General features: G+C 45.1%; 44 protein-coding genes (1 of these 44 cut by a window edge). 20 read left to right on the top strand and 24 right to left on the bottom strand.

The features are described 5' to 3' along the window. The coding region (locus tag AC5WJX_RS10785) for a transposase (RefSeq protein WP_494483316.1) at positions 1-165 on the top strand (165 nt) is incomplete at its 5' end. Between the two features lie 231 nt (positions 166-396). Then, entirely contained in the window at positions 397-1,266 is an 870-nt protein-coding gene (locus tag AC5WJX_RS10780) for a hydroxymethylglutaryl-CoA lyase (protein WP_494484508.1), read from the top strand. On the opposite strand, the gene AC5WJX_RS10775 is transcribed toward AC5WJX_RS10780, so the two are convergent. Further along, positions 1,247-1,669 (bottom strand): GNAT family N-acetyltransferase, encoded by a 423-nt coding sequence (locus tag AC5WJX_RS10775; RefSeq protein WP_494484507.1) that lies wholly within the window; start codon positions 1,667-1,669, stop codon positions 1,247-1,249. The genes AC5WJX_RS10780 and AC5WJX_RS10775 overlap by 20 nt on opposite strands. A gap of 71 nt (positions 1,670-1,740) precedes the next feature. Further along, on the bottom strand, positions 1,741-2,820 hold the full coding sequence (fbaA, locus tag AC5WJX_RS10770; protein WP_494484506.1) for a class II fructose-bisphosphate aldolase: 1,080 nt from the start codon (positions 2,818-2,820) through the stop codon (positions 1,741-1,743). 150 nt (positions 2,821-2,970) lie between these two features. Here fbaA and accD point away from each other — a divergent pair, with 150 nt between their 5' ends. Continuing rightward, positions 2,971-3,816 (top strand): acetyl-CoA carboxylase, carboxyltransferase subunit beta, encoded by an 846-nt coding sequence (gene accD / locus AC5WJX_RS10765; protein WP_440430321.1) that lies wholly within the window; start codon positions 2,971-2,973, stop codon positions 3,814-3,816. Positions 3,817-3,888: 72 nt separating this feature from the next. On the opposite strand, the gene AC5WJX_RS10760 is transcribed toward accD, so the two are convergent. The 3 genes from AC5WJX_RS10760 to glmM form a co-directional block, all read right to left on the bottom strand. Beyond that, positions 3,889-4,197 carry a hypothetical protein gene (locus AC5WJX_RS10760; protein ID WP_494484505.1) on the bottom strand — a complete coding sequence of 103 codons (309 nt, stop codon included), beginning with the start codon at positions 4,195-4,197 and terminating at the stop codon, positions 3,889-3,891. 148 nt (positions 4,198-4,345) lie between these two features. Then, positions 4,346-5,494 carry a cysteine desulfurase family protein gene (locus AC5WJX_RS10755; protein WP_494484504.1) on the bottom strand — a complete coding sequence of 383 codons (1,149 nt, stop codon included), beginning with the start codon at positions 5,492-5,494 and terminating at the stop codon, positions 4,346-4,348. Positions 5,495-5,496: 2 nt separating this feature from the next. After that, a complete protein-coding gene (glmM, locus tag AC5WJX_RS10750; RefSeq protein ID WP_494484503.1) occupies positions 5,497-6,885 on the bottom strand; it encodes a phosphoglucosamine mutase in 1,389 nt (462 codons plus the stop codon). A gap of 141 nt (positions 6,886-7,026) precedes the next feature. Here glmM and AC5WJX_RS10745 point away from each other — a divergent pair, with 141 nt between their 5' ends. From AC5WJX_RS10745 to AC5WJX_RS10735, 3 genes are read left to right on the top strand one after another with little or no spacing between them, the layout of a single operon-like run. Further along, entirely contained in the window at positions 7,027-7,758 is a 732-nt protein-coding gene (locus tag AC5WJX_RS10745) for a class I SAM-dependent methyltransferase (RefSeq protein WP_494484502.1), read from the top strand. Further along, positions 7,755-8,318: a phosphatase PAP2 family protein gene (locus tag AC5WJX_RS10740; protein ID WP_494484501.1), complete on the top strand. Its 564-nt coding sequence runs from the start codon at positions 7,755-7,757 to the stop codon at positions 8,316-8,318. The genes AC5WJX_RS10745 and AC5WJX_RS10740 overlap by 4 nt, the downstream gene beginning before the upstream one ends. Beyond that, the gene (locus AC5WJX_RS10735) at positions 8,319-9,056 is read left to right on the top strand and encodes a ZIP family metal transporter (RefSeq protein ID WP_440430315.1); all 738 of its coding nucleotides are present in this window, start codon (positions 8,319-8,321) and stop codon (positions 9,054-9,056) included. Here the strand turns inward: AC5WJX_RS10735 and AC5WJX_RS10730 are convergent. The 8 genes from AC5WJX_RS10730 to AC5WJX_RS10695 form a co-directional block, all read right to left on the bottom strand. Next, entirely contained in the window at positions 9,006-9,191 is a 186-nt protein-coding gene (locus AC5WJX_RS10730) for a C1orf53 family protein (RefSeq protein ID WP_440430314.1), read from the bottom strand. The genes AC5WJX_RS10735 and AC5WJX_RS10730 overlap by 51 nt on opposite strands. Positions 9,192-9,213: 22 nt before the next feature. Continuing rightward, positions 9,214-10,155 carry an exonuclease gene (locus tag AC5WJX_RS10725; protein ID WP_494484500.1) on the bottom strand — a complete coding sequence of 314 codons (942 nt, stop codon included), beginning with the start codon at positions 10,153-10,155 and terminating at the stop codon, positions 9,214-9,216. Beyond that, positions 10,152-10,748 (bottom strand): dephospho-CoA kinase, encoded by a 597-nt coding sequence (gene coaE / locus AC5WJX_RS10720; protein WP_494484499.1) that lies wholly within the window; start codon positions 10,746-10,748, stop codon positions 10,152-10,154. The genes AC5WJX_RS10725 and coaE overlap by 4 nt, the downstream gene beginning before the upstream one ends. Continuing rightward, on the bottom strand, positions 10,748-11,695 hold the full coding sequence (locus AC5WJX_RS10715) for a CdaR family protein (RefSeq protein ID WP_494484498.1): 948 nt from the start codon (positions 11,693-11,695) through the stop codon (positions 10,748-10,750). The genes coaE and AC5WJX_RS10715 overlap by 1 nt, the downstream gene beginning before the upstream one ends. A 77-nt stretch (positions 11,696-11,772) precedes the next feature. Then, positions 11,773-12,090, bottom strand: coding sequence for a preprotein translocase subunit YajC (gene yajC, locus AC5WJX_RS10710; protein WP_440430310.1), 318 nt, complete (start codon positions 12,088-12,090; stop codon positions 11,773-11,775). Positions 12,091-12,108: 18 nt separating this feature from the next. After that, positions 12,109-12,555, bottom strand: a complete 447-nt coding sequence (locus tag AC5WJX_RS10705; RefSeq protein ID WP_494484497.1) for a DUF1573 domain-containing protein — start codon at positions 12,553-12,555, stop codon at positions 12,109-12,111. 5 nt (positions 12,556-12,560) lie between these two features. Further along, positions 12,561-13,454: a transcription antitermination factor NusB gene (gene nusB / locus AC5WJX_RS10700; protein ID WP_440430308.1), complete on the bottom strand. Its 894-nt coding sequence runs from the start codon at positions 13,452-13,454 to the stop codon at positions 12,561-12,563. A 95-nt stretch (positions 13,455-13,549) separates the two neighbouring features. Next, on the bottom strand, positions 13,550-14,638 hold the full coding sequence (locus tag AC5WJX_RS10695) for a Glu/Leu/Phe/Val family dehydrogenase (RefSeq protein WP_494484496.1): 1,089 nt from the start codon (positions 14,636-14,638) through the stop codon (positions 13,550-13,552). Positions 14,639-14,748: 110 nt separating this feature from the next. Between AC5WJX_RS10695 and AC5WJX_RS10690 the strand changes: the two genes are divergently transcribed. The 3 genes from AC5WJX_RS10690 to AC5WJX_RS10680 all read left to right on the top strand — a co-directional run bounded on the left by AC5WJX_RS10690 (position 14,749) and on the right by AC5WJX_RS10680 (position 17,920). Beyond that, positions 14,749-16,539, top strand: a complete 1,791-nt coding sequence (locus AC5WJX_RS10690; protein WP_494484495.1) for an ABC transporter ATP-binding protein — start codon at positions 14,749-14,751, stop codon at positions 16,537-16,539. Positions 16,540-16,608: 69 nt separating this feature from the next. Beyond that, complete coding sequence (locus AC5WJX_RS10685; RefSeq protein WP_440430305.1) at positions 16,609-16,935, top strand: DUF3276 family protein; 327 nt, start codon at positions 16,609-16,611, stop codon at positions 16,933-16,935. Positions 16,936-17,005: 70 nt separating this feature from the next. After that, on the top strand, positions 17,006-17,920 hold the full coding sequence (locus AC5WJX_RS10680; protein ID WP_494484494.1) for a serine hydrolase: 915 nt from the start codon (positions 17,006-17,008) through the stop codon (positions 17,918-17,920). A gap of 15 nt (positions 17,921-17,935) precedes the next feature. On the opposite strand, the gene AC5WJX_RS10675 is transcribed toward AC5WJX_RS10680, so the two are convergent. After that, complete coding sequence (locus tag AC5WJX_RS10675) at positions 17,936-18,334, bottom strand: hypothetical protein (protein WP_440430303.1); 399 nt, start codon at positions 18,332-18,334, stop codon at positions 17,936-17,938. 283 nt (positions 18,335-18,617) lie between these two features. Between AC5WJX_RS10675 and AC5WJX_RS10670 the strand changes: the two genes are divergently transcribed. Continuing rightward, a complete protein-coding gene (locus tag AC5WJX_RS10670) occupies positions 18,618-19,385 on the top strand; it encodes a TspO-related membrane protein (RefSeq protein WP_440430302.1) in 768 nt (255 codons plus the stop codon). On the opposite strand, the gene AC5WJX_RS10665 is transcribed toward AC5WJX_RS10670, so the two are convergent. Then, positions 19,386-19,604: a DUF6965 family protein gene (locus AC5WJX_RS10665; RefSeq protein ID WP_440430301.1), complete on the bottom strand. Its 219-nt coding sequence runs from the start codon at positions 19,602-19,604 to the stop codon at positions 19,386-19,388. Between the two features lie 20 nt (positions 19,605-19,624). Beyond that, positions 19,625-19,846: a hypothetical protein gene (locus tag AC5WJX_RS10660; RefSeq protein WP_440430300.1), complete on the bottom strand. Its 222-nt coding sequence runs from the start codon at positions 19,844-19,846 to the stop codon at positions 19,625-19,627. A 208-nt stretch (positions 19,847-20,054) separates the two neighbouring features. Here AC5WJX_RS10660 and AC5WJX_RS10655 point away from each other — a divergent pair, with 208 nt between their 5' ends. After that, complete coding sequence (locus AC5WJX_RS10655; protein WP_494484493.1) at positions 20,055-20,654, top strand: hypothetical protein; 600 nt, start codon at positions 20,055-20,057, stop codon at positions 20,652-20,654. Here the strand turns inward: AC5WJX_RS10655 and AC5WJX_RS10650 are convergent. Then, complete coding sequence (locus AC5WJX_RS10650; protein WP_440430298.1) at positions 20,651-21,658, bottom strand: LLM class flavin-dependent oxidoreductase; 1,008 nt, start codon at positions 21,656-21,658, stop codon at positions 20,651-20,653. The two genes, AC5WJX_RS10655 and AC5WJX_RS10650, sit on opposite strands and share 4 nt — an antisense overlap. A gap of 156 nt (positions 21,659-21,814) precedes the next feature. On the opposite strand from AC5WJX_RS10650, the gene AC5WJX_RS10645 reads away from it, so the two are divergent. After that, positions 21,815-22,270, top strand: a complete 456-nt coding sequence (locus AC5WJX_RS10645) for a ferritin-like domain-containing protein (protein WP_494484492.1) — start codon at positions 21,815-21,817, stop codon at positions 22,268-22,270. A 20-nt stretch (positions 22,271-22,290) separates the two neighbouring features. After that, complete coding sequence (locus tag AC5WJX_RS10640; protein WP_494484491.1) at positions 22,291-24,879, top strand: phosphatidylglycerol lysyltransferase domain-containing protein; 2,589 nt, start codon at positions 22,291-22,293, stop codon at positions 24,877-24,879. Here the strand turns inward: AC5WJX_RS10640 and AC5WJX_RS10635 are convergent. The 4 genes from AC5WJX_RS10635 to AC5WJX_RS10620 are packed head-to-tail and all read right to left on the bottom strand — an operon-like array spanning position 24,876 to position 28,125. Next, on the bottom strand, positions 24,876-25,562 hold the full coding sequence (locus AC5WJX_RS10635) for an alpha/beta fold hydrolase (RefSeq protein ID WP_494484490.1): 687 nt from the start codon (positions 25,560-25,562) through the stop codon (positions 24,876-24,878). The two genes, AC5WJX_RS10640 and AC5WJX_RS10635, sit on opposite strands and share 4 nt — an antisense overlap. Beyond that, complete coding sequence (locus tag AC5WJX_RS10630) at positions 25,559-26,296, bottom strand: AcvB/VirJ family lysyl-phosphatidylglycerol hydrolase (protein ID WP_494484489.1); 738 nt, start codon at positions 26,294-26,296, stop codon at positions 25,559-25,561. The genes AC5WJX_RS10635 and AC5WJX_RS10630 overlap by 4 nt, the downstream gene beginning before the upstream one ends. 9 nt (positions 26,297-26,305) lie before the next feature. Then, the gene (locus AC5WJX_RS10625) at positions 26,306-27,508 is read right to left on the bottom strand and encodes a DUF763 domain-containing protein (protein WP_494484488.1); all 1,203 of its coding nucleotides are present in this window, start codon (positions 27,506-27,508) and stop codon (positions 26,306-26,308) included. 2 nt (positions 27,509-27,510) lie between these two features. Next, positions 27,511-28,125 carry an HAD family hydrolase gene (locus AC5WJX_RS10620; RefSeq protein ID WP_494484487.1) on the bottom strand — a complete coding sequence of 205 codons (615 nt, stop codon included), beginning with the start codon at positions 28,123-28,125 and terminating at the stop codon, positions 27,511-27,513. A gap of 117 nt (positions 28,126-28,242) precedes the next feature. Here AC5WJX_RS10620 and AC5WJX_RS10615 point away from each other — a divergent pair, with 117 nt between their 5' ends. Further along, positions 28,243-28,641, top strand: a complete 399-nt coding sequence (locus tag AC5WJX_RS10615; RefSeq protein ID WP_494484486.1) for a hypothetical protein — start codon at positions 28,243-28,245, stop codon at positions 28,639-28,641. Here the strand turns inward: AC5WJX_RS10615 and treY are convergent. Together treY and treZ are read right to left on the bottom strand one after the other, a co-directional pair. Then, the gene (gene treY, locus AC5WJX_RS10610; RefSeq protein ID WP_494484485.1) at positions 28,638-32,660 is read right to left on the bottom strand and encodes a malto-oligosyltrehalose synthase; all 4,023 of its coding nucleotides are present in this window, start codon (positions 32,658-32,660) and stop codon (positions 28,638-28,640) included. The genes AC5WJX_RS10615 and treY overlap by 4 nt on opposite strands. Beyond that, entirely contained in the window at positions 32,653-34,500 is a 1,848-nt protein-coding gene (treZ, locus tag AC5WJX_RS10605) for a malto-oligosyltrehalose trehalohydrolase (protein WP_494484484.1), read from the bottom strand. The genes treY and treZ overlap by 8 nt, the downstream gene beginning before the upstream one ends. A gap of 211 nt (positions 34,501-34,711) precedes the next feature. Here treZ and AC5WJX_RS10600 point away from each other — a divergent pair, with 211 nt between their 5' ends. The 6 genes from AC5WJX_RS10600 (at position 34,712) to AC5WJX_RS10575 (ending at position 39,225) form a co-directional block, all read left to right on the top strand. Continuing rightward, positions 34,712-35,542 (top strand): ABC transporter ATP-binding protein, encoded by an 831-nt coding sequence (locus AC5WJX_RS10600; protein WP_494484483.1) that lies wholly within the window; start codon positions 34,712-34,714, stop codon positions 35,540-35,542. A gap of 4 nt (positions 35,543-35,546) precedes the next feature. After that, positions 35,547-36,329, top strand: a complete 783-nt coding sequence (locus AC5WJX_RS10595; protein ID WP_494484482.1) for a hypothetical protein — start codon at positions 35,547-35,549, stop codon at positions 36,327-36,329. A 1-nt stretch (position 36,330) separates the two neighbouring features. Beyond that, positions 36,331-36,714 carry a GntR family transcriptional regulator gene (locus AC5WJX_RS10590; protein ID WP_494484481.1) on the top strand — a complete coding sequence of 128 codons (384 nt, stop codon included), beginning with the start codon at positions 36,331-36,333 and terminating at the stop codon, positions 36,712-36,714. Further along, positions 36,711-37,418: a hypothetical protein gene (locus tag AC5WJX_RS10585; protein WP_440430285.1), complete on the top strand. Its 708-nt coding sequence runs from the start codon at positions 36,711-36,713 to the stop codon at positions 37,416-37,418. The genes AC5WJX_RS10590 and AC5WJX_RS10585 overlap by 4 nt, the downstream gene beginning before the upstream one ends. A gap of 124 nt (positions 37,419-37,542) precedes the next feature. After that, entirely contained in the window at positions 37,543-38,916 is a 1,374-nt protein-coding gene (locus AC5WJX_RS10580; RefSeq protein WP_494484480.1) for an NAD-dependent succinate-semialdehyde dehydrogenase, read from the top strand. 84 nt (positions 38,917-39,000) lie between these two features. Continuing rightward, positions 39,001-39,225 (top strand): hypothetical protein, encoded by a 225-nt coding sequence (locus AC5WJX_RS10575; RefSeq protein WP_494484479.1) that lies wholly within the window; start codon positions 39,001-39,003, stop codon positions 39,223-39,225. 109 nt (positions 39,226-39,334) lie between these two features. Here the strand turns inward: AC5WJX_RS10575 and AC5WJX_RS10570 are convergent, their stop codons facing one another. Next, positions 39,335-41,304: the 3' portion of a TonB-dependent receptor gene (locus AC5WJX_RS10570; RefSeq protein WP_494484478.1), read on the bottom strand. Its footprint extends 289 nt past the window's final position; only the last 1,970 of its 2,259 coding nucleotides appear in the window; its start codon lies off the right edge, out of view; its stop codon occupies positions 39,335-39,337.

The following is a 41,304-nucleotide window of genomic DNA, read 5'->3' as shown; positions in this document are numbered from 1 at the left end:
GGAATAAGGCATCGAAAGAAACGATGCTTTGATGTTGAGCCAGTCTTCGCAAATATCAAACAGAACCATGGGTTCCGCCGCTTTATGCTCCGGGGTAAAGAAAAAGTCGAGATCGAATGGGGTTTACTCGCGATAGCACAAAACTTAAGGAAAAAAGCAGCTTAGAAAGGCTGTTTTTGCTGGTTGTGATGCGGCAAGCTTCCGCTAAGCACCACTTTCTACCCTTGATGATCAAGAAACTCTGAACAACAAAAAACAGCATCAACAAAAAAAAGAGGCCAATCATCTTTCAATGATACGGCCTCTTTTTCGTTTTGCCACATTTTGAAAACGACCGGCTTGTCTCCATCGCGGTTGACTTGTCCCGATTGATTTATATCCTGTATATTTACCTTGATGCAAGAGCCACTAAAACTGATCGAATGCCCGAGAGATGCGATGCAAGGCATCCATAATTTTATTCCGACAGCACTTAAGGCTGAATACCTGAACCTGCTGTTGCAGGTGGGTTATGACACCCTTGATTTCGGAAGTTTCGTTTCAGCAAAGGCGATCCCGCAGTTGCGTGATACTGCAGAAGTGCTTGAGGCATTGGATCTAAGTCAGACCCGAACCAAACTACTGGCCATTGTCGCCAACCTGCGAGGCGCAGAGGAGGCTGTAAAACACACCGCCATCACATACCTGGGCTTCCCATTTTCCATATCAGAAACCTTTCAGCAGCGGAATACAAACTCGAGTATTGCCCAATCACTGGATACGGTGGAACAGATGCTTGCCTTATGTAACCGGTTTGAAAAGAAAGCCGTGGTTTACCTCTCCATGGGCTTTGGAAATCCTTATGGCGACGAATGGAGCGCAGCCATTGTGCAGGACTGGGCAGCACAACTGGTCGATAAAGGCGTGGAAATTCTTGCACTCTCCGACACCACAGGCGTATCTACCCCGGAGCAAATCGCTGAACTGCTGCCTATGCTCAACAAAAGCTTTCCTGCTGCAGAAATCGGCTTGCACCTGCACAGCAGGCCGGAAAAAAGGTTTGAAAAAATAAAAGCCGCTTTTGACAACGGCTGTACTCGTTTTGATAGTGCAATTAAGGGCTATGGTGGCTGCCCTATGGCCGCCGATGATCTTACCGGCAATATGGCCACTGAAGACGTTCTGCAGTACCTTCAGGGGCAGCAGATCCATACCGGATTGAACATGGAGAAATTTAACGAAGCGATGGCGTTTTCGGCCAGGGTTTTTAGTGCTTCACCATTTTAAAATGCTGAATGCCGGCTTCCTCAAACTGCTCGCCTTCTGCTACAAAGCCAAACTTTGCATATAGCCCCATGGCGTCCAGCTGTGCATTCAGGTAAATGTAAGATGCATCTTCCGGAAGATCAGCTAGTGCCGCAGCAACTAAGGCCTGCCCTACTTTACGGCCCCTGTAAGCCTTTAATACCGCAAAGCGCTCCAACTTGTAGCCGGCATCGGTTTTACGCCATCTGCAGGCACCTACCGGCGTTCCGTCAATGGTAGCCAGGAAGTGTGTCGACACATCCTCATTCTCCCACTCCAACTCGGGCGGACAGTTCTGCTCATCCACAAACACAATTCTTCGGATGTTGAATACCTTTTCCAGCACATCTTCGCTGGTCACTTTATTTACTTCAATATTATTCATGTGAATCTTTTTCTAAGTACAAAAAAAGGTCATAAGCAAATACCTATGACCTTTTCTTTTGAAAGAAATGCTTACAACTTGTCGTTAGCGTCTCTACAGTTTAGATCTTCGAAAGCCTGGGTTAAGCGCTTAACGAAAGTTTCTTCGCCTTTACGCAACCAAACACGTGGATCGTAGTATTTCTTGTTTGGTTTATCTTCACCATCCGGGTTACCGATCTGGCCCTGAAGATAACCTTCATTGGCTTTATAATAATCAAGGATACCTTCCCAGAATGCCCATTGCATATCAGTATCGATATTCATCTTGATGGCACCATAGGAGATCGCTTCGCGAATTTCCTCCTGTGAAGAACCTGATCCACCGTGGAATACGAAATTGATCGGCTTCTCAGCAGAAAGGTTGAACTTTTCTTTTACGAACTCCTGAGAGTTGTGCAAAATAACCGGTTGTAACTTCACGTTACCCGGTTTGTATACGCCGTGCACATTACCGAAAGCAGCTGCAATGGTAAATTTGTCGCTGATCTTGCTTAGCTCTTCGTAGGCATATGCCACTTCCGAAGGTTGGGTATATAGTTTTGAACTATCAACGTCGCTGTTGTCTACGCCATCTTCTTCACCGCCAGTTACACCAAGCTCAATTTCGATGGTCATGCCCATTTTCGACATACGCTCAAAGTACTTCGAGCTGATCTCCATATTTTCTTCGATAGACTCTTCAGATAGGTCTAACATATGCGACGAGAACAACGGTTTACCAGTCTCTGCAAAGAATTGCTCACCATGATCCAACAAACCGTCGATCCAAGGTAACAACTTTTTTGCTGCATGGTCAGTATGTAATATTACCGCTACACCGTAGTGCTCAGCTAACAAATGAACATGTTTAGCTGCAGAAACTGCACCTAATACACATGCTTTCAGGTTGTCGTTATTTAATGTTTTACCTGCATAAAACTGTGCTCCACCGTTTGATAACTGGATCATCACTGGCGAATTAACCGCTTTAGCAGTCTCCATCACAGCGTTAATCGTATTGGTTCCTGTTACGTTAACTGCAGGTAATGCAAACTGGTGCTTTTTAGCCTGCTCAAATAACTCCTGAACAGCATCTCCATAAATTACACCTTTGTAGCCTTTTAAACTCATATTTTTAGTATTTGTACAGCCGAAGTTAGGAAAAATATGCTTTTACGCCAAAGAATGCGCCTTTATTTACCCTAAAGTTTAGCCATAAACTAAGGTTATCTGTTCTAATTTTTTTTTGTTTCTTTGTACACGCATTTTTGAACAAAAAACATGGCTTGGTTTAAAAGAGAAAAAAAAGGTATCAGTACACTAACCGAAGAAAAGAAAGAAGCGCCCGATGGTTTATGGAACAAATGTCCAAACTGCAAAAAAGCGTTACACAGTGCTGATCTCACCGAAAACAAATACGTATGTCACTACTGTGACTTCCATATAAGAGTTGGTTCCAAAGAATACTTCCAGGTACTATTTGACGACAACCAGTTTACTGAACTCTTCCCTAACCTGAAATCAGGAGACCCATTACACTTTACAGATTCTAAACCTTATACCGAACGATTGGTAGACAGCATTGCCAAAACTGGCTTGAATGATGCTATTCGCGCTGCACATGGTAAGATTGAGGGTGAAGACCTGGTTGTAGCCTGTATGGACTTTACTTTTATCGGTGGGTCGATGGGTTCTGTTGTTGGTGAAAAGATTGCCAGATCGATCGATTATAGTATTGAGCACAACATACCTTTCATGATGATCTCTAAGTCTGGCGGTGCCAGGATGATGGAGGCGGCATTCTCGCTCATGCAAATGGCTAAAACTTCAGCAAAGCTGGCCCTATTGAGCCAGGCAAAGATCCCATACATTTCTTTACTTACCGACCCTACTACAGGTGGTGTAACAGCCTCTTACGCGATGCTTGGGGACATCAACATTGCGGAGCCAGGCGCGCTGATCGGCTTTGCAGGACCGCGTGTTATTAAAGAAACCATCAAAAAAGATCTTCCTAAAGGCTTCCAAACTGCAGAATTCGTGCTTGAACATGGGTTCCTCGATTTCATCGTAGATCGTAGAGCGATGAAGTCTAAAATTGCCAAATTCATCAGAATGTTAAAGAAGTAATCTGAAGACATAAAAAAGCCACATTCCAAAAGGATGTGGCTTTTTGCTTATAGAAGCATAATGTTTCTACGCTTAGAAGTTGTTTCCACCCGGCATGGTTCCCGGTTCGTGGCCTGAACCTAAAGACGGATTATCTCTATGCGGACGGTTGATCAGGTCTGTACGACCGGTTTCCGGAACTGACGAGGAATCCCCGTAGTCAGGTTTGTCTTCATTCACCGGATCAGCGGTTTCCTTGTATATCGTTTTTCTGTTTGCACGGTCTTCTCTTCCTTCCTCCTGATCCACGTCATTCTGATCAATGTCATTTTGGTTCAGATTGTTCAGCTCGTTTTCATTTAAATTATCCTGATTCAGGTTATTGTTTTCTGGAACTATCATAGCTTAAAGGTTTTAGTAAATAGATGTCCATAAATAACAGTAAGCACGATCTTTTGTTTCTCAAAAAAAAGAAAGGGACCCTGAAGATCATTCAGGGCCCCTTTCTTTTAAAATCCGGTATCGCTTTATGCAGCGGCTACCAGAAAGACTATACGTTTATGTTCTGCTCTACGATATGTTTAAGCTTCTCTACCACATAATCCAGCTCTTCGCGTGTATTATGTTTGCTGAAAGAGAAACGTACCGACGGACGCGTAGCATTTGCGTTGATCTCATTCAGTACATGAGATCCGATATTGGAACCTGAAGAACAAGCACTGCCACCTGAAGCAGAAATGCCGTTGATGTCCAGGTTAAACAAGAGCATGTCGCCCATGTCCATCTCAGGGAAAGAAACATTCAGTACCGTGTACAAGCTCTTATCAGGATCGATCTCGCCGTTAAACATTACTCCGGGAATTTCCGCCTGCAAGCGGTTAATCAGGTAGCTTTTCAGATTCTGAATATGGATGCGGTGCTCTTCCATATGCTCATGTGCAATTTCAAAAGCTTTCGCCAGTCCCACAATGCCATAAACATTTTCAGTACCCCCACGCATGTTACGCTCTTGCGCGCCACCGTAAATTAGCGGACTAATCTTGATATTGTGGTTTACATATAGAAAGCCCACGCCTTTCGGACCATGCAACTTATGGGCTGCACAGGCTAGAAAATGCACTTTAAGCTTCCGCACATCATGTACATAATGGCCCATGGTCTGTACGGTATCGCAATGATAAATCGCGTCATACTGCTCGCATAGGTCACCTACACGATAGATGTCGGTCAGTGTACCCAGCTCATTATTCGCATGCATCAAACTTACCAGCGATCTTGGATTTTGCTGAAGCAGCTTTTCCAGATGATCATAGTCTATATTACCTTTATCGTCAATATCAACATAACTCACGCGATCAATAATGCCCTTATTCAGCAAGTTATCAAGCGTATGCTCCACCGCATGATGCTCAATTTTCGAAGTAATCACATGTTTAAGTCCGAAGGTGCCTACACCGCAAACAATAGCGGTATTATCAGCTTCTGTTCCCCCAGATGTAAAAAAGATTTCAGCAGGTACTGCATTCAAAAGATTGGCAACAGATTTACGAGCTTTTTCAATGAAAGTACGTACTTCCCTGCCTTGTGCATGTATTGAAGATGGATTCCCATAGTAGCCTTCCATCACTTTCACCATTTCAGCAATGACCGCTTTATCCAGAGGTGTTGTTGCAGCATTGTCCAAATAGATTCTTTCCATGGTTAGTTTAGTTTTAGTATTTCTTTTATGTCGGAGATGATTTTGCTGGCAAGGTTCTCAGCAACGGTTTCATTCTGCGCCTCGCTATAGATCCTGATGATTGGCTCCGTATTCGAACGTCTTAGATGAACCCATTCATTATCAAACTCGATCTTCAATCCGTCGATCGTAGAATGTGGCTGAGCTTTATATTTTTCCTGCACTTTAAGCAACAGCGCATCAATGTCCATGTCTGCTGTTAAAGTGATCTTATTTTTAGAAATATGGTAGTCCGGGTAACTGCTGCGCAACATGGAAATAGATTTACCATATTTTGCCAGGTGGGTAAGGAATAGTCCGATACCAACCAGGGCATCACGGCCGTAATGCGACGTTGGGTAAATCACCCCGCCATTGCCCTCGCCACCGATGATGGCATTGCATGCTTTCATTTTATTTACCACGTTGACTTCACCAACTGCTGCCGCATGATATTCCATACCGGCTTTTTCCGTTACATCACGCAAGGCCCGTGTTGAGGATAGATTAGAAACCGTATTGCCTGGCGTATGCTTTAATACATAATCTGCAACAGCAACAAGCGTGTATTCTTCGCCAAACATAGAACCATCTTCGCACACAAAGCATAGTCTGTCGACATCCGGATCCACAACAATTCCCAAATCTGCATCCTTCTCCTGCACCAACTTAGATATCTCAGTCAGATTTTCAGGTAGCGGCTCCGGATTGTGAGGGAAGTCCCCGTTTGGAGTACAGTATAAGGGATAGATGGTTTTCACGCCTAAAGCTTTTAACAAAGCAGGAACAAAAAGACCCCCCGTAGAGTTTACACAATCAATCGCAATCTTAAAATTGGCCGCTTTAATCGCTTCAACATCCACTAATGACAATGCAAGCACATGGTCCACATGCTTCTGCAAGTAAGAATCATCATGGATAACCTTCCCCAGATCATTTACGCCCGCGTATTCTACGTCGCCGCTATCCGCTAATTCAAGAACATACTGACCTTCAGCATCACTGATAAACTCACCTTTATGATTAAGCAGCTTCAAGGCGTTCCATTGTTTCGGGTTGTGACTCGCCGTAAGGATAATTCCACCCCCTGCTTTCTCAAGCGGCACAGCCAGCTCCACCGTTGGTGTTGTTGAAAGACCCAGGTTGATAACTTCGATGCCGAGCCCCTGCAAGGTTCCTGCTACAAGGTTGTTCACCATGTCGCCAGAAATGCGTGCATCCCTGCCAATTACGACTTTCTTGATCTGTGTGGTTTTTATTAGCCAACTGCCGTATGCAGCGGTAAACTTGACAACATCCATCGGCGTCAGGCCCTGGCCTGCTTTACCACCGATTGTGCCTCGTATTCCTGAGATTGATTTGATTAAGGTCAATTTATTAAGATTAGCTTGCGCGAAAATAAGAAAAATATAACTAGGGTACTTAATTAAGCACAAAGCCTTTTTAATTATCCTAACGTTGATTTCAGAAATACTATATTTGTGCTTTTTACAATATTTATTATATAGAGCTCTATGCAGCGTAAATGGTTTCAATATTGGTTCAACTCACCGTATTACCACATACTTTACAGTCAGCGTAATGATGAGGAAGCTGAATTTCTGATTGACAACCTTTCAGAATACCTTAAGCCTGCTCCCCATGCCCGCATCTTGGATATCGCATGCGGACGCGGACGGCACGCCGTTTACCTAAACAAAAAAGGTTATGACGTGACCGGGATCGACCTTTCAGAACAAAGCATTAAGTATGCGAGACAGTTTGAACAGCGGCACCTACACTTCTTTGTGCACGACATGCGCAAACTATCCTTCATCAACTACTTTGATTTTTCATTTAACCTGTTCACCAGCTTCGGTTATTTCGAAACTGAAAAGGAGCACGTAAACGCCCTTAAGGCTTTCCGGAAAGGCTTAAAAGCAGATGGTGTCCTGGTATTGGATTACTTCAATAGCAATAAAATTCAGAAGAATCTGACCAAGCAGGAAATTAAAACTGTAGATGGAATAGAATTCCACATCAGCAAGTTTGTTTCCGAGGGTAAGATCATCAAACACATCAACTTCGAACACCGCAATAAGGTACATGCTTTTGAAGAACGCGTGCAGGCTTTTCAACTTGCAGATTTCGAACGCATGTTTAACAACAGCGGGCTCCAGATTGCGCAGACCTTCGGAAGCTATGCACTGGAACCTTATGATGAAATCAAGTCAGACCGTCTTATATTAGTTTGTAAAAAAGTATGATCTTAAGTATCCAGGAGTTTGATTTCGAGCTTTTTCTTAAAATTCACCGGGACATGTCCAATGGGTTTTTCGATTGGCTGTTTCCGCTGATGCGAAACCGTTTCTTCTGGGCACCCCTTTACCTGTTCATCATCATCTTCTGCATTCGTGAGTACAAAAAACGAGGCTTGTACCAGATCGGCTTCCTCCTGTTAACTTTTGCCATGGGTGATTTGATTGCTTCCCGACTTATCAAGCCATTTATCGGAAGAATACGCCCCTGCAATGATTTTCAGCTCTCCAGTTATATCATCCACCGGGTACATTGTGGCACTGGATACAGTTTTCCCTCGGCACACGCTACAAACCATTTCGCCATCGCTGTGTTTCTGATCCTTGTGTTTTATAGTCGCTGGAAACCAATCTTACCGCTTGGGCTGGCCTGGGCTTTTATCATCTCCTTCTCGCAGGTTTATGTGGGCGTACACTACCCGATCGATACCATCGTGGGCGCCGCACTTGGCACTGCCATTGGTATGTTCACCGGCACCCTTTATCATAAGCTACAACCTTACATCTAAATGGAAATCTGGAAAATATTAGTACTATTCTTTTGTGCTTTTCTTGGCGGCTGCGCCATTTTTCTTGTTAAAAGTGACAAGTCGAAATTACTCAAGCTTATACTTTCCTTCAGTGGTGCTTACCTGTTTGCCATTACCGTTCTCCACCTGATTCCAGACGCCTATAGCGGTGTAGACGCACACGATATTGGTATTTATATTCTCATAGGTTTTATGATCCAGGTTTTCCTGGAACAGTTCTCGCATGGCGTGGAACACGGCCACATGCACCATCATCATGAACATGGGCATAACAAGGTGTTCCCTTACGGTATCATGATCAGCCTTTGCCTGCATGCTTTCCTTGAAGGTATGCCCCTGGCTAAAGAACATCACAATGAACTGATTTTCGGCATCGCACTGCACCATATCCCTGCAGCATTCGCGCTGGCAAGTATCCTGTTGCAGAACCACTACAAAGCAGCTAACCTGCTCCTGTACGTAGGCATCTTCGCCATTATGGCTCCCTTAGGCTTCTTGCTCAGTTATGGCATCAGCACAGGCAGCATTGGCGGGATCGAGATGTATTTCAACAAAATGATGGGCATTGTGATCGGGATTTTCCTGCATATCTCCACAACCATCCTCTTCGAAAGCAGTGTAGATCACAAGTTCACCCGCAGAAAGATGATTGCTGTTATGGTTGGCTTAGCCGTCGCCCTTATCGGATTTTACACTGGTGGGCACACCGGGCACTGATCCTTTTTTGCGTCCATAGCCCCAGGGGCAATGCCTGCACTTATTTTTACAGCAGGTACCGCGCTTACGATGGTAGGCTTCTGTAAACACCATCAACCCATCTTCATTGAAATAAAAGTCTATACCTTCAATCATATTGGAGTTTTTACAAAGAGCTTTAGTTCAGACTTTTTACAACCAGTTGATCCTCGAAGTAGGCTTTAAGTTGCAGGCCATTCCCATGTGTGGTCCATACTTCTTTCGGCTTCACCTGCTGGATGGTTTCTATAATATCGTTCCAGTCTACATGATCGGAAATACAAAGCTGTAAACCCTTGGAAGACTGCAGGTGCTTCCAGCCGCTGGCGAAAACCCGCACCACATTGATCGCTTTGATATAACTCTTAAATACCATAGGCGGTACTAAGTACACCAGGCCTGTGGAGTTTTGTTTCATCACCTTACGATCATAGGGCTCGTACTTGCCCAGATCTACGCCAAGCGCTTCATAAAGCTTTACAAAAGGCATAATGCTATGATGAACAAGCACCCGCTTGTCTGGACAGTGATCATTGATCAGCCTGATGATACGCTGGCTTTTTCCCAAAGCATAGGCACCAAGCATGATGTTAATTGAAGTTGACTCCAGGTTTTTGATCTCTACCTCTGCTTTTGGATGCTGGGTTTGTGGATCAGCGAAGGTCGTTTCTGTAATCAGCACATCTGCTTCTGCGAATTCAATCGGCTCACAGGTAGGATCAGCCTGTAGCTTATAGTCACCGGTATAAAGGTATTTAACGCCTTTAAATTCCATCAGCACTTGTGCGGAGCCGATCATATGCCCTGCAGAAATGAAGGTTATCTTCACCCCATGAAGCATAAAACTTTCATGATAGGCCTTAAGAAAGAACTCCCCTGCTGCGAACTTCTTGTAGCGGTGCAGCATAAACAGGGAGGTCGCCCGGGTGCAATAAACATGTTGATTGCCGCTGCAAGCGTGATCTCCATGGGCATGTGAAATCACCGCATTCGGCACGGGAGATTTGGGATCCAGGTAAAAGTTTCCATAGGCACAAAAGAGCCCGGTTTCATTTTGGATCAGGAAGTCGTCTAAAATCATGCTGTAGCATTCAAAAAGCCCTGGTGTAGCTCCAGGACCTGCAAAATCAATGGAGCGGACTCATCATTCACAATGTGATGTTGGGCCATCGCCAGCTTTTGCTCATCGGTAAATTGTTTGTCCATCCGGGCCAGCACCTGCTCGGCAGTTACGCCGTCGCGTGCGGTTACCCGGTTAAGTTTCATTTGTTTGGGTGCAGAAACCAGGATACTGGTGTCGCACATTTTATAAGATTCGCTTTCAAAAAGTAAAGCCGCTTCCTTCAAGATATAGGGCGTATTGGCCGGGATTTCTCCCACCCAGCGGTCAAAAGCTCGAAATACTGCCGGATGCACTAAGGCATTTAGCTTCTCTAAATCCTGCTGATTATTAAAGACAATGGCGGCGATATGTTTGTTGTTCAAAGCCCCAGTCTCGAAGTAGCTTTCCTGGCCGAAGGCCTGCTTAACCCCTTCAATCAGGATCAGGTCTTTAACCATGATCTCTTTAGCAACCAGATCGGCATAGAAAACCGGAACACCCAGCACTTCAAATATCCTGCAAACGGTTGTTTTGCCGCTACCTATCCCACCGGTTATTCCTACTTTTAACATTATTTTTCTATAATAAAATCCACCTTCGTTGGATTGGTCTTAACAAACTTGCAGAAATCCGGAAAGCGGGTAATGTTGACCCTTAGGGTCTCATGGCCGAGTTGCTTCCACTCGTTCAAGTCCAATACGGCTTCCAAATAGCGTTCATTCACAAGATCGTAGCTGGAAAGCGGCACCAGGAAAGTAATTTTAGCCTTCTTAGGATAAATCTTTACATTATGGTATTCCCGGTTATTAATCACCTTTAATGGTACTTCAACCGTCTTCTCGGTAAACTCATCCACTGGGATCTTCACTTCTACGCTGTTCGGAAAAATGCTCACGTTCTTACGTTCATTATGCATCATCGTGATCCTCGTGGTGGTCGTATATTGCATATTTTCAAGCTTCAGGGTATCTGTATTCCATTCCTCAATACGCTCGAGATCCGCTGTAGGACCTGACACGGTAACATAGGCCGGTGTAATCGCCACATCTCCGGAGATGCCGTATTGATTCGCAAAATGCAGGTTTGAAAGTAGCTTTACAGGTACACGTTTTACTGTTCTTTTTGAAAAATCGAAATATAGGGTATCTGGCCTAACGGAGATAATCTTCTGTGAGGTTTCCAGCTGATTGTTCACGCTATAAAGTTGTTCAGAGAACAGGATGTAATTTTTATTTTTCAGATTATCCAGGCTGATGTCTATCGATTGTGGGTTCACACGCAGCCGCGCAAAAAGTAATTGCCAGCCTGTTCCCTCCACCTGCAGATCTACCGTATCAGATTGTAAAGGATGAAAAGCCTTATTCTGTGGGAAGTTCTTGTAGATAAGTACCGTTTTAGCGGTGTAGACATATTTATTGTTCAATGCCATAAACAACCATCCGGCAATGGCCAGCAGGAAACAGGAGATCAGGATCATAATCCGCTTCCTTTCGGGTATGGTTAGTTTAACAAGTGACATCGTGTCTAAATTACTTAAAAATTGCTCAAACAAAAAAGCCGCTTCAGGTCTGAAGCGGCTCCATGATTTTCATTCAACTACGCTTTAGTAGTTGTCGTTGCTTTTGTAGCATCCAAAGAAATCGCCGATTTTTCAAACCTGATCTTTGTACCGCCTTCAACCTCAATAAGGAAGGTTGTTTCATTCATATCCACGATACGGCCGTGTATACCAGCGGTTGTGATTACTTTATCACCTTTTCCAAGTTCTGCAACAAGCTTTTTGTGATCTTTTGCTTTTTTAACCTGTGGTCTGATCATGAAGAAATAAAACACGATCATGATTAATACCATAGGCACCAAAGTACTTAACATGTTGCCACCTGCAGCGGCTTGTAAAATTACTGCTGTATTCATATCTTTTATTTATTGTTATTAAGAAGCTGGAACAACTTCTCCGGTTAAATGTACATCGTTAATTGAAGGATTACCGTTCGATGTAATGGTAACTACTTTATCCTGTAATCCGCTTTTTCCCATCGTGTCAAACACGACTTTAATCACCGCTTCAGCACCTGGTTTAATTGGCTCCCTTGGCGGCTCCGGTACGGTACAACCACAAGTTGCGGTTGCGTCGCTGATAATTAGGGGACTCTTACCCGTATTTTTGAACTTAAATTCATACTGCACCTTCTCCCCTTCTTTCACCTTACCGAAATCATAGTTGATGGTTTCGAAAGTCATAACCGGAGCATCAGTAGCTGCCATTGCGGATGACACTTCTGTCCCGGTAGAATCTGCAGCACCAGCCGCTGAAGATGTAGATTGCTGGCATGAAGCAAAAGACATGGCAACAAGTGCCATCACTAACATTTTTTTCATCGTAATTATTCTTCTATTAATCCTCTTCCAATTTTATGGATGCTGTCTGTTCTTTTCAGATCACCTAAAATTTTATCCAAGATACCGTTTATAAAGGAATTACTCTTCGGTGTACTGTAATCTTTAGATAGATCCAGATATTCATTGATGGTAACTTTAACTGGAATTGAAGGGAAATTCAACAATTCACAAATGGCCATCTTCATCAGGATGGTGTCCATTAAAGCAATCCTTTCAGACTCCCAGTTCTTGGTACGTTCAGCAATCATTTTCTGATATGCCTCATTGTTCCTTAACGTGTATGCAAACAGGTCTTGTACAAACTTGCTATCTTCCTCCCAGTCTGCACTGATCGGTGTAAGCTTGTTTTTAAACGGATCTTCTGAGCTGAAGTTCTTGATGGTCTTGGCAACCATTCCCTGCATCACTTCTTTATCAACAGACCAGTTAATGAATTTATCTTCGAAAGCCTGGATAATGTTCAAGCTTTTAAGAATGATCTTACGGAAGATGAACTTGATGATCTCTTTCGAAGACTCTAAACTTTCATCCGGATCTGCAAGGTATGCAGCATATTCAGGAGTCGACTTAAGTTTATTATAAATCGTCTTTAAGAAGTCAGGCTCGGAATTCCAGTTTACCTGATACTTGTTCACTGCCGCCTGAAAATCGGGGTTCTTCTGTAATGTAACGATAAACTTGTTGTGTAATAACTTCTGATTTGGATTCAAATCTTCCGCGGTCGGAAAGTGTTTGTTGGAGCGTTCAATGGCGTCCACCGCTGTGTACTCTGTGATCTCAGACAAAAGCGCCAGCATTCTGATGTACATCTCGTATACATTGTCGATACTGGTCATCAAATTCTTTTTGGAACTAACCAAGTCTTTTTTGTCTGACATTTGCCATGCATAAATATTCTGCAAAGCTTTGATTCTAAGGTGCCTTCTGTTTAACATCTATATAAGAACGAGTGGTATATTAAATACCGGGTTTACTAAAATGACGATTTAATTTTTTTGATATCAATGATTCGTTGTTCCGCAATCCTGTTGGCTGCGATTATTGTTGGTATGTTTTCTTGTTTAGACATCTTAATAACGCTGCGTGTCGCGTCGTAAATATGCTCGGTAAGCTGCATGGTACGTTTCTTACCAAAGCCAGTAAGTTCAGAATAGCAGCTGATAAGTCCGCCGGCATTGATCAGGTAATCCGGTGCAAAAAGAATGTTCTTTTCATGCAACATTTTACCATGCTTTGCTTCATCAGCAAGCTGGTTATTTGCAGAACCTGCAATGATCGAAAAGTTTAATTTGTCGATCGTGTAATCATTGATGGTTGCACCTAAGGCGCAAGGCGCATAAATATCTGCTCCAATCCCAAAGATCTTGTCGGCACTGATCGGCTTGGCCTTATACTTGGCAGCAACCTGCTGCAAGCGTTCTTCATTGATGTCGCTCACATAAACCTGCATGTTCTCATTTCTGAGCAGCTCCACTAAATGTTCACCCACACTGCCAATGCCTTGTACCACAACGGACTTCCCGGCAAGCATATCCGTGCCAAACACTTCCTTCACACAAGCTTTGATGCCCAGATACACCCCTTTGGCTGAGAATGGCGAAGGATCGCCCGCACCGCCAATGGATTCTGGTACGCCAGTTACATGGCTGGTCTCCATTCTGATGAACTCCATGTCGCGCGTTGTTGTACCAACATCCTCAGCGGTAATGAATTCACCATTAAGATTTTTAATAAAACGGCCAAAGCTGCGCATCATGGCCTCAGATTTGCCCTTCCTCGAGTCACCGATAATAACAGCTTTACCTCCACCAAGGTTAATCCCGGTGATGGCGGCTTTATAGGTCATGCTTCTGGAGAGTCTGAGCACATCTTCAAGTGCCTCTGCTTCGGTATCATAGTTCCACATTCTTGTTCCGCCAATTGCCGGACCAAGGGTTGTATCGTGAATTGCAATTATTGCCTTAAGTCCTGTATCCGGATCATTGCAGAAAACCACTTTCTTGTGTCCCTGCGCAGTTAATTGATCTAAAACAGAATTTATTGCAGAACTATTATCAGACATAAAATTGATTATGAGATGTCCCGCAAAAGTACTACAAAAAAACAAGTTTTTACCTGCTTGTAACTAAACTCTAAAAAAAAACAGGCCCCTTTGCATAACTTTACACATTCATGAAGCAGCTCCGTTTTTTAAATAAGTATTTCTTTAAATATAAGTGGTGGATAATTCCAGGCATATTCTTCGTCATCATTTCCAACATATTCGCCGTTATTCCTGCTCAGGTTATAGGACATGCCTTCAACCTGATCACCGAAAATATCCAGATCTACGGACTGTTTGAAGGTTTTAACAAGCAGGCCCTGATATATAATATTTTCAGCGAAAGCCTGTTCCTTTTCGGAGCCCTTGTGCTGGTGCTGTACCTCATCCGCGGCCTCTTTCTTTTCTTCATGCGTCAGACCATCATCCTGATGTCCAGGCACATTGAGTTCGACATGAAGAACGAGATCTATAATCACTACCAGGCGCTAACACTTGGATTTTACAGAAAGAACAATACTGGCGACCTGATGAACCGTGCGACTGAAGACGTGAACCGCGTTCGGATGTATGTAGGCCCCGCCATCATGTACACCATCAACACGGCAGTACTCTTTGTGCTGATCATCTCTTCGATGTATGCCGTAAATGCCACCCTTGCCACCTTCTGCCTTCTACCCCTGCCGGTGCTGGTAGTGACCATATACTATGTAAATACCTTAATTAACGTCCGAAGCGAGCGCATACAGGAACAGTTATCTAAACTTTCTTCCTTTGTACAGGAACGCTTTTCCGGAATACGGGTGATCAAGTCTTACGTCAGGGAAGGTTATACCCGCAAGATATTTGCAGAAGAAAGCGAAGCCTACAAAGGCAACTCCATGAGTCTGGTGCGTGTACAGGCATTCTTTTACCCGACCATGCTGCTTATGGTTGGCCTAAGTACCATCTTGACCGTATATGTTGGCGGCAGGCAGGTGCTCAACGGATCCATCTCAGCAGGTAACATTGCGGAATTCATCGTATATGTAAACCAGCTTACCTTTCCGGTGACCATGCTGGGCTGGGTAACTACCCTCATTCAGCGAGCCTCGGCTTCGCAGAAACGGATCAATGAATTTTTGCAGCTGCAGCCTGATATTCTTCCCGGTGAGGTTAAATTAAACAACCTTAAAGGTGATATCAGCTTTAAAAACGTAAACTTCATTTATCCCGACACCGGTATCCAAGCATTAAAAGAGGTGAGTTTTGAAGTGAAAGCTGGCGAGTTTGTCGCCATCATCGGAAGAACAGGCTCCGGGAAATCAACTTTGGCCAACCTTATCATGCGCATGTACGATGTCAACGATGGTGAGATCCGCATAGACAATACGCCCATCACCGAAATTGACCTTAACACCTACCGCAGCCAGGTTGGCTTCGTTCCGCAGGAAGTATTTCTTTTTTCAGAAAGTATTAAAAACAACATTGCTTTTAGTCTTGATGAAATCAAAGGCGATGAAGTGGAGCAAGCAGCAAAGGATGCCGCAGTGTACAACAACATCATGGACTTCGAACTCAAATTCGAGACCATGCTCGGCGAGCGGGGTATAACGCTGTCCGGAGGACAAAAACAAAGGGTATCAATCGCGAGAGCATTGATCAACGAGCCAAAGATCCTGATCTTCGACGATTGCCTCTCTGCTGTGGACACCAGGACGGAGGAGGAAATCCTCAGCAACCTCAGCCGCATCATGAAAAACCGGACCAGTGTACTTATTGCACACCGGATTTCAACCATCAAAAATGCCGACAAAATCATCGTCATGGAAGAAGGAAGAATCATAGAACAAGGCACACACAACCAGCTGCTTAACAAGGGGGGTGTATATGCCGAAATGTATCAAAACCAATTACTTGAGGAGGAAAACCATTCGCTGTAATTTCTATTTTGAAGTTTGAATTTTATTGCTTTATATTTACGGAAACCAAAACAGACTAGTTCCAATAATATGGCAGAATTTGACAACAAAGAGAGAGAAGAAGTTTTTTCTAAGAAAGTGCGCGCAGGTAAAAGAACCTATTTCTTCGATGTAAAGGCCACCCGTTCCGGAGATTTTTACCTTACACTTACGGAAAGCAAGAAAAGACTTGAGGATGGGGTTTTTGTTAAACATAAGATCTTTTTGTACAAAGAGGATTTCGAAAAGTTTGCTGAGGGACTAAATGAAACGGTCGACTACATTAAAAATCACCAGGACGTGGTAGAAAAACGTTATGAGTTTGCTGAAAACCAGGACAGCCCGGTAGGTAAAACACCAGACGAATTCAACTATTAAATAAAAGACGTTCCGAACTATAAATATCAAGCCTCAACCTATGAGGCTTTTATTTTGTCCCTAATTTCCAATGAAAAAGCTTAGCGTATTCTTAATACTCCTAAACCTCAGCCTTTGTGCTTCAGCACAGGTAAAAACCGACAAGAAGTTGAATAAAATTATCCATGACCTGGTACAGGGATTCAACGGTGATATAGGCATCTATGTGAAAAACCTGAAAACGGGCAAAGTTGCGGAATACAAAGGCGACAGCATCTTTCCAACAGCGAGCATGATCAAAGTTCCGATTACAGCCGGGGTAATGAATAAGGTGGCTAAAAATGAGCTGGACTACCAAAGTATCTTGACCTACAAGGATAGCCTGCTTTATGCCGGCGAAGATATCCTGGGCAGCTTTAAGAATGGTGAAAAAATCGCGCTAAGTAAGGTGATGATGCTGATGATCACCACGAGTGATAACACCGCGAGCCTCTGGTGCCAGTCGCTTGCTGGTGGCGGGCAGGCCATCAATGAACTTATGGCGCAGGAAGGTTTAAAGCATACCAGGGTAAACTCCAGAACCCCGGGCCGCAGCGCAAAACAGCTGAAATATGGCTGGGGACAAACCACTCCCCACGAGATGGCGACTTTAGTGACAAAAGTGCGTAATGGCGAACTAATCAGCCCGGCTGCTTCAGAACGCATCTATCGAAACCTGATCAGAATATACTACGACAGCCACGCATTATCGGAAATTCCGCCCTATGTTCAGGCAGCCTCTAAGTCTGGTGCGGTAGATGATGCCCGGTCAGAAGTACTGCTCGTGAATGCACCCCATGGAGATTACGTTTTCTGCATTGCGACAAAAAACCAGAAAGATATTTCCTGGGAACAAAGCAATGAGGGATGGGTATTGATCAAATCTTTAAGCAAGTTGCTCTGGAACTACTTCGAACCGGATTCAAGATGGAAACCTGCTGCAGGCATGGAAAAATTCCACCACTAGAGCTTTAAGCCTTCGTTACAACTGATGTGGTTTGTAGGTTGCGGTGTTAATCTTCAACTCCGTATCCGCCTCTGCGCCGCGCACCGCCAAGATCAAAGATGGATGTTTATCCATGATTTCACGAATGTCCTTAAGTGTTTGCTGCTCCACAACTTTATTGCATATTCTTACAGGCTCATCTAGAGCATCTGTCACGATTTCCATATCATAAATGCCATTTACGAGGGTTTCACATATCACTAACGACACGTCCTTGTTGGCCGTCAACTTCTTTAATTCTTCAAAGGCATGTTTTACCTGTTCCATGTTTGCGTCTTCAAAGCCAAGGCAAATGCATGGAACAGAGCTTTGTGTGTCCACTAGAGCGACTTCATTTGCGTCGGCCAATATTGATTCTATTACTAATCTGTCCATATTATAATTAAATATCAGTAAAAGCCTTTTTAGCACCGCTTTGTTTTTCCTAGTTGTAATTGTGTCGCTGATATGGCAGAAATGCCAGGCTTTCGGTTTGAGGTTAACAAGGGGTTGACAGGGGGTTGACAAGGCCTTGACAAGGCCCCGACAAGGCTGAAGCCAGGTCAACCCCCTGTCAACCCCTTGTTAGGACCTGGTTTCAAACAACTCAACATTCAACCAGTTGAAACTTTTTTTGTTTCTGATCCTTTTGTTAAGGTAAACCTCAAATGGACGCAAGATGAAACGAACATTGCAGATTCTAAACCTGATCACATTCCTCGCCGCTGTAGCCATCAACTACTTCTACAATACAGGCAGCAATGCGCCAAACACCGTCGGGGAAATATCCGACAAATACGAAAACCTGCTTACACCTGCCGGTTATGCCTTTTCGATCTGGGGATTGATTTACCTGATGGTGTTTCTATTTTCCATTTACCAGGCAAGAAGTCTTGTTTCGGCAAAGGCTGATGATGATTTTGTTTTGAAGATCGGTCCCTGGTTTATCATTTCTAACCTTGTAAATGCAGGATGGATCGTCGCTTTTACCAACGACCTCATCGGCTTATCAGTGATCCTGATGTTGGTGTTTTTCGTTTCGCTGCTCAAGATCGTAGTGAACCTGAATATGGAACGCTGGGATGCACCAAAGTCAACCATATTCTTCATCTGGTGGCCCTTTAGCCTTTACTTTGGATGGCTGAATGTCGCGCTGATCGCGAACCTTGCTGTATACTTCCGGTCGCTTGGCTGGGATGGTGCACCATTTTCGCAAAGCTTCTGGGCGGTGCTGGTGCTGCTCATTGCAGGGCTGATATTTACGGTGATGATCTGGAGCAGAAATATGCGGGAGTACGCAATTGCAGGATCCTGGGGCATATTTGCAATCGGTATGAACAACTGGAGCTCCAACCAGCTTGTTGCTTACACCGCGGTTGCGGTAACTGCAATCGTAGTCATCAATACCATGGTACATGGATACAAAAACCAGGTGGCAAGAAAATAACTATGCCTCCTGCTCTTTGTTCGATTCCATAAATGCTACTAGCCGGTTCAAACGGTCATAGTAAACTTCCGTCCCTTTTTTACCGTCATTGGCTTTGATATAGTTTAAGTGTGATTCGATGAATAAAGGCACATCAACGATGGTTACCCCGCTATCAATATCAACTTGCGATGGCAAGTTGATGCCGGTGAAATAACCTTCCAATTCTTCTGCTGTCATAGCCGCAAAGGTATGGAATATTACAGTTTTTCCGCTTCTATAGCCCTGCCGATATTTTCCAACAGATCATCATCGATCTCGTCATCGGTGGTCCAGGTAACACCTTTCTCCCTGGTATTCGGGAATACGATACCTACAAGGTCATCCTTTTGGGAAACCTGAAAGCTTCCATCCTCAAGGGGTTTAATGGTATAGGTGATGCTGGATCCACCAGTTGCTACTTCAATTTCGAATGTGTCCATAGGTGTAGTTTTTTGGTACTTAACATCGTTTTAAGCCGATTGTTTGCTGGCACCCGCATGCAGGGAAAATCAGCGCGGGGTTCCACCTGTGCATTGAAGACTACAGATTTCAGGCCCAGCAAGGTTCAAAGCAAGGTTCGGGAAAGGTTTTTACATATTCTGACAACATTGTTGGAATTTTAGCTGTTTAGCTTAGAAAATCACAGTTATGGAAAACGCAGTACCGGCTCAGGAAAGCGGCAGTGAAATGAATGCCGTACAGGAAGCAACTTTTAATACACCAGAAGAGGCGAATGCATTTTATCAGATTGCTAAGCAGCGCCTCCTGAATGTTAATAAATGGGATGAGGTCGCTAAGGTTCCCTCTTCTACCTTCATCTTGTGCGGCCCTTCGGGAGAGCCTGTCAGCAGGGATGTTCAACTTGGGGATTTCCTGAAAATTGATATACCAGGCCCCGGCACTAGCACGGGTGATGGTTATGACTGGGTAAAGGTGGAATTTATTGAAGAACAACACCAGGATGGCGCAGACACCATGAGTTTCCGGGTAAGGCCTACAGATAACCCGCTATCGGCGGAAGAAGCGGTTGCACACTTCTTTGATGATGCCGCAACATCTACCTTCCAGGTAAAGAAAATTGGTAATGTAGTCACCGCCGAGGTACATGGACGCAATGAAACGCCCAATACACACACGGATCATATTGTCGATAACATTCGCAATACCATGGTGGGCTTAGGCGCCAAGGTTGGCGCTTCATACCCACAATGGAAAGGTTTGGTTGCAGGAATTGCTGCGGTGGATTAATCCCGCATCAATTCTGCAAAAAGTTGGTATGATCGCAGCTTGGCCTGATGATCATAGATGTGTGCGCTGACCATGATCTCGTCAACCTGCGTTTGAGCCAGGAACGACTCCATATCTTCTTTCACAAGCGCTTTGCTGCCCACAAAAGTGCAGGCAAGCATCTGATTGATCTGCTCGGCCTCGTAGCTGTTGAGTACATCGCCAATATTATCGACAGGTGGTTGCAAAAGGTTTCTTTCGCCGGTGATGATACCCCTGAACATTTGATACAGGGAGGTGGCAAGTTTGTTGGCCTCCGCATCAGTATCTGCAGCAATAACGTTTACACAGGATAACACATAGGGTTCCTGAAGGTACTCCGATGGTTTAAATTCCTTACGATAGATATCAATCGCAGTAAGGAACTGCGCCGGAGCAAAGTGGCTTGCAAATGCGTAAGGAAGCCCCATGGCTGCCGCAAGGTGTGCACTGTCAGTACTTGACCCCAAGATCCAGATCGGTATTTCTAGTCCTTCACCGGGAATTGCTCTTACCTTCGCGTAGCGATTTTCTGCTGAAAAATAGGTCTGCAGCTTTCTTACTTCCTGGGGGAAGTTGTTTACCGCAGCAAAACGATCGCCACGGATAGCCATAGCGGTAAGCTGATCTGTGCCGGGTGCCCGGCCAAGACCTAGATCAATACGGCCAGGATATAACGATTCCAGCGTTCCGAATTGTTCTGCAATCACTAAAGGAGAGTGATTTGGCAGCATGATACCGCCGGAGCCTACACGGATCTTTTTTGTACCGCCGGCAATATGACCAATAACCACCGAGGTAGCAGAACTGGCTACACTGATCATGTTATGGTGCTCGGCGAGCCAGTAACGTGTATAGTCCCAGGTCTCGACATGCCTGGCAAGATCAAGGCTACTCACAAAGGTGTCTGCAGGTGTTTTACCTTCAATAACAGTTGCTAAATCTAAAACGGAATAGGGTATATCTTTTAATTGTTTATCGCTCATAAATCGGTCATCAACATTTTATGCTGATTGACAACAAAATTAAAGATTATCTAGTTTGGCCGTTGACCGCCTGCACCAGTTATGACATTGAATACAGACAGCAGCGCTAAAACTATAATACATTTGAAACGGTTATGACTATAAACGAAAATGATTATGAAAAGCAACAGGCAAATCATCAATGAACTCAAAGAGCTTCTGGAACTTGTAAACGACGGTAAGGAAGGATTTGAAACATCAAGTGAAGCAACGGACAAGATTGAACTTAAGGGATTGTTCCTTCGGTTTTCTGCACAGCGCGCGTTGTATGCCAGTGAACTTAAAGCACATATCGAGAAACATGGCGGTAAGGCCGACAATGAACGGGGCGACCTTGCAGGCGCACTGCACCGCACCTGGATCGATATCAAACTAGCGCTAAGCAGCAAGGAAGATAAGGCGATACTTAACGCGGTGCTTGGTGGTGAACGTGTTGCCCTGGACAGATACAACAGGTTAATTGCGGATTTTGACGACCACGCAGATCACATTGACCTGCTGCGCAGGCAGCGCGATGGAATTGTAGACGCGATGGAATCGGTATATGAGATGATGAGCAGGCAAAAGCGCTAAGATCCATTATCTTTGCCAGTATGCAGAACGCTACAAAGTTTTTTTCAAAGCTCGTTTACAATAAGTTTTTCTGGCAGTTCTTTGTTGCTGCGTTCATGCTGGGAATGGCAGTTTTTTTCTTCCGGGAACAGCACATCGAATTAATCCGGATTCAGGAAGAGCTTAAACGTAGCAGTCCGGTGTACATCATAGCGGGCATCCTTTTGACCGTGGTGTATGTGCTTGCACAGGCGCAGATGTACGTGCACAGCTTCCGGGCCCTCAACAAAGATGTTCCGCTGGGCCTTGCCTTATCACTTTTTCTAAAGAGAAACCTCGTCAGCATATTCCTGCCCGCAGGTGGCTTCTCCTCACTGGTGTTCTTCACCCGGCAAATTGAAGATCGTGGGATCTCTAAATCAAACATCCATCTCGCCTCTACCCTATTCGGTTTCTGCGGAATTCTGTCCGTCGTACTTGTGGGTATCCCGGTTATGGGCATTGCGCTACTCTTCACAAGCCTTGGGAAGACCGAACTTTTGGCCTTTGTATTCCTGCTCTTATTAACTGTCGCGCTTATTGCATTAATCTATTCTATTTCCAAAAAAAGTTATGCCTACCAATGGCTTTCCAGGATTCGCCCTTCGGTTACCACCATTTTAGATGATATGATCGACCAGAAGGTGAGCAGGAAAGAGTTCTGGAACACCCTGCTGGTATCGATCGGTATAGAGGTTATTGGAATTGTCCACCTTTATATCTCCATGCTCGCCTTAGGCCTTGATGCGAGTTGGCCAGCAGCCATCATCGGCTATATGGTAATGGTTGTGCTCCTGATTGCCTCCCCTTTTCTGCGGGGCCTAGGTACCATAGAACTATCATTAACTTTCATCCTGCAACAATTTGGCTTTCCGATTGTAGCAGCAGCGACAATAACACTTCTTTTTAGATTTTTTGAGTTTTGGTTGCCACTATTTGCTGGGATCCTGAGCTTCATCACCAAGCGGGACAATCTGATTTTACGGGTACTCCCTGCCTTCATTATCTTAATGCTGGGCATCGTGAATATAGTATCCGCAATTACACCTGCCATTCCCGTAAGATTACGTTTGATGCAGAACCTGATTTCGGACGACCTGATCGTAACCAGTAATGCCTTGGTACTGGTTTTTGGATTGGTGCTGGTGATGATGAGCGTATTTCTGCTACAGGGTTCCAAACGGGCCTGGTATGCCGCGGTAGCAATCACCGCCTTTTCTTTCTTCGGTCACTTGCTGAAAGCTGCCGACTATGAAGAGGCAATCCTTGCGTTTACTGCTGGTGCAACCTTGTGGTATACGCGCAGTTTTTATAAGCTGAAGCCGAATCCAAGATTTGTATCATTCAACTATCTGGTGATCATTTATGCTGCACTTGCTGTGCTCGCCTACGGTGTATTAGGCTTTTACTTTATAGACAAACGCCATTTCGGTATTGACTTCCATTTTGATCAGGCTGTTAAAGCAGTACTGAAACTCTTGTTCCTGATTGATGATAAAGCACTTGCGCCGAAAACCCCGTTTGGTGAACGATTTGAATATTCGGTTTACATTGCGGGCGCCACATTGATACTCTTCATTATTTTTAGTCTGCTGAAGCCCTATTTTTCTAAACCTTATAACACGCAGGACGACTTTGATAAAGCCAATGGCCTGCTGAAAGAATTCGGCAAGTCTGCCCTGGATTACTTCAAAACTTACCCGGATAAGCTGCTGTTTTTTAATGATGATCGGAGTGCTTTTCTCAGCTTTAAGATCACCAGGCACTTTGCCGTTGTACTGGAAGACCCGGTGGCGGCGAACGACCGTATTAAAAAGGAAATGGTGAACCAGTTTGAGTTATTCTGCCAGGAAAATGGATTCATCAGCGCATATTACCGGGTTCCGGAATCGTCGCTGGAGTTTTACAAATCGCTGGGGCGCAAATCCATCCCCATCGGAGAAGAGGCCATTCTAGATCTCACAAGCTTCACCATGCAAGGGGGAAAGATGAAAACGACCAGAAGTGCGGTGAACCGCCTGGTGGCTGAAGGCTTTCAGTTTAAAGTATATCAGGCGCCAGTGAAACTGGGGATGTTGCAGAAGTTGGAGAAAGTTTCTGAAGAATGGCTACGGGACCTCAATCAAAAGGAAGTTGCTTTTACCCAAGGTGTTTTTGATGCAAGTATACTGAAAGAACAAACCATACTAACCATCGAGGACCAGGAGGAGAAGGTTTATGCCTTTCTGAACCTTATCCCGGACTATGCTCCGGGTGAAGCTACCTACGACCTGATCCGGAAAGTCACAGATGCCCCGAATGGCATCCTCGATATGCTGCTTTCCATGACCTTTTTATACTTGAAAGAGGAAGGTTATCAAACGGTAAACATGGGACTGGCACCACTGTCGGGTATGGAGGACGTGAACGTTACGCAAAAAACGATCAAGTACGCATACGAAAACTTCCGGATTTTTGGCCAATTTAAAGGCCTGAGGCGCTATAAAGAAAAGTTCCTGCCACGCTGGGAAAAGAAATATCTGATCTTCAGCCACAACTATCATTTATTGCAGGTACCAAGAGCCTTGAAGCGGGTTTCCGAAGGGAACTAGAGCTCCTGAATAATCGTCCGGGCGAGCAGATGAACATCATCATTGTACTTATGCGAGCCCGGCACGAGCACTTTCTTGAGCTTTGCACTAGGTTTAATGGCGGGATAGAAATCACTGCCTTCTGTTGCGCCAAAGATACAAAGTACCGGCGCCGGACTTCTTAGTAGTTGTGGATAAACTTTGTAGGGATCTTTATCGGTACTCCCCATACCGAGCATGTTGCTGATCTTCGTGACGAAGCCGGTGGAAAAGCCGGGTGAGAGCAATATTACTGATTTCAGCTGTGCGGCTGTATTTTCCGGGAATAAAGGCGGTAAAAAAGCACCTACATCGGCTCCAAAGGAGTAGCCCAACAGCGCAAAGCTGGGCTTATTCCATTGCTTCCTATAATGATCTATAAACCGGGCTGCGTCCTTTGCGAATTGTGCCGGTGTTTTCTTCTCCCAGAAGTACTTCCTGGTATCGAGTGCCACCACGGCATAGCCCTGTTCGTTCAGCGTCTTGATCAGATCCTTCGAGAAGCTGTTCATGCCGCCATCTCCAGTCAGGTACACCAACATCGGCTTGTGCCCTGCTTTTGGAAAGGTGTGCAATGGAAGTCCATCTTGTGCCCCTGCCTTGAAAGCTGCAGGATTAATGATGAGCAAAAGGCTACAAAGGAAGGTGGTCAGGTATAATTTCATCGTAGTTTCAGGGAACGTATTTTTGTGAAAATATTGATAATTTTTTGGCTTTCCGCCGTTTCATAATGATGGTCTCCAGCGAGCAATGTTAAATGAAAGTTTCGCCTTTTAACTTCTGCCAAGGCCTTCGGCTGCTCCCTTTCACCATAAAAACAGTAAACAGGGATCCGGATCTTTTGTAGCTCCGGCAGCACCTTGAAGGTTTTATCATCAGCCGATAAATTCAGAAGATCGGTTGTATGAACCATAAAATCAGTACTTGCAAAAGGAGAAAAGAGTCCGATGGCAATTACTGCACGTTTTGTAGGCGCAGGGAGCCTGTTGTATATGAAGGGGATTACATCTGCACCGAAGGAGTAGCCGGCAAGATAGATCCGGCTGGCATGATAACGTTCCGCGTAATGCAGGATCAGGCGTCTGATATCATCTGCGGTTTGCGAAGGACTGCGTTGTTCCCAAAAGTAGCTTCGGGAGTTTAATCCAACAACATGATAGCCCTCTTTAGCGAAGCCTGCGGCAAGCTGATCATTAAACTCCAGCCAACCGCCATCACCCGATAGCAACAATAGCAAGCGTCTGGAATCCTGGTTTTCAGCAGGGTATAATACCACAGGCAGGTCAAGCTCGTTGCTTTGTTCACCCTTATGGTTACCGAAACGATTTCGTTTCATGATGCTGCAGCTGCTCAGCAAGAGTATATAGGCGATGCCCAGCACCGGTATCCAACGTTTCATGTAAATAGGTTAAAATAATTTCAATTGCTGATCCACTGGCGGCTTTGCATCACCGAAGACGGTCTTGCCACCATACTTCCAGGATTCACGGCGTTCTTTTTCCAGCAACGCCTCAAAGTTCTGGTTGGGTGTAAATCCCTGCTCCGCCATTCTGGATAGCTCGGAAAGTTTGCGGATGGCCTGCAGCTTATCAGACTGCCCTACCTTGGCCTTCTGCAGGGCCCTGCCAAGTACAGCAATGGTTTCGTCATAAACTTTAAGCGGAACCGGGAAGGGATGACCATCTTTGCCGCCGTGAGCAAAGGAGAACCGTGCGGGATCCTGAAATCTGGAAGCTGTACCATAAATCACTTCGCTTACAAGAGCCATCGACTGTAGTGTACGTGGTCCCATCCCCTCCAGCATTAATAGAGACTCAAAGTCTGCCGGCTGCTTTTCATGCGTCAGCCAAAGCATTGCTCCAAGCCTTTTCAGATCCAGGTCTTTGGCTGTTACCTCGTGGTGATCGGGCATTTTCAGGTGACGGATCTCCGCTAGCATACGTTGAGGATCCTCATGGGTCATGGAAAGCATGGCCTGCTGTGCAGGCAACGACGCTTTAGCCGCCAGATTCATGATCTGACCCTGATTCATACCGGCAATACCAGAGTGTGGGTCGGATACAAAAGATTTTAGCGCTGCAGAATGCCAATGATACCTGCGAGCCGTAGCACTGTCCGGGCGCATGCCTTGTTGTACTACGGTCCATTGACCGGTTTGATCTACGATAAAGCTGTGCAGGTACAATTGAAAGCCATCCTGTACCGCCGTATTATCTACCTTCGCGCTGAGTTTGCTTGATCTGGCAAGTGCTTCTCCGTCGATGCCCACGAAGTCGCCGTAACGGATCAGTTCCGCAGGCGTTTCACGAGACTGTTTACCTTTTCCGCCACAAACGTAAAGTCCGAGGCTTTTGGCATGCGGGTTTATCGCTTTCTTTAATGCCCCCATGACGGAGGTTGTGATGCCGGAGGAATGCCAGTCCATGCCCATAACGGCGCCGAAGCTCTGAAACCAGAATGGGTCGCCTAGCCGTTGCAGCACTGCGGCAGTGCCAAACTCTTCAACAATCGCTTCTGTGATGGCAAAGCCCAACTTAGACATACGCTCCGCCAGCCACATGGGCACGTGTCCATAATGTAGCGGTAGGTCTGCTGAGCCTGAACGTTTCATCTTTATCCGAAGGTCAACTGATCTACACGCACCCAGTGCATTCCTGCAGCTTCTGCGGCTTGCACCCCCGGGCGTCCGTCTTCAAAAACGAGGCACTGCTCAGCTGCTACGCCAAGAAGTTCCGCAGCTCTTAAAAATGGATCGGGATAAGGCTTACCACGCTCGGTATCTCCGGCGCAAACCAGCACCTCCACAAAGTCGCGAATGCCCAGGACCTCCAATGTCCTTTCAATCGCCGCGGTATCTCCGCCGGAAACCACTGCAATGCGTTTTTTACCTGCATTGGCGCGTAGGTGCGCAACAACATGTTCTACCGGTTGTATTTCTTCGAGATACTTGCTGGCGAAGATCTCCGCCTTCCGCGCTTTGAATACTGCAGGCACCAGGCTGCAGTTATACCTGCTATTAATTTCTTCAACCACATTGGCAATGGGCCAACCTGCAAGTTCATCAATGATCGCCGGATCAAATATTACATCGTGTTCCTTAGCAGCATCAACGTAAGATTCCGTGTGTGCTGCCATATTATCAGCAAGGGTACCATCACAATCATAAAGAAAGGCCTGGTAATCACCTGCAGTGAGTTCACATAATTTATCAAATTTGGATTGCTCCATAGGTAAGTTTAAATTTTTGCCTCAAAATTACGACAATTATCATCCTGGCAGTGCCAGTGCCGTCTGCTGAATGTCAAGCTTCATAAAACAAAGCTTTGTGCCGTTTGTAATACTATCATGAACCAAGAGCATGAATTATTCTGGCTTTTTATACTCGCCATACCCGTTGCAAGTATTGCCTGGACCGTAACACATGAAGAAGTATTCCGGGAGCCAAGGGAGTATTGCGTCAGGCAATCCAAAGAGGCGCCAAGACTATTAAAGCGCAAGTTTTTCTACCTTTTCACCTGTGAGTTCTGCTTCAGCCACTACGTTACCGTACTGATCCTGTTGTTAACCAATTACAAGTTGTACCATGATGATTGGCGCGGCTATATACTTTCCGGGTTTTCCCTCGTTTGGATCGCGAACTTCTACATGAGCATATACAACAAGATCCGTATCGACCTGAAAACAGGCAAGTTAATCTCCAAAAAGGAAGAAAACAGACTTAATGAACAGAAAAAGGAAGACTAAAGTCTTCCAAATATTCTGCTTAGCTCTCGCAACATTTTGCCATGATCCTGTTTCAACTCGCCAGGACCAAGCCGCCAGGCCCAGTTGTTCTCGATAGAAGATGGTGTGTTCATCCGTGCTTTTTTCCCAAGGCCAAGAACATCCTGAACCGGGATAATTGCCAGTCGTGCTACAGAAGCATAAGCCAGGCGAATAAGCTTATAATGAACATTGTCTTTTGTCACCGGCCGTCCGAGATAGCATTCCAGGTTTTTCCTGTTCTCTTTGGTACTTTCTGATTTAAACCATGCCTTGGTGGTGGTATTATCATGCGTTCCAGTATAAACGATACAATTTTCCGTGTCGTACTGATGTGGGATATGTATCGAACAAGGCATATCATCCCCGAAGGCAAATTGCAGGACTTTCATACCAGGCATTGCAAACTGGTCGCGTAACAGGTACACATCATCATCAATATCACCGAGGTCTTCAGCGATAAAAGGCAGCTCAGCAAGTTCCTCGCGCATCACTTCAAAGAATTCAGCACCGGGACCAGGTTTCCAAGTACCATTGACCGCGGTTTCCTCGGCTGCAGGCACTTCCCAGTAAGAAGCGAATGCTCGAAAATGGTCCAGACGCAAAAGATCAAATAGCTCCATATTCTTCCGGAGGCGCTGCTTCCACCAGGCATAGCCTTCCTGAGCCATGACCTCCCAGCGGTAAACGGGCATGCCCCACAACTGCCCTTCTTCATTGAAGTAATCTGGTGGAACCCCAGCGATGCCGGCGTTATTGCCTTCTTCATCCAGCTTGAAGAGTTGTGGATGCGCCCATACGTCTACAGAATCGTAGCTGATGTAAAAAGGCAGATCACCGATCAGCTGCACCCGGTGTTCGTGTGCATACTGCTTCAATGCTGCAAATTGCTTGAAAAAGATATACTGCTGCCACTTGATCTGATCTAGTTCAGCCTGGCCGCTTTTCACAACCTTGGCCAGGGCATTTGACTTTCGCTTGCGGATATCAGCGGGCCACTCGTTCCAGGGTCTTTGTTCGTACTTAGCTTTAAGCAACATAAAGACCGCAAAATCATCAAGCCAAAAGGATTCCTTACTGCAAAACTCCTGATAGGCTGCATCCTCACCTTTTCTGATGAAGTTATGATAGGCCCGCTCCAATAGCGGCAGTTTATGTTGCTCCACTTTAAGATAGTCGACCTGTTCCGTGCCTGAAGGTAGTTCTGCCTTAAGCTCTTCTTCGCTTAGAAGCCCTTCATCCTTTAAGGCCTCTAAACTGATCAGCAGTACATTTCCGGCCATGCTAGACAAGGCACTGTATGGAGAGTAGCTTTGACTTTCCGAGATGGGGTTTAGTGGCAGCAGTTGCCAGTACCTTTGTCCTGATTTTTTAAGAAAATCAACAAAGTTGTAAGCCTCTTTACCAATATCACCGATACCAAAAGCTGAAGGCAGCGATGTAATATGCATTAAGATACCCGCTCCTCTTTTATTTGCCGGCTGCTCCAGCTTTAACACTGCTAAGGGTAGCGCTTTAAAGATTTCTTCAATTTTGATCACACTGCCTTTCACTTTTCCTTTTTCCTGGCTAAAAAGATGGCTCCATGCTTCAGGTGCTCCGGCTGGAACTTCGATGCGGGTATTCTTCCAGTTGATGGAGAAAATGTCCGATTTTTCCGATTCACATATTGCAGCAATATGCAGGGGAACGACAACAATGGTCCAGGTTTGCGGACCTTTACGCGCATATGCCAGAATATGATCTGCATATTTTCCTTTCACTTCCAATGGAAGATAAGCGGCGGTTTTATAATCGTCAGGGTTGTTTTTCCTGTCCTGCAATAAAAGGTACTGCAGCCAAAGTTTGATCTTGCCGCCGTAGCGACTTTCCCATAGCTGCTCCATTGCGGTGCCTTCTTTTATTTCAGCCAGCCAGGCCGACCGTTTTTCATAGTCGACCGGACGTCTGTTATCTGGATCAACCAGGCTAAAATCCCAGAGTTCCGTACCTTGATACACATCAGGTACGCCGGGTGCGGTAAACTTAATCGTGGCCTGTGCCAGGGCATTGAGAATTCCGTAGTCCGCTACCTTTTTGAAAAACGGGCCGAAACTTTCTACAAATGGACCACTAGCCTCTATGAACTCTTTGCTGAATTCCTGTGCCGCTGTCTCGTAATCTGTCGCAGGTTCAGACCAGCCGGTATGCCGCTTAGCCTCCCTAAGCGCCTTTTGCAGGTACGAATCAATCCGCTCCTGGTAGTCTGGCTCTTCCACACCAGGCATGGGGTGACTGCCGACCAGCGTCTGGTAAATGAAATAGCGATCATTTGGATCGGGCTTATCCTGCCCTGCGGTGATGTTGCTCCATTCATTTACCAGATTTAGCCATTCCTCAGACAGATCCGTTAGCACGTTCAGCCTTGCGCGTACGTCTTCCCCGCGCTTGGTATCATGGGTAGAGGTGCCGCTTAGTGCCATTGGCCAATACTTGATCCGGGTTTGCATAGAATCATGGAAGGCTTGTGGCGATAGGCCAAAACCCTCAGGTGAGTCCCCTACTTCATTCTTTCCAATGTACCGGTTATAGGTATACATCAAGGTGTCTTCAACACCCTTGGCCATCAAGGGTCCGCTAAACTGCATACAACGTTTATAAAATAGCGTTGCACGCTTATTGAATTCTTTGTTCAGTGCTTTCGGTCTTTCAAACCAAACTTGCTTCAATGCCTGTACAGCCGGTTGAAGTTTCTTAGTACTAATATGATCTAAGAGGTCATTGAGTTCCGCAGCTTCTGATTTGGTCAAGGGAAAGGTACCTCCATAATAGCGGTATACCGGACAATGGATCAGTAATGCCGCGATGGCATCTTTCAGTAGGTCGGGATCAAGCTGTGGCTGTTCTTCCTGCAGGTTTAAGCTAAAGTACAGATCAACAAGGTTGTTGAGCTCGCCACCCATATGGTCCTTCAAAATGGCAGCCTTTTTACCCCATATTTGTTCTTCGATGCTTTCCGTGCTTTCGCTGATATCTTTGTAATAAGCGGAGAAGGCATCTTCTGCCTTCTTATTGGTAAAGATGTTATTTACGGTTGCAAGAAAGTCGTATCCCGTGGTGCCTTGCACCGGCCAGGCAGTCGGGAGTTCTTCACCTTGCTCCAGGATCTTTTCAATGACAATGTAGGTATCCTCGCCTGCTGATTCCCTTAACAATTCCAGATAGACATTTGGATCAAACAAGCCATCAATATGATCCACGCGCAAGCCCTGGAAAACACCTCGCTTCAATAGCGCAAAGATGTATTCATGATAGGCCTTGAAAACCTCGGGATCCTGGATATTTAGACAGATGAGACTATTTACCGTGAAGAAGCGCCTGTAGTTGATCTTCCGATCCGTTTCTTTCCAATTGCAAACTCTGTAGTGCTGTTTGTTGGCAAGGGCCAGCAACGCTTTTTTATCATTGTTGAATTGATCCAGGTTTTGCTGTTGCAGTTGCTTTTGGCTATCGTCGTTTAAAGGCCAAATGTTGCCGGAATAGTCGAACTGAAACTTGTCCCCTTCTCTAACGACCTTTAGCTCCCCACGCTCGATAACAACTTCAAGGTCATCACCTAAAAAAGGTGTCATAATCGGTTCAAAACCTTTACCGGACCAGTTCAGATCGAAGAACTTGTAGTACGGAGAAGCTTCGCCTTTTTCCAGGACATCCATCAGCCAGGGATTATTCTGGTGATAGGCCATGTGGTTGGGCACAATATCCTGAATCCAGCTCATGCCCTGGGATTTCAGGATGGCGGATATTTCCAATAGCTCGGCTTCTGTTCCGATTTCCGGATTGATCCGGAGTGGGTTTACGGTATCGTAGCCGTGCATACTGCCGGGACTTGCCTCCATAATTGGAGAAGCATAGATCGTTTGAACACCCAGATCAGCCAGATAGGGTATGATATTTTTGAAATCGGAAAAGCTGAATTCCTTGTTAAACTGGATTCTATAGGTTGCTATCGGGTTAAGCATCTTTTCGGGTGTAGATTAATATTGATTCTGGTTGAATAATTAATTTGTTAACTTCCTGACAAGCACCATCGTCGGTACATGGGCCGCCCCATTTCTCATCCGCAGAACTTAAAAGGAGCTTCCAGTTGTGAATTGAATCTTCTGCGGGAACAGCCTGTTTCTCTTTGGAGAAATTCAGGATACAGACGATCTGTTGTCGTGGTTCCCATCTTTTTAGGACCAGGGTATTCTTGTCAGGATAAGTAATGGCTGTGATGCGACTACGATCGCCGTTACTTAATGCCGGATTATCTTTCCTTAAGGCAATCAATGCTTTGTAGTAGTTAAACATGGTTTGATGCTGTGGCTTGCTCAGCAGCTCCCACTGCAACTTAGACTGCAGAAAGGTTTGTTCTGCATCAGGATCTGGTGCTTCGCCTTCAGCGTGAAACGCGGCGAACTCAGCCTTGCGTCCCTCGCGCACCATTTTGTTCAGCTCCGGATCGGTATGGCTAACAAAATACAGGAAAGGGTTTGTCTCTCCGTACTCCTCTCCCATAAATAGCATTGGCAGGAAAGGACTGATCATTACCGCTCCGGCAAGTACCTTCTGCATTTCAAAGCTATACAATTCCGAACTCCGCTCGCCTAACATACGGTTACCGACCTGATCATGGTTTTGAGAGAAGACGATGAACTTTGAACCCTGCAAATCCTTAGCTGGCTTCCCGAAATTCTTTTTCCGGTGTTCAGAATATTGTCCATCGTACACATACGCGTCCTGATAAGCCTTTTCCAGGTGGCGGATGCCTTTAAAGTCGGAATAGTACCCGGTGGTAGGTTCGCCTGCACTGATGCGCAAGGCATGGTGAAACTCGTCAATCCATTGTGCGTCCATTCCGAAGCCATTCTTTTCAGGGCTATCCAAAAATCGGGGATCATTGAGGTCACATTCTACGATCAGGTAATGTGTTCGTCCGGTCACCTCCATCAGCGCATCTACTTCAAGCCGGATCGCCTGAAGGATATGCTCCGCACTTAAATCCTTGATGGCATGAACCGCATCCATTCGTAAGGCGTCAATATGGAAGTCGCGGAACCACGTCAGCACATTTTCAATAAAATACGCCCTAACGCCGTCACAGTACTCATCATCGAAATTCACTGCCTGACCCCATGGTGTATGATACTTGTCCGTAAAGTACGGCCCAAATTCACCAAAGTAATTGCCTTCAGGCCCCATGTGATTGTAAACCACATCAAGGATCACCGCGATGCCTTTGGCGTGACAGGTGTTTACCAGCTCCTGCAACTTTGCTGCCCCTCCATAGGAATGTTGCACTGCAAAGGGGAACACGCCATCGTAACCCCAGTTGCGTGAGCCCGGGAATTGTGCCACCGGCATAATCTCAATCGCATTAACACCCAGCTCAAGGAGATGATCGAGGTGTTCTGCAATGCCATCGAAGTCCCCTGCTGTTGAGAAAGTGCCGGTGTGGATTTCGTAAATGATGTAACTATTTAGCTTAGGATTCTCCCATTCTTCGTCCGACCATTCTGCTGCTTTAAGGTCTATAGCCGCTGAGGCTTCATGAACGCCGTTCGGCTGACTCAAAGAAGCTGGGTCAGGAAGCTTTTTTGTACCGTCTAAAATGAATTTATATAAGTCATTGGGTTGGAGCTGATCTGTTGTGGCATGCCAATAGCCTTGGTTTTGTTTTTGAAGGCGCAGCAGCGATCCATTTTCTAATTCTACTTCGACGCTTTCAGCAGTTGGTGCCCACAGGCAAATCTCCGCCTGCTGTGCATCATTGAAGTTAATTCCAACCCTTCTTTGTTTTAGGTAAGCGCTTTCTTTCATACCTACATCAATGTCAAAGCCCGGGGAAATGTTTTAAAATTCTGTACACCAACAATACCCGATTTTAATGCGGCAGATACGAGTGCTACGTACAAACACTCAGAAGGTTAATAAAATATTTTTCCTGAAAAAGTTGCATTGTTCGTTTCTTGTATTACTTTTGTACTGTACTACATAACTAATACACCAGTTTATCCAATAATCACGCATTATGATAAAGCTTTCAAACCTGAATTTTGGCTACAGCAAAAAGTCGCTACTATTCAAAAACCTGAACCTTGAACTTAAAGTTGGGCACATTTACGGCCTGCTCGGAAAAAACGGCGCAGGGAAATCAACATTGTTGAAAAATATGGCCGGACTGGTATTTCCGACAGGCGGCCAATGTAGCGTAAACGGTTACAACGCTGCGGAACGCCGTCCTGCTTTTCTACAGGAGTTGTTCTTTATTCCCGAGGAGGTTTACCTGCCGAGCCTGACGGCACGCAGCTTTGTAGACAGCAGCGGGCAGTTTTATCCAAAGTTTGATCACGCGGGTTTTTTCGAGATGCTTCGGGAATTCGATGTACCCTCCGATAAAACATTAAGCAAACTCTCGTTTGGTCAGCAAAAAAAGGTGATGATCGCTTTTGGTCTTGCAACCAACACGAGCTTGCTGATCATGGATGAGCCAACTAATGGTCTTGACATCCCCTCTAAAGTTCAGTTCCGGAAGATTATTGCTGCTGCGCTTACGGATGACCGATGCATCATCATTTCCACCCACCAGGTTCGGGATCTGGATAGCTTAATTGATACCGTAGTGGTGATACATGATCAAGAGATTGTATTGAACAAAAGCCTTGAAGAAATCTCGGATAAGATTCTTTTCAGTACCGCAGCACATGCGAACAAAGGTGGTATTCTGTACCAGGAAGCATCGGACTTCGGTGTCAATACGATTAGCATTAACAATGCTGAAAACTATTCGAAGGTAGATATGGAACTACTCTTTAACGCGATAACTAACAAAAGTAAGGCTGTAACGGAATATTTAAACTAACATCATGAACAACACATTTGATCTACAGCGCTTCGGCCTATTGCTATCTAAGCATACCAAAGAAAACGGCCGCACCTACCTGCTTTCACTGGCCGTGCTCGCTGCTATATTATGCAGCTTCTTGACTTTTGTAACCTATGCAGGTGATGGTTATCTGGGTCCTCACCTACAGGCAACCTTCTACCTTGTTTTTAAAATATTGTCTGGAGCGATGTTCACCAGCATTGTTTTTAGTGCTTATGGGGACAAAAAGAAATCCATTCCCTTGTTTACTTTGCCGGTATCGAATCTGGAGCGTTATCTGGTGGGCTGGATTTATTCCTACGTGATTTTCCAAGTGCTCTATACGCTGTGCTTCTATCTGGTAGACTTTGCCGTATTAAGCATTGCAAACCTGACATCGGTGCAAAAAAATGAGGTGGTCAACATCATTACTGTTGAAGACTCAAAGTTCTATCCTGGATTGATGATTTTCACCTTTATCCATTCCGTCTTTTTTCTAGGGGCTATTTTCTTTAAGAACCTCCACTTCATCAAAACAGGCTTTATATTCTTTGGCAGTGTGCTTGGCATTATACTGATCAATGCGCCGTTATTGAAGCTCATCTTTGGTGGACAGGCGCAGTTTTCACCACCCTTTAACTCGATCTGGATCATGGAGGGCGAAAATGGTATTTCGCTAGACCCTGCGCCAGGCACAGAGTTTTATCCCTGGATACTGATTATTGTGATGTCATTGATCTTGTGGACAAGCGCGTATTTCAAACTTAAAGAAAGGGAGGTGTAAGATGGAATTTAGAGAAAATGAAGCGATTTACCTGCAAATAGCAGCATACATCAGTGAGCATATTCTGCTCGCAAAATGGGCGAAGGACGAGAAAATTCCATCTGTACGGGAGCTTGCCGTACAGCTTGAAGTTAATCCTAATACGGTGGTCCGCGCTTACGAATTCCTTCAAAATAAAGAGGTGATCTATAATAAACGTGGGATTGGTTTTTACATCACCGACGATGCTGCCGAGAAAATTAAGTTATATAGCAGGGAGCGCTTCTTAGGCCAGGAATTGCCCGAACTGTTCCGCAATATGTATCTGCTGGACATCAAGATGGAAGAACTTGAGAAACGTTATGAACAATTTAAAACTGAAAATTATCAATCTAAGAAATCATGAAAGTGAGCACCATATTAATCATCGCTGCAGTAGCTGCAAGTGTCATTGCACTTACTGCATTTAACCTTACTCAAAAGGCCTTTTACAACAAAGGCGACTGGAGGAACCGTTTTTACGGCATGGAATACATTGCCATCAAAAGCGTCACAGACATTGAACTGGCAGACGCAGATAAAATGCAGGTAACCATTGAAAAAGGTGAAAAAGAAGGTTTATACACCAGCGCATCGTTTAAAGAACATGTAAAGTGGACTCAAAATGGAAGGAAATTGAAATTTGAAGTCACGGAAGATGCTAAGAAAGGTGCTCCATTCCGGAACGAGGGTTTTGTACTCGTGCTCAACAAAATTGATCACCTGAAAACAAGTCCTTACGTACCGCTTAAGTTCCAGAAATCTTATCCGGCAACGCAGGTGCTGATCAAAGGTTTTACACAAAATAGCTTACAACTTGACCTGGGTAAAACGAGCGAAGTGATCCTGGAGCAGGTGCAGTTAGATACTTTAGTAGCAAACATCGGTAATAAGGAAGGTGGTGCCGGCTTAACCATAGAGAAGGATGCAAAGATCAAAGTTGCAGACTTTACGATCCCTGGCGCAAGCGGCCTGGGTTTGAACAACCCAGAGATCGTGAAGGCTACGTACAACGTTTCTGAAAAGGCTACGGTACTACTAAATGGGACAGCTTTGAAGATTCTGAAATAATGTTCTTTTTTTTTCACCTGATACAATAATGCGACTTAAATGTCGTCTATATAACTGAGAGCGTTAATTTAGACGGGGGTATTTCGGACGAAATATCTCCGTTTTTTTGTTTAAAACAGGTCCTATGTCTATACAGTCCATTAACCCGGTTAACGGTGAGATCATTCAGATTTATACTGCAAACAGCGAAAATGAAGTAAACAGCAAAATCAACCAGGCGCAGGAAGCCTGGAGAAGCTGGCACCATGTGCCGTTACATCAAAAAGCAGATCTGCTGATGAAAGCTGCGGCAGTATTGCGGACGCGTAAAGATGCACTCGCCATGCTTATGGCACTCGAGATGGGTAAACCCTTGAAAGACGGCATAGGTGAGATTGAGAAGTGTGCCGGTGTTTGTGAATACTATGCGCAGCATGGCGAGGAATATCTATCCGATCAGCTCGTTCGAACTGAAGCACGTAAAAGCTATATTGCTTATCAACCGCTTGGAATTGTACTGGCCGTTATGCCCTGGAACTTTCCATTCTGGCAGGTCTTCCGCTTCCTGGCGCCAGGCCTGATTGCGGGTAACTGTGGATTGTTAAAACATGCCTCTAACGTTCCAGGCTGTGCCCTCGCTATCGAGGAGGTACTTCTGGAGGCCGGTTTTCCGGAGCATGTCTTTCAAACCTTACTGATCGACAGCAAAACCACAAAAAAAGTGATTGAACACCCACTGGTACGTGCTGTAACCCTGACCGGCAGCACGGAAGCGGGCATGCAGGTCGCACAACAAGCCGCTGGCCTGCTCAAGAAGTCGGTGCTGGAGTTAGGCGGCAGCGATGCCTACCTGGTACTTGAAGACGCCGATCTTGAAGCCGCTGCGGAGACCTGTGTGCAAAGCCGTTTAATAAATAACGGACAAAGCTGCATTGCCGCCAAGCGATTTATATTGCTGGAGCGCATTGCCGATGAATTTACAGCGATCTTCAAAGCGAAGATGGCCAGCAGGATCACGGGAAATCCATTGGAAGCGGGTACACAGCTCGGTCCAATGGCTAGAAAGGACTTGAGGGATGAACTGCATCAGGAAGTACAAAAGAATATTCAGGCAGGTGCTGAATGTATTCTTGGTGGTGAAATACCGGAATACGCAGGAAACCATGCCTTTTATACGCCAACCATCTTAACTGGTGTAAAAAAAGGTATGCCAGCCTATGAAGAAGAGACTTTTGGACCTGTAGCATCCATGATCAGGGCGGCAAGTGTGGAAGAAGCGATCTATATCGCCAATGACACCAAATTCGGACTTGGTGCTGCAGTATTCAGTCGTGACATGGAACGTGCAGAACAAATCGCAAAAGAGGAATTACAGGCTGGATCCTGCTTTGTGAACAGCTTTGTTAAATCAGATCCACGTTTGCCTTTCGGCGGCATCAAGGGTTCGGGTTACGGACGAGAGCTGGGTTTGGTTGGTATTCACGAATTTGTGAACATCAAAACAGTTTATATGGCTTAGAGGGTAGTATGCCGGTTTTATTGTAAATGGCAACTAAATGTTTTTGGCATTTAATTTGGTTTATCATTTATAAACCAGCATACTATGAAAACGTTACCACACTTAAAACAGATTACCTATGGTGTTATAATTGTTGCATTTCCATTTATCTTCTCTGCTTCTGACGGATTAAAGACCCCTGACGTTCAACCAAGACCTAAGAAACAATATACTTTTCCTGTAAACAGTCCGGAAGAGACGATGAACATACTGAAAGCAACCATTGACAGCCTTAAGAGCAGTAGTAATAAACTAACTATTGCTAATTAAATGCAGCAAAATCTGTTTGAACTGGATTTAAAAACATACAGGGCTGAGGCAGCCTTATTGCTGCAGCACGCCCTGGTCTCTCCTTTCCCCCTGTTGAAGTAAAGCTCCTTTAGAAAAACAAACTAAAGTGTGCTAATGCAGCGAACTTTGTTCCCGGCGTAAATGCAATACTATTCACCGCATCGCGGTTCCTAAGCTTCGTTAAAGTTTCAAACTGCGTCTCTTTCCACCTTACATCAAAAAGATTGTTTACCGTTATACCTACTTCATATCGCTTGGTCGTATAGTTCAGCACGAGGTCTGTAATAAAGTAGCCATCAGCCCTAAGACTGTAGTCTTCATTCGCAGGGCGATCGCCAAGATATCTGTAGCGCAAACTACCGTTAAAGCCCGATTTATTTATGTAGGTAATTCCAGCCGAGCTACTCCAGACTGGTGCAAGCGGGATGTAGTTTTCACCTTCAGGATCGTCTACGGATCGCCCATGTGCATAATTTAAATCGGCATCCAGGTAAATAGCAGGCACCGGCTGGTAGCGTGCGGAGAAGTCAAAGCCCAATCGCTGCGTTTTGCCACTGAATTCAAGCGAGCCACCGTCGCCGCTATATACATATTCGTTATCTAGTCGGATCTGCCAGATGGCTGCATTGAACAGTAACTTATCCGAAATTTTGAGTACAGTCCCTAAATCGGTCGTGTAAGCCGCGGGTAGTGTTTTAAGTCCCTCAGCTGCCACAACTGCTCTGGTATCATTGGAATGAAAGCCTTTTCCAGCGGTCACATAAAACTGGGTACTTACTGTCGGTTGATAATAGAAACTGAATTTAGGACTAAAAATGTTATTCTGTGCCTTGTACGCACCTGCACCAGTTAATGTCGGATCTTCATCAAGCTTGTTATAATAACGATAATAAAACTGGTCGAACCGCAGCCCGGCATTGAGACTGAATTTTTCATTAAAACGAAGTGTTTCACTCAGAAATACGCCGGAATTCAGTTCTGTAATGTCGCCAAGTTTTATGGCGTCCAATAAGATGTTGTTGTTTCTGGTATGCGATAGATCAGAATTCTGGGTGGCATCTAACCTCACGTCAAGCCCCAGTTGCGAAGTCAACTTCAGCTTTCCGAAATAATCGTCTTGGGTATAGCTACCATGGTAGCCAAATAAATCTCTGCCTTCACGTTGTCTTATTTCATCGCCGTTTACCGGATCTTCAAGGAAGAAAGTGAAGTTTGTATGTAGATCAAGTGCATACCGGGTATAGAAAAGCTGATTCTTAACTAAGTTGTTTCCCGGCGTGGTGGTTAAAAGGATTGCGTTTAAATTGGTCCGGGAGGTTACACCACCTTCATTAGGGTCAAGTGCTCCAAAAAACCCGATGGTACCATCATTTACCGCATAGTCGGGAATTTGGCCCGAAGCTTTCCAATCGCTGTAAAAGGTGGAGGCTGATGCAGAAAGTGTACTGTTATCAGAAATTTTACCATGATATTTGGTAAAAAAATTAGCCCTTTTGAAGCGCTGTGAATGTTCAAAATAGCTGTCCGAATACCGGTATTCACCAGCAGCATACCAGGAATGATTATCCTCTAATGCATCTTTACCCAGCAAGTTCAGCATACCCAAGGCACGATAGGTGTTAAACTGGCCGGCTTCTACCCTAAAGGTATTTTTGTCTAAGGCGTTCAGGGTATGGAATTCTGCGAATCCGGAGGTTACAAGATTACCCTTTTCAGCATCCGCGCTTCCCTTTTTGAAGGTAGTGTTACCAATGGTTTCAGGAATAATAAAGTGACTGTCGCTATAACCCTGTCCGTGGGCGTGGGATACCATATTGATCGGCATACCGTCAACCTGTAAACTGATGTCGGTTCCATGATCATTGTCGAAGCCCCTTAAAAAGATTTGCTCGGCTTTACCGCCGCCCTGATGCTGACCAATAAACAGTCCTGGTATCTGTCGAAGTACTTCCTGAGAATTGGAGACGCCGCGCATGCGGATATCTGTTTCGCTGATCGCTTTGTACGGATTACCGGCGTAACCAGCAATAACCACATCCTGCAACTGCAATGCGGTAG

It is taken from the genome of Pedobacter sp. NEAU-ZC8, assembly GCF_059278965.1.
This window is presented reverse-complemented; position numbering and strand designations above follow the sequence as displayed.

What these genes read in the sequence shown, in the direction of transcription:
- AC5WJX_RS10780 (WP_494484508.1), top strand. Translation starts at nt 397, where the DNA reads ATGCAAGAGCCACTAAAACTGATCGAATGCCCGAGAGATGCGATGCAA.
- AC5WJX_RS10775 (WP_494484507.1), bottom strand. Translation starts at nt 1,669, where the DNA reads ATGAATAATATTGAAGTAAATAAAGTGACCAGCGAAGATGTGCTGGAA.
- fbaA (WP_494484506.1), bottom strand. Translation starts at nt 2,820, where the DNA reads ATGAGTTTAAAAGGCTACAAAGGTGTAATTTATGGAGATGCTGTTCAG.
- accD (WP_440430321.1), top strand. Translation starts at nt 2,971, where the DNA reads ATGGCTTGGTTTAAAAGAGAAAAAAAAGGTATCAGTACACTAACCGAA.
- AC5WJX_RS10760 (WP_494484505.1), bottom strand. Translation starts at nt 4,197, where the DNA reads ATGATAGTTCCAGAAAACAATAACCTGAATCAGGATAATTTAAATGAA.
- AC5WJX_RS10755 (WP_494484504.1), bottom strand. Translation starts at nt 5,494, where the DNA reads ATGGAAAGAATCTATTTGGACAATGCTGCAACAACACCTCTGGATAAA.
- AC5WJX_RS10745 (WP_494484502.1), top strand. Translation starts at nt 7,027, where the DNA reads ATGCAGCGTAAATGGTTTCAATATTGGTTCAACTCACCGTATTACCAC.
- AC5WJX_RS10740 (WP_494484501.1), top strand. Translation starts at nt 7,755, where the DNA reads ATGATCTTAAGTATCCAGGAGTTTGATTTCGAGCTTTTTCTTAAAATT.
- AC5WJX_RS10735 (WP_440430315.1), top strand. Translation starts at nt 8,319, where the DNA reads ATGGAAATCTGGAAAATATTAGTACTATTCTTTTGTGCTTTTCTTGGC.
- AC5WJX_RS10730 (WP_440430314.1), bottom strand. Translation starts at nt 9,191, where the DNA reads ATGATTGAAGGTATAGACTTTTATTTCAATGAAGATGGGTTGATGGTG.
- AC5WJX_RS10725 (WP_494484500.1), bottom strand. Translation starts at nt 10,155, where the DNA reads ATGATTTTAGACGACTTCCTGATCCAAAATGAAACCGGGCTCTTTTGT.
- coaE (WP_494484499.1), bottom strand. Translation starts at nt 10,748, where the DNA reads ATGTTAAAAGTAGGAATAACCGGTGGGATAGGTAGCGGCAAAACAACC.
- AC5WJX_RS10715 (WP_494484498.1), bottom strand. Translation starts at nt 11,695, where the DNA reads ATGTCACTTGTTAAACTAACCATACCCGAAAGGAAGCGGATTATGATC.
- yajC (WP_440430310.1), bottom strand. Translation starts at nt 12,090, where the DNA reads ATGAATACAGCAGTAATTTTACAAGCCGCTGCAGGTGGCAACATGTTA.
- AC5WJX_RS10705 (WP_494484497.1), bottom strand. Translation starts at nt 12,555, where the DNA reads ATGAAAAAAATGTTAGTGATGGCACTTGTTGCCATGTCTTTTGCTTCA.
- nusB (WP_440430308.1), bottom strand. Translation starts at nt 13,454, where the DNA reads ATGTCAGACAAAAAAGACTTGGTTAGTTCCAAAAAGAATTTGATGACC.
- AC5WJX_RS10695 (WP_494484496.1), bottom strand. Translation starts at nt 14,638, where the DNA reads ATGTCTGATAATAGTTCTGCAATAAATTCTGTTTTAGATCAATTAACT.
- AC5WJX_RS10690 (WP_494484495.1), top strand. Translation starts at nt 14,749, where the DNA reads ATGAAGCAGCTCCGTTTTTTAAATAAGTATTTCTTTAAATATAAGTGG.
- AC5WJX_RS10685 (WP_440430305.1), top strand. Translation starts at nt 16,609, where the DNA reads ATGGCAGAATTTGACAACAAAGAGAGAGAAGAAGTTTTTTCTAAGAAA.
- AC5WJX_RS10680 (WP_494484494.1), top strand. Translation starts at nt 17,006, where the DNA reads ATGAAAAAGCTTAGCGTATTCTTAATACTCCTAAACCTCAGCCTTTGT.
- AC5WJX_RS10675 (WP_440430303.1), bottom strand. Translation starts at nt 18,334, where the DNA reads ATGGACAGATTAGTAATAGAATCAATATTGGCCGACGCAAATGAAGTC.
- AC5WJX_RS10670 (WP_440430302.1), top strand. Translation starts at nt 18,618, where the DNA reads ATGAAACGAACATTGCAGATTCTAAACCTGATCACATTCCTCGCCGCT.
- AC5WJX_RS10665 (WP_440430301.1), bottom strand. Translation starts at nt 19,604, where the DNA reads ATGACAGCAGAAGAATTGGAAGGTTATTTCACCGGCATCAACTTGCCA.
- AC5WJX_RS10660 (WP_440430300.1), bottom strand. Translation starts at nt 19,846, where the DNA reads ATGGACACATTCGAAATTGAAGTAGCAACTGGTGGATCCAGCATCACC.
- AC5WJX_RS10655 (WP_494484493.1), top strand. Translation starts at nt 20,055, where the DNA reads ATGGAAAACGCAGTACCGGCTCAGGAAAGCGGCAGTGAAATGAATGCC.
- AC5WJX_RS10650 (WP_440430298.1), bottom strand. Translation starts at nt 21,658, where the DNA reads ATGAGCGATAAACAATTAAAAGATATACCCTATTCCGTTTTAGATTTA.
- AC5WJX_RS10645 (WP_494484492.1), top strand. Translation starts at nt 21,815, where the DNA reads ATGAAAAGCAACAGGCAAATCATCAATGAACTCAAAGAGCTTCTGGAA.
- AC5WJX_RS10640 (WP_494484491.1), top strand. Translation starts at nt 22,291, where the DNA reads ATGCAGAACGCTACAAAGTTTTTTTCAAAGCTCGTTTACAATAAGTTT.
- AC5WJX_RS10635 (WP_494484490.1), bottom strand. Translation starts at nt 25,562, where the DNA reads ATGAAATTATACCTGACCACCTTCCTTTGTAGCCTTTTGCTCATCATT.
- AC5WJX_RS10630 (WP_494484489.1), bottom strand. Translation starts at nt 26,296, where the DNA reads ATGAAACGTTGGATACCGGTGCTGGGCATCGCCTATATACTCTTGCTG.
- AC5WJX_RS10625 (WP_494484488.1), bottom strand. Translation starts at nt 27,508, where the DNA reads ATGAAACGTTCAGGCTCAGCAGACCTACCGCTACATTATGGACACGTG.
- AC5WJX_RS10620 (WP_494484487.1), bottom strand. Translation starts at nt 28,125, where the DNA reads ATGGAGCAATCCAAATTTGATAAATTATGTGAACTCACTGCAGGTGAT.
- AC5WJX_RS10615 (WP_494484486.1), top strand. Translation starts at nt 28,243, where the DNA reads ATGAACCAAGAGCATGAATTATTCTGGCTTTTTATACTCGCCATACCC.
- treY (WP_494484485.1), bottom strand. Translation starts at nt 32,660, where the DNA reads ATGCTTAACCCGATAGCAACCTATAGAATCCAGTTTAACAAGGAATTC.
- treZ (WP_494484484.1), bottom strand. Translation starts at nt 34,500, where the DNA reads ATGAAAGAAAGCGCTTACCTAAAACAAAGAAGGGTTGGAATTAACTTC.
- AC5WJX_RS10600 (WP_494484483.1), top strand. Translation starts at nt 34,712, where the DNA reads ATGATAAAGCTTTCAAACCTGAATTTTGGCTACAGCAAAAAGTCGCTA.
- AC5WJX_RS10595 (WP_494484482.1), top strand. Translation starts at nt 35,547, where the DNA reads ATGAACAACACATTTGATCTACAGCGCTTCGGCCTATTGCTATCTAAG.
- AC5WJX_RS10590 (WP_494484481.1), top strand. Translation starts at nt 36,331, where the DNA reads ATGGAATTTAGAGAAAATGAAGCGATTTACCTGCAAATAGCAGCATAC.
- AC5WJX_RS10585 (WP_440430285.1), top strand. Translation starts at nt 36,711, where the DNA reads ATGAAAGTGAGCACCATATTAATCATCGCTGCAGTAGCTGCAAGTGTC.
- AC5WJX_RS10580 (WP_494484480.1), top strand. Translation starts at nt 37,543, where the DNA reads ATGTCTATACAGTCCATTAACCCGGTTAACGGTGAGATCATTCAGATT.
- AC5WJX_RS10575 (WP_494484479.1), top strand. Translation starts at nt 39,001, where the DNA reads ATGAAAACGTTACCACACTTAAAACAGATTACCTATGGTGTTATAATT.